Source organism: Gleimia hominis (genome assembly GCF_002871945.2).
In the GTDB taxonomy this organism is placed as follows: Bacteria; Actinomycetota; Actinomycetes; order Actinomycetales; family Actinomycetaceae; genus Gleimia; species Gleimia hominis_A.
The window spans coordinates 1960530-2018200 of sequence record NZ_CP126963.1 but is presented as its reverse complement, the minus strand read 5'-3'; the positions used below and the strand labels follow the sequence as shown (position 1 = coordinate 2018200).

Below are 57671 nucleotides of genomic sequence, written 5' to 3'. Positions count from 1 at the left end.
TCCAAATAGCCCAAACTTTATAACCGAGTCACAAGGCGGCGCGTTCACCCCCTGGGGTGCTTCCTATAACGCATCAGACTGCTACGAATACACCGATGAGGCATTCACACGCCAGTGGGCTGTGAACAATATTGGTAACGGGGTAACCGCATTCAACTTCTACATGGCATTCGGGGGAACGAACTGGGGGTGGACGGGTTCGCCCTCATCCGGATTCACATCCTATGACTACGGGGCGGGCATCACCGAAGACCGTGTTTTAACTCCTAAAGCAGCCGTGCAAAAAGAAGCTGGTTACTACATGCAAGCTGTCCCTGAGTTCGCTGCGATGAACCGAAATAGCGCACCAAAAGTGAACATTTCGAAAGGATCTCCAGTGCGCATGTACGCGCGCAGCAACGATGGTGAAGGTTCTGTTACCGGCAACGGTGTGCGCAGCTACGCGATGCGTCTGCAAAGCTCCAACGACACCACCGAAACAGCCTTCACAACTTCATTGGTTTTGGATCGCGCTGAAGACGCGCAGCAAGCTCAGCAGTTCAGTCACGATGACCGCGACAAGGCCGTATCTTATGAAGGCGCCTGGGAGGAAGTGGCTGATGATGCAGCGTTCCATCGAACACTCACAGAATCTAAGACTCCCGGTGACAGCGCGAAATTCACTTTCAAAGGCAGCAGTATCAAACTGATTACGTCCACTGCCACTAATTTCGCGCCGTTTACAGTTCAGGTGGATGGTGGGGAACCTCAGACGGTGACTTCCGCGCGGGTGGATACCAATCAGAATAAACCCACTCAATTCTTAGCTTGGGAAGCAAACGGGTTAGACTCTGGCGAACACTCCCTTGTAGTTACGCACGCCGGCAATTCCGGTGAGGTTCTTTCTATCGATGCGTTCGATATCGGATCCCAGTCGAAGTCCATGCCTGTGGAAGTCAATGACTCGGATAAGAGCTTTTTCAACTACGAGGGTGCTTGGGAACACGCAAAGAATCAAGCCTGGACAGCTGCGGATAAAGAGGCTGATGAGACGTTTTCATCCACCTTAGGCGACACCGTTAGCTTCAAGTTCACCGGAGTGGGTTTCGATTTAGTTGGTCCGTACTCAGAAAACCACGGCTCAGCAACCGTCAAAGTAGATGGTGAGGTAGTTGGGCAAACCCATGAGGAAGTGACCAATAGTCCGCAACCAGGTAAAGTGCTTTTTTCTTGGCGTGAGGGTGGCAGTGACGAAGCTGCTAATGAAGCTTCACCTAGTGAACACGTCGTTACGGTAACTGTGGATGGAAAGGCATTTGAGGGGTCCTCTGGGGAGTTTGTATCTTTGGATTACGTACGCTACTTCCCCGAGGGCGCGGCTTTAGATCCAGCTGTAGATGACGGTCCTGCGGAAGGTGAAATCGGTTGGAAGCGTATCCCTCAAAAGGAGAATACGTTCCTGAAAATACATGGGCGTGACGCACTATTACTCACAGCAGATAAAGTAGTTGCCGGACACGATCTGTATTACACAACCTCGCAACTATTTGCCGCTCCAGTGCAAACCGAGCAGGCAAATATACAGTACTTGGTTGGTGCACATGGTGATGATGGGGAAACCGTTCTGCATTACGATAAGGAACCACGGGTTTCAGCCCCCGACGGTGTGGAGTCCCACTGGGACGCAGCCTCTGGGCAACTGCGCTTGAACTACACACACGAGTCCAACGCCAAGTCGATAACCATTAGTGCTGACGGTAAACCGTTGACGCTACGAGTAATTGACCGGGAAACCGCAGTTACAACCTGGATTATCCCCACGTTGAAAGACGGAAACACGGTGAATGTAGCTGTTGAAGGCGTGGAGTTGGCCCGCACCGCAACTACCTCAGACTCTACGTTGCAGTTAACCGGATCTGTTTCAACCGCGGCCACTGTTCGCGTGTGGGCACCCCAGGAGATTAATGCCGCAGTGTGGAACGGCGCTAAACTGCCGGTAAACAGTTCAGATGGTTCGTTCACGGGGAGCCTTGCCGCACCTCAGGCAGTAACGGTACCGAAACTCCAGTTCACATCCGCTACTGACAACGCGCAGGCAGGTTTGGATTATGACGATACTTCTTGGAAAACTGCAGCTGATAAGCAGGCTGCGAACGCATCGCAAGGTCCAGGTACGCATGCGGGAGTAGTGCTCGATTCTAACCACTACGAGTTTTATGAGGGCAGCGTTTGGTACCGCGCGCATTACACCTCACCGGTTTCCGACCCAACACTGCGCCTGTGGGGTAACGGTGGTTCTGGTGTTCCTGTACAAGGGAAAAACCCGGCTTTCATGCAAGTATGGGTGAACGGCCAGTATGCAGGGGCAGTACGGGCCGATGGTTCCGAGCAGTCAATAAAAGCGCCCGCAGGGTCGGTGAAAGCCGGAGGGAAAGTTGTTGTCGCAGTGCTGGTGCACAATTTGGGGCAGAACCTTGACTGGTCTGATGACGGACTCTCTAAGCAGAACCGGGGATTGTTCGACGCTGATCTGCAGGCCGCCGGACCGGTCGTGTGGAAGGTTCAAGGTATGGGCGTTAACCAGGGGCTATCCACAGAGCTGAATCCTTCTGGAACGATTTACAATACGGGTGGCCTCGGTGGTGAACACGCCGGCTGGCACATGCCGGGGTTTGACGACGCCGCGTGGACAAAAGCGGATTCGCTTCACACGAAGGCTGGGGTCACTTGGTATCGCGCTCACTTCGACCTGGATACTCCGGTGGCACAAGATACGGCGTACCGACTAGAGATTAACTCTGAACGGTTTGCAAATAAGGACGACAGGTCGCAGGTAACCTTGTTTGTCAATGGTTGGAACACGGGTGTTTACATTGGGGACGTTGGCCCGCAGCGCTCGTTCACTATTCCTTCCGCGTTCTTGAATCAACGGGGTAAAAATGTCCTGGCAGTGGCCGTGGCTGCTAAAGCTGATGGAATGGGACCCGAATCCATTTCTTTGAAAGCAGTTCACTCCACCACCATCGCAGATCCCTCAACCCAGAATCCGGCCGACACCCCCTCTGCTAACCCCAGTGACACACCCGGTGGTAGTTCTGGCGGAGAGCAAAGTACTCCCGGTGGTTCGAATGCGGGCAAACATCATGCTAGTTCGAATGCGGGCAAACACCATGCAACCTCCAATGCGAATGCTAAGCATGGAAAGAAACATCTGTCTGTAACCGGTAGTGACATAGCTCCGTGGCTAATAGTGGGGGCCGCGTGTTGCCTAGGTGGTATTGCGATAACTCTAATCCGCAGGCACAGCTAGCTCCAGGCGTTTCCTTTAGTTCCTGAAGTACCTTTAGTCCCTGAGGTACCTTTGGTTCCCCAAGTGCCTCTGGTTCCTCAAGTGCCTCCACTAATTAAAGATTGAGGGGCTTATCCCCTTGTTAAGCCGCCCCTACCCGCGACTGACAGGTGGGGTGGCAGTTCCGGCGACGCAGGTTTCGTATGTCCACAGTATGGCCCACGCCGCGAGCGCCACTAGGGACACGCGTTGGGTTATGCCCATCATGTATGTGGCGTCAAATAGGGACACGATACCGGTGTATAGCGCGGTTATGGTGTGTACGACAGCTAGGGTTGCGATTGCCGCGCGGGTTCGCGTTCCCCTCAGGAGTAATGCGGAAAGTAGGGTTGCGGTTATGGATGCGGTATTTGCCACTATGGAAGCGGTTTCGTGCATTATGTCTGAGGGAAGTGCGCAGTGCGTGTGCGTCAAACTGGATGAACACGTCATGGGGAACGCGGCATCCACTAACGTGGCGAACGCGAAAACTAGGATGAGGCCCCAAACTAGGCGCCACCAGCGGCGCCTCCCCCACTGTTTGAACAAGCGGTCGAGCTGGCCGAACCGGGGCAGGCCCATGCGTTGGGTGGTGAGGGTGAATCGTGGCCACGCAAACCAACGCAACCCTACGGTCGCGCCCACCACCATGAAGCCGGCCGACACCGCGTCACTAACCCGAAACAGCAGAGAAGTGGGCTGGTCCAACGCAGCGTACTCAGAGGTGAATGCGTAAACCGGGTCCAACGCACCGTTAATAAATCCACCCAACGCCCACAGGTTATACGCTGCGACCGCTAAACACATCGTGGTCACTATTAGGACCCGTCTAGCACTACTCATAGGGATAATCTTAGACGGGTCCTCCAGCAAAACGCATTCAACTACTCAGCTGCCAGGACCGTGCCCGCACCGGGCAGCTCACGCACCGGGCAGCTCACGCGCCACCCGCATCTTTCCGTGCGCTACTGAGCCGGTCCTTCTTACCGGCCTACTACAGGCGCGCAGCCAGTTCCTCTAACACGTGCGTGTAGTTATGGCCCGTGGCGCGCGTCATCCCAAGTTCACAAGTGCGGTTGCAAGACAGGTACAAAGACGCGTCAATCGAGTTCACACTCTTAGCTTCATCCGCAGTTGCTGTTGCGGTTAGTTCCTCATGCAACAACCCCCGGTCCCCAGCAAAACCGCAGCAACGCCACCCGTCAGGAATACGCACTTCGTCAGCCACCAGGCCCGACAGCGTAATCAACGCGTCATTAATCCCCAACTGGGTAGATGCACACGTCGGATGCACCACAGCGCAACCAACTCGGTGCAGGCGTGGCAACTTCGGGGCAATATGTTCAGCCACAAACGGAACCGCATCCACCACCTGCGCGTTCTCCACCCCCTCATTACGCAACGTAACAATCAGACCTTCAGTGCAAGACGCGTTGTCACAAATAATAGGTAGCCGCCAGTTATCAGACGCCTCCCCCAACACGCGCACTAAACGCTGCCCCATAGCATGCTGACCATCATCCATACCCTTCGACTTCCAGGGGGTACCACAGCACAGGCCCGAAATTCCCTCCGGGACAGAAAGCCGCACCCCGGCGCGCGCAGCCAACTTCATCAACGCCGGCCCCACCCCCTTCTCAGTCGGATGCGTCGACGCGAACATCGAACCAATACACGCGGGCATAAAAATCGCGTCCGGCTGATGCTGAATAACAGGGCGCCTGCGCGGACCACCACCAGGCAGCTCCGCACTCAACTGCGGAACCACGTCCGTGCCAATAATCTTGCGTGCCACACCTAACCCAGAACGCACCACCTGGTTCGGTAGTTTCTTAGCCACCGTCATCCCAAGCCCAGCGGCACCATCAGCAACCAGGTTCCACGAATGCGCCATGCCTTCCCACATTTTCTTTTCCACCGTTGACGCCTGCTCGCTGCGCAGTTCCCGCACCAAATTACCCGTGTTGATATTCACCGGGCACGACGTCTGGCACATCCCATCCACCGCACACGTATCCACCACATCGTAGCCCTGTTGGTTACGCAGAGTTTCCGCCAGGTCTTCATCCCCCATCGCCTGCGCCGCCCCGATTGCACGTTGCAGCACAATCCGCTGCCGCGGCGTAGTTGTCAGATGCTGGGATGGGCACACCGCCTCGCAGTAACCACATTCCACGCAGTCATCAATCACGGGTCGCACATCCTCGGTGCGTTTAATATCCCGCAGGTGCTGCATGTCATCCTCAGGAATAATCGTGCCCGGATTCAACACGTTCTTCGGGTCGCACGCGTTCTTGATCTGCACCATCACCTGGTACAGATCCTCCCCATACTGACGTTTCACGAACGGCGCCATTATCCGCCCCGTCCCATGCTCCGCCTTGAGGGTACCTTGCTCCCCAATAATCAGATCCACCAGGTCCTCAGTGAACAACTCATAGCGCTTCATCGCCTTGTCGTCCGCGAACGATTCCGTAACCAAGAAGTGGATGTTCCCGTCTTTCGCGTGCCCAAAAATGACCGCACCATCGTAGTTGTGTTTACCGAACAGCTCGTGCAGGTCCGTGCACACACCCGCCAGTTTCGGCACAGGTACAGCCACGTCCTCAAGCAAAGCCACTGTTCCCTTCGGCCGGTTACGCGCAATCTTCGTGTACAACCCGTTGCGCAGCACCCACATTTGCTGCCGGCGTTTCGGGTCTTGCGTCATCTCCGCATCCGCGTACAGGTCGAAGTCCTGGAATTTCGCCAGCCCTTCTTTCGACAGTTCCCGCAGCTGCTCATCTGAATCCCCCTGGTATTCAACCAGCAGCACCGCTTCTTTATCGACTTTGAACCCGTCCGGCAGTAGCGCCGCACTTTCTTGACCCATCGCCACAATAGATTCAGAGTCAATCAGTTCCACAACGTCCGCCCCCGAATCCACCAGCGTCGGCAGTGCCTCGTTCGCGGAATCCAGTGAGTTAAACAGTAGGAAGCCCGTCAAGTTCTTCTTATGCACAGGTACCGTGTTGAAAGTTGCCTGCGCCACGAACCCGAGGGTACCTTCTGACCCCACCATCAGGTGTTCCAAGATTTTCGCGGGCGTATCGAAGTCAATAAACGAGTTCACCCCGTAGCCCATCGTGTTCTTAATTGCGTAGCGGCGTTCAATATCTTTCTTGAGGTCCGGCGCACGCAATTCGTCCCGCAGGTGCTCTAAAGTGGCCACTAGGTTCGGTTCTTTGTCTCGCAGCAGCTCGTCGGCATGTGGATCCCCCGTGTCCACAACTGTGCCCGACGGCAGCACAATCACCATTGAGTCAATGGTGCGGTACGTGTTCGCAGTTGTCCCACAGGTCATGCCCGAGGAGTTGTTAGCCACCAAACCACCGATTGTGCAGGCAACGGAACTAGCGGGGTCAGGGCCGAGTTTACGGCCGTACCGGGCTAAAGCCGCGTTGATTTGCACGATCGTGTTGCCCGGTTGGGTGCGGACCTTCCGTCCTGCGTCAAGGATTTCGAAGTTCCTAAAGTTGCGCCGCACGTCCATTGTGAGCCCGCGGCTCATCGCCTGCCCAGAAAGGGAGGACCCACCGCCGCGCAGCGTTAGCGGCCACCCGGCGTTAACCGCAATAGCCATAGCTGAGGCCACTTGTTTCGCGGTTTTAGGGCGGGCAATGGCCTGTGGAATCGCCAGGTAGTGCGACGCATCCACCGCGAGCGCTAACCGATCTAGCTCACGCGTGGACACCTCCACATCCGGGCCCAGTACGTCCGCTAGTTGGCGTACGGTCTCCTCAGGTACAGCTGTCATCGCGATGCGTCCGGCGGTGGCACTCATTCTTCCTCCTTGAAGCAGCAGGGGTTAATGTTTCAAAAGTTAGTGTATGAACCCGTTTTTTCGTGTGCGCGCTGAAACCCCTGCCACTACCTCACACCTCTATTTCCCCTGTTCAAAAGGGGTTTTGAGGGCCTTCATAGCAACTAAGGTACCCTTTACTTCACTGCCGCTAAAAGCTCGATACCACAACGCGTGCATGACTTAATACCTATACGGCCGGCAAAAACCACCCAGACTCCCTCCTGAGGGCACCCTCCTATTAGAGATACCTAGACCCCCTCAAAGCCAAGTACCCCCAAGCAACCAGCCCCAAAGCCAAGTACCCCCAAGCAACCAGCCCCCTCAAGGCTGGGTGGAAAACAAAAATCGAAACTGAGTGTTTACAAGACCGCAACTGCTAGAACGGTTGTGAGTGGAGCGATCAATAATCCCAAGAGGACGAAGCGCATCCAGTGAACCTGTTGCCCATCTGCCTGCAAGCGCTGGGCCCAAAGAAGTGTTGCAAGTGATGCCCACGGGGTAATCAGGGGCCCAACATTCACACCAATTAAAAGGGTGAATAGTGAATGCGGGTCTGAAACGGTGTTCTCTAACGCTAAATAAGCAGGTAGGTTATTAACTAAGTTCGCGCCAATTAGGCCCTGTAGCGCTTTTGCCTGTTCACCAAGAAACCCTGGAAAGGTGGGAGCGAAGTTATTTATTACGTCGCCACCTACGCTAATTAGAGCGCCCGTTGTTAAGAAAATCCCAAGCATCTGCAAAATCAGCTTCACGGGAATTACGTGTGTCGGAAAATCTGTTGACCCCGCACCCCACACAATAGCAGCCAACACGAACGCGGCTATGGTGGCAACTACCCATGGTGTAGCACCGAGCACCAGAGCGGCACAGAGAATTACGAGCACGCCGGTGCACAGCACAATCACGCTGCGGTGCCCCTCTTGCTGCTCCATTTTCTTTATCTGCTTTTGTGCGTCCGAATCAACACTCTGCTCCCTGGGGTGCAGCGTACGATATTCCAGAAGAAACAAGATCGTAGCTGGAACGATGCAGCTAACAATCCACGCGGGCCACATTTGTGCAGCAAACTGTAGTGGTGACGTGTCCGCATGCTGGTCAGCAACCAGCAGGTTTGTGAGGTTCGAAATCGGCAGCAGAAGGGAGGCCGTATTAGCCAACCAGATGGTGGCATAAGCAAACGGGCGGGCACTAATACCGAGCCGCAGCGCAGTAGCAACGGCAATTGGCACCATCAGAACCACCGTGGTGTCGAGGGAGAAGAATACGGTCGACACTATCGTGACCGCACAGAACAGCAGATAGAACACCCGTGGGTCAGAGGCACCTGCGCGAGTGAGCGCCCGCGCTAAAGCTGAAAACACACCGCCCGCGTCTGCCAATGTAGCAACAATCGTCATTGCGGTAGCGAACCCTATTACTGGGCCAACGCGGGTGAGCATCTGTTTGATCTCAACCCATGGATACCATCCGGCTGCAAACGCAACGATTCCCACGACTATTAGAGCCGTGGGAATCGCGTAGTTCTTAACGGTGGTAGACAGCGTGTGAGGCATTGGGCCCCCGTTCTTTCTAAAACCCCATTACAAGGCGACTTCCAGTGCAGTTTCTACTTGTAGCCTCATGCCGGTTGCGGCAGTGTTGCTGCCTCTACCACCAAGGCAGCGTGTAGCACCTCAATTATAAAGCAGGTACAGCCACTACCTCCACAGGAACGTTGCCGCGCGTAGCTTTCGAATACGGGCATAGTTCGTGAGTGCGGTCCGCTACTTTCTGCATCTCATCCACGCTCATGCCGGGAATATAAACTTCGATTTTCACGCTGATTGCGAACGAATCCCCTTCGGGGCCAATCGACACGTGTGCACGCACGGCACTGTCATCTACGTTCACGTCCAGTTCTTTTGCTGCCAACGACATAGCGCCTTGGAAGCATGCTCCATACCCCATTGCAAAGAGTTGTTCTGGGTTCGTGCCGGCGCCGTCACCACCCATTTCTTTTGGTGGGCGTACATCTAAAGTCATTTCCGGGTTTTCGGTGTGGGCCTGACCGTCCCGGCCACCCTTGTTATCAGCTACTGCGGTGTAAACAATTTTCTCTGGTGTATTCATACCTCTAGTCCATCACTATTCGCAGCACAAAACAAGAGTTCTCTTGCACAGCTTAGGGCCTTAGGGCCTACGCGCACGTTAATCAACGCGATAAAATAGAAGGTTTCGTTGCCGAATCGTTACCTTTTCCGATCCCGCGTGCTTCTATTACTCGTTACAATCGCAATTATTCGCGTGCAAAGCTGCCGCTTTCCAAACACATAACACGAGTTTTCAGGAGGTAACATGACACCACAGTCCGTTGGCCTAGCTTTACTTGTACTCGGATTCATCTTACTTATCGGTAAAGTGTTGCGCATTAAAGTGCATTGGATGCAGTCTCTGTTCTTACCTTCCGCGATTATTGGCGGCACGGTGGGCTTGTTAGCAGGTCCGGAAGTATTTGGTAAGATCGCGTCCCTATTAGGTACCGACATGTTCGCATCGGGCGGCTTGTTTACCGAAGACATGATCGAAGTGTGGAAGACGTTGCCGGGCTTGTTGATTTCGGTAGTGTTCGCCACCTTGTTTTTGGGTCAAGACCTGCCCGGCCCTAAGCGTGTTATTGAACTTGCGGGCCCGCAGTTATCTTTAGGGGTGGCTTTCGCGTCTGGCCAGTACGTGGTTGGTTTGCTGGTGGCAATTTTGGTTATCACTCCGCTTTTCGGTATCCCGTATATGGCGGGCGCGTTAATTGAAATTGGGTTTGAGGGCGGCCATGGTACTGCTGCCGGTATGTTCCAGGTGTTTGAGGACCTAGGTTGGTCAGAGGGTGGCGATTTAGCTATTGGTACCGCCACTGTTGGCCTGGTAGGTGGCGTTGTGATTGGCGTTGGGCTCATCAACTGGGCGGTGCGTACCGGCCGCACGAAGGTGGTGCATGAGACCGCGGATCGGTCGCGTGAAGAAGAGATTGGTTTGTTCCGTAACGACGAGTACTACCCGGCTGCTCGGATGACGGCCCGCCCGTCTTCGATTGAACCGCTTTCGCTGCACGTAGCGATTTTGGCGCTGGCGATTATTCTGGGGCAACTAGTGCTGTCGGGCCTTCAGTTGTTAGAAACAACTTTCTGGCCAGATTTCAAACTCTTAGCTTACGTCCCCTTGTTCCCTCTGGCTATGATCGGTGGGATTATTGTGCAGTTGGTGTTGAAGTGGACCGGTTACGACCACATGATTGATTCGCAGATGATGGCCCGCATCCAAGGGTTGGGACTTGACCTGCTGGTGACCGCTGCTATAGCAACCGTTTCGTTGAAGGCGATTTCGGCTAACTTGTTGCCGTTCTTGCTGCTGTGCGTGGCGGGTATTGCTTTTAACACGTTTATTTTGTTGTGGTTCACGCCGCGTTGTATTCCTGATTACTGGTTTGAACGTGGGATTGGTGACTTCGGCGAGTCCATGGGCGTTACTGCTACTGGCCTGATTTTGATGCGGATTGTTGACCCCGAGGGCAAGTCACCTTGTTTCGAGGCGTTCGGCTACAAGCAGCTGGTGTTTGAACCGTTCTTCGGTGGTGGTTTCGTTACCGCACTCATGGCGCCGTTGATTTTCAAGTTTGGGCCTTGGCCACCACTGATTGGGATGGCGGTGTTGTTCGTGATTGCGTTAACAACCGGTTTGTTCTACTGGGGTAAAGATATTGACCAGAAGAAACTGAAGGCGTCTTACAAGAAGAATGTGGCGAAGTAGTTTCCTTTTGGAGCGTGTGCCCCATAGGGCAGTGCACACTCTATTAGCCGCACGAGAATAGTTACACACAACTAGTGATGCGAAACACTTCGTACAAGAACCCACGTTAAATATTAAAAACAGTGTCGTACCCTCGCTGAGTGAGAGCGGGGGTACGACTCTTGCTTGGTACCGGTTGCGTGTTCTTGCACCGACTTTGTCGTCTTACACCAGTATCTAATCTTCGGCACCAACCATTTTGGTTTGGTTCGCGCGTTTTATTTGGTTTGCATTAGCCGTTGAACGTATTTCGCGATGGTGTCGGTTTCTAGGTTCACGTGGTTCCCTTCGGTGAGTGTTCCCAATGTGGTCGTCTGCAGGGTCGCGGGAATCAACCCTACGGAGAACCAGGTTTCCCCAACCTGCGTTACAGTCAGTGACACTCCATCGATCGCGATGGATCCTTTGAGCGCAATTTGCCTCATGAGGTTCTTCGGTGTCTCTATTGTCATTTCCACCCACTGTTCGCCGTGGCTGATCTTTTTAACTGTGCCGATACCGTCAACGTGTCCGGATACTATGTGTCCACCGAGCCTGTCCGTGGGTCGAACCGCGCGTTCTAGGTTTACGGTGTCACCTACCGTTCGCTGCCCCAGGGTGGTTAGCCGCATGGTTTCTGGCATTGCGTACGCGTAGAACGTGTCTTTTTCGATTTCAGTAACTGTGAGGCACACGCCGTCAGTAGCCACGGAGTCCCCAAGTTCTAGCTGCGACGCGAACGGGGATTTAATGCCAATAATCATTTGCTTATTCTGGGTTTCCCCGCTGGGTGATACGGAAACGACCTCGCCTTTGCACTCTACTAATCCTGTGAACATTACTCATCTACTCCTACTGCACCGCGAGTATTCTCTGCTAACATTTCTTGGAACTGCGGGGACGCTATCCGTTCGAACACGAGCCTCGTGAGCGGCTCACTGTGACTCCTACCGTTCAGAAGCGCACTTTGCTTCCTCATGGAATGGATCGCGAGGGACCGGACGCCAGCACGCATTTCCTCAGGAAAAACTGAAAGACCAAAAACACCCAACGGCCCCGCAAACGAATCAACAGGAACACTGTAACCATGGGGAACCCGATACCACTCAACAGTGTGTTTACCTACAGAATCGGTGAAGCGAATATTCCGTTTACGGTTGTACCATCGAATCGAGTCGTCGTGAACCAAAGTCCCCATTTCCGCATTTATTTGAACGGTTAGCCCCAAAGTCTCTTGCCACGTCTTCGATGCGCTCTTGAACCAACGACGCATGGGCTCCATCCTGCGGCGCGGAAAGAAAGCCAGTTCTAGCGAGCCAACGTTTAGGGTTGCGAACCTCCCTCCCGCGGTACTTGGGTAGTCCGAAAGGGTCCAGAAACGTTTCTGCGTTTGGGGCGCGTTTGGAATCGCGAGCGCCACAATCTGCGCTAACTCATCTACCACGACTTCCCACACGGGCCGACCATCCGGCATCACTTCTTGCCCGCGTCGTTTTGTTAGCAACTTGGGCGTTTCTTGCTTGAGGTTCTTCGCAGCCTCCGCGAATGGGGCTAAATCATAACTGGGGTGGCCGGTGGCCCAGTGCAGTTGTTCCTCTGGTGCAACATAGTTGTCCAACACTGTCGGTTCCCAGTGCCCAAAGTTGAATGCTCGGTTCCGCAGCCTATGAGCTACCCGCTGCTGCCTAATGGTTATGCGCTCCGGCTCATCTAAATCACCCTCAGGAATATGGCAAAAAGAAATCGCTGTTACGTACTGCCATGCCGCATGATGTTTAGACCCGTGCCTATGGGTGGAATACCGCGTGACGATATTCTCCGTCTGCCCAACATAGCGTTCACCGTTTTTGAACTCCAAAATGTAGATTCCGCGGCGCTCACCGGGTGCAAATAGTGGGGCAACAGTAGACGGATCTGTCAAAGTCCAACGTTTAAACTTTAAACTGGATACCTTGTATTTCTCAGGGCGCATAATAGCAAGAGTAGCGCATTAAGGTCAGTTCTATTAGGCATTTAATCGTCCCTGCTCACTAGTTAAAACTCGCACAAGAGTCCCTCAGTGGCGTAGACTACACAAATAAGCCCTTTTTGGGACTAAAGAACTAGGTGGGCGTAGCTGCCATCTGCAGGTCGGTTCCTTGAAGTAGGCGCGTTCTTATTAAATAGAACGGTTTGTTATACGCAACCGATTAACTACAGAATCCCAGTTTCTGCAAAATTTTTAGAAGGGAAGTCGATGATGTCTGAAAAACTAGAAGGTAAAGTAGCTATTATTTCAGGGGCGGCTAGCGGTATGGGGGAATCCCATGCGCGGCGGTTAGCAAAAGAAGGCGCGAAAGTTGTTTTAGGTGACATCGCAGACAAAGAGGGACAGGCGTTAGCAGAAGAAATTGGTGAGGATAAGGCACTATTCGTACACCTGAACGTAGCTGACTACGACAGCTGGGTGAACGCGGCAGAGGAAACCGTGAAGACGTTCGGTTCCCTTGACGTTCTTGTTAATAACGCAGGTATTCTCACTCGAGGCAACGCGGTTGACGCCACGGTTGAGGATTGGCAGAAGACGATTGACATTGACCTCACCGGTGCGTTTTACGGGATCAAAGCATCGGTTCCAGCTATGCGCGAGGCCGGAGGCGGGTCGATCATAAACATTTCTTCTATTGCGGGTCTAGTTGGATTCAAAAACCGTTTGGCCTACGCCGCAGCTAAATGGGGTGTGCATGGGATGACGAAGACATCAGCGTTAGATTTCGGGCCAGATAACATTCGTGTTAACTCCGTTCACCCCGGTTCCGTTCGCACGCCCTTAACGGCCGGGCTCAAACGCGGTTTCGGCCAGATCCCACTTGGCCGTGACGCGGACGTAAACGAAATCTCGAACCTAATCGTGTTCCTAGCGTCCGACGATTCCGCTTTTATTAGTGGCGCAAATATTGCGATAGATGGCGGTGAAACTGCGGGCAACAACCTGCGTGAAGACTCGTAAAGTACTCAGAATAGCGATTCTCTATTCAGCAGCATGTGGGGTACCGGGGGGGGTCGCACGGCGAAACTACGCGAGGCAATAACTGCTCCCGGCACATAATAAATATAAACTGCGCTGACCTCTTGCCCCCCCCGGACCTCACATGCTAGCCTTAGCAATGCATGACATGCATCATGTTTATTTCTATGAATGGGGCACAATGATGAACCGCTTATTCAACGTAACTCTCTCAACAGCATTTATTTTTTCGCTTATAGGAAGCGCTGCGTGGGCCGCTACCGCTAATGCATCCTACGGTTCTGCGTGGTCATCAGGTTCCACGCTGTACGTCAAAGACACCAAGGGGGACAACAAGAGTGTTTATGCGGGATACTTACGAAAAGGAGCTAAGAACGAAGCCTATTTCTATAATTATTCTGGTGCTGGTAGCACGGTTTCAAGAAATGTTGGAAGTACCGTTACGGCGGTTAGGATTTGCCTTAATCAGTGGGGACCTGACACTTGCTCAGCATGGGGATAAATCCTGCTATTTCAGCTAGGCACATCTGCTTTGCGTATCAAAAAGGTACGCCAATTTTGACGGATGTAAGTTTCGATCTAGCGTACGGAGAGTCCTTAGCGATCGTTGGCAGATCAGGTCTAGGAAAGACGACGTTACTGCGTCTAGTAGATGGCTCACTCGTACCGACTAATGGTGATATTCATGTTTGCGATCACCCGTTAAGGAACTTATCGACAAGAAAACGTTTAGAACTGCGGCGTAAACATATCGGACGAATATTCCAGACTCCACGTTTAGTTCCCGAATTCTCCGTAATGGAAAACGTTATGCTCCCTGCTTTACTTTCTAAAACACACAGAAACGCGGCTCGCAAACGAGCAACCGCATTACTGGACCGTGTCGAGGTAGATCCCAAAACTCAAGTGCTCGCGCTCTCAGGTGGACAAGCATGCCGTGTTGCAGTGGCAAGGGCATTGATTTGTGACCCGCAGGTAGTTATCGCTGATGAGCCTACTGCTAATCTAGATCCCGTCTTAGCTCAAACTGTAATTTCCCTATTGCTTGACATTTGTAGGGGAAAACGTGCTCTGCTCATGGTTTCGCACGACCAGAACGTAGCAAACCAGTGTGCTCACGTAGCACGTTTAAAGCCAGCATCCAGTAGTGGTGCGATTTTGGAAGCAGAACGGTAACCCGGCATGTTTGCCGCACTTCGGTTGGGCTGGAAGTTGAAAAGCCCCGGCAGAATCCACGTCCTGATAGGTGTTGTGTTTCTAGGGGTCTTTGCCGTAGGAGTAGGCGCGTTAGAAGGCACCTATAAGGGCATGAGTGAGCGCGAGTTTCTGCGCAGCCCAGGGTTTCAGCAAGCAACAACCGATGATGCTACTGGGACTAACCGGGATATGAACCATGAAGCTCAATCCGAGGACGAGCTAGGGAGCGTATCTTTATCACCACAAGACTCTGAAGCACAACTGGGGGCTAAGAAAAACGAAGGACCACTCCGCCTGCTATGGGTTCCTAGTTGGGGCACTAACCAAGCCCATGGATACCTGCTTGACCCACGCACGGAAAATGCTCCTCTACCGCCGGGGATGTCTAAATGGCTAGCGCCAGGAGAAGTAGCTCTATCACCCGCACTAGCACGCCAGTACAGACCCGGAACAATGAGCCCTTTCGGAAGAGTGCAAGCACTAATCCCAGAGGAAGCCTTGTCCGACCCAGCTGAACTGTTCTTTTATTCTCGCCCCACTGGTCCCCTGCCCGAACACTGGGGAATAGCAGTTGACAGTTTTTCAGGATCCGATCTGGTAGTTAACGGAGATGCCCTCAACCTACCACCACAACCTCATGCGATTCTGTTTCTAGTTATATTTCTAGCTTTCCCAGGCGCATTCCTATGTCTCACAGGAATATTTCAAAGCTTTGCGCTTAGAGATGCAAGTGCCCTATTACGAGACATCGGTTTTGGAGCAAGAACGAGATTTGCATGCGGAGTTGGAACCATGCTGTTGCCGATATCCGCAGCCACTTTAATTACAGTTCTTATCATAGGTATCACGTGTGTTAAGCCGATTCACTTACCTTTGGTGGGGGTGATCCTCTGCCCACCCGATCTACGTACCCAACTTCCGTTAACGGCAACCATTTATTGCACCCAAGTCCTTTTAGTTATCTTCGCCTGCGGGCTGAACAGTTGGTTCACATTTCACACGCGACCAGCAACAAAACTACACAAACTGATAGCGCGCCTGTCACAATTCTCTGTTTTGCCATCCCTAGTTTTCGTGTGGGCATTCGCAACCCTAAACGAGTTAAGAGGGTTGACATTACAGATTGTCTTTTTCGGCGCTCTACTCTCACTAGGCATGGCAATCCCGACAGTATCGCTATGGGTAGCTGAAATGGTATCCAACCTACTGCATAAACTGAATCCGAGTGCAGTGGCAATTATTGCGCGGCGGAAACTACGAGCACATGGTCCTTCATTAATAGTTTCGCTTCTCGGCATGTCTCTCACCCTCGTAAGTCTCGCAGGCGCACAACTTTATGCATCACAGTTATCGACACCAATGAAGCAAGCACTGAGAGTTGACGCAGAGCTCGGAAATAGGTTCCTCGAAGTCAAAATCCCTGGGTTCACAGTGCAAGAAGCTGAGGAACTATCAAAAAAAATCTCTTCCGCTGGAGGCATCATAATAGCTACTTCTCCTGGGGAAAAAACTGGGGCTACCGTGCTTAAAACTGACCAGAAAGCCCGTGAAGTCTTAAAACTACCAGACAGAGACATTGATAACCAACACCTTGATACTACAGACCAATCAGCTGTGGCACTGGATATAATTGGTGATGATTCTTTCTCGATTCGCACCGAAATACCACCTACGGCACCTTTACGTTCACTATTTCTAGTATCAGACCAACAACTAGACATGGAAAGTGTTTCACAAGCGACTATTTCCATGGGAGCTGTCACTAGCCGTCTAGGTAGTAACTGGATTGGCGGGGCTAAAGTATTATCAGACAAAGTAAATTGGTTCATTCTTCTTGGTTTCCCCGCAGCTTTAGCACTTATTATCGCTTTCTTGACCTCCACCAATCAGCAGGCGAAGAAACGTTTGAAACTGCGGGAGTTAGTGGACATTCTTGCCCTCCCAACAAGCATTAACTTAGCGGTCACGGGTCTCATAGCTTTTCTTCCCACTCTTGTGTGCGCGTCCCTATCGTGCTTGGCCTATTCGGCTCTCGCTACCGGGTTTTCGTCACGCTTCGGGGCGTCAACGATTGTTTCATCAAGTTTCCAAATAACCCTATTTATTGTCGGCGCAATCGGAGCAGTCTACGGAAGCGCGCTCATGTACCAAGATAGTAGACGTAATCTGCAGATCTGAAATAACCTAACCCAGCACAATTGTTTGCCATGTAGCTACCGTGAGTGACGTGTAATGATGTAATGTGAAATCAAAAGGTACCTCTTGATTATTAGTCAAAACCATAGCGGTTCATTCTTTGCTGCGCTTGCGATATGTCATATCGCACCTTGCTGATCCTCCACGACTCAATTGCGCATATTCATTCGGCATAACCAAGATTCTCCCATAATTTCAATCAGAAGAAGACCCGGACCACTTCATTTGAAAGGAATCCATTACAGCATAGGTTGCGGCTATGTTATGCACTTGAGTTATTCTATTAACTCCAAGGGAAAAGAGCCTACATTGTTACATGCTAACAGTTTCACCGCTCAGCTCAGGCGCATTGTATTAAATTTACCTATTATCTGGAGTTTGATTCATCTTAGACTCTTCGTACGAGTTAAAAAATTTTATTGCTTTCGCGGTAAATATACCAATAAAGATGACGGCTACCAATAGTAAAAGAATTAGAATGGTGAGAGCGATTGCGAGAAAGGCTGACGGATTCATCAAGTTGTCCTTAAGGGGATCTGCTTATTCAGGACCCCGTAGTTAACGTCGGCTTTACAACCGTTCCAATAACCCGCATAGTGAGATCCCGAGTAACGGCACCCATATACGCTCCGAAAACCTACGGCGTCATACTCCTTGTTGTTTTGAGCTACTCTGGTCAGATCATCAACTGTTGAAACCGCAATAGAACCATCAGCATACTTCTTTGTGGTTATTTTGACGTTTCCTTTAGTTCTAGAATCTGTTGAAATAGGGGCACTCCCTTGTTTCAAAGAATCCCACTGTTCGCCACGTTTCAGTTTTGCAACGAGAGTGTCTTGTGTAGTTTTGGAACTTTATTTGAATCCAGAAAATATTGAAGGCTTTCCAAATCCGAATCGGAAATGGATACAGAAGAAGATCCCAACGAGCTTTCTGGTAGCGATGTCGCAGACCCTGCAGTAGGACCAGCAATCATCAGAGTTAATGCAGTTATGGCACCCACGAGCGTGCACTTAATTCTCATGACCATCCTCCTTACACAATGTGACTGCAAGATAAGTGTGGCACGTAACCACACGCCTGTCCATCAAACGATTTACCTTTCATGTATTGACCGCGGAGGTGGGGTGGTATCTTGCATTTTGGCGACGTGAGGCACACTTGGAAGTGTGAACTAGGATGTGTGTGGTGTCGACCGGACACGGGTGAGTAAGTGGTCGCCAGCTACACGTAAAAAACCGGTGCGAGTGAAGTAGTTCGTGTAACAAGGCAGAAATTCTCTCGACTACATCTAAACTCAAAACGTGTTGCATTAAACCTGAAGCACCGGTCCTTGATAATCTCGTCAAACGGGATTCCACTGCCGCAGGCCCTAACCAAGTATGGTTGGCAGATGTTACCGAACCCTTAACTAAAGAAGGCAAAGTCTATGCATATACGATAAAAGATATGTGGTCTAAACGTATTGTTGGGTACTGCATTGATAAGCATATGAAAACGCCCCTGGTGACTTCAGCATTGTTTATGACGCTACCCCATAGAGGATGCATGCTAAACGCCTATAGCCTGCAAGGATCTATGGGCGGAGTCGGGGCGTGCGAGGATAACGCGGCTATGGAGTCTTTTTCTCTTTGCCACAAAAAGTGTTAGACCGTAAAACGTGGGCGACCCGTAACGAGTTACGCCTCCAAATTGTGCGATGGGTAGAAGGGCGATACCACCCCAAAAGCAGGTGAGTCATCAACGTTTAGCGGAAGACAAGCTGGTCATTTCAGGGTTCGACTCATCATAAAGCAGTCCATGGAGGGAATGGTCGATTGCTTTCACCCGTGACTCGTTCTTATCCTCCCGATAGGCATGTAACGGCAGGCCAGCGACTGCCTCAGGTACAACTTACACGCAACTGTAAACGGCGGTAAGCTGCATAGCAGACCGTCCCGTCACCGGCCTGCCACCAGAAGAAGCAGAGCCAAACAAGAGAAAATACGACGAACCCAACGCGTGATCGGTGCTGTGTCGTGGCGTAGATTAGCGTATTCCAGAAAAGAAACCCATCGGCTTCTCCTTTATAAACATTAAAGAGTCTGCGAATAAAGGTTGATAGAAAAGTTGAGATATAAGTCTGGTAACAGTACTGAAAGGGCACCCTTCTTGTAAAAATGAAGAGCGCCCTTTCAAATCGCTATCAACATCTCATTCGTGATGTGTCTCTATGGAGATCGTTTATCGTCTACCCAGTTTTGGAATAATTACCGCAAGTAGAACAGCAACGCAGGCGATAAAACCAAGAAACCAGAGCGGATTGATGAATCCGCAAGCTAGGGCAAGCATTCCCAATCCGCCCGAAATTCCTACAACAACTATTTCACCAGCAGACAATTGGAGTTTTCTACGCATCCTATCCTCTCTTTTCTACCACAGCTGGAAGCAAGCAGCAGCCGCTCCCATCCCTCCTGCACCTAAAGCAGCATAAGCTCCGACGCAGGCTGCACATATACCTTTTGTGACAGTAGGTTCTGGTGCCGAACATGCGCCGGCACAGGCTCCAACAATAATATAGGCTGCTGGGCCACCAATACCAGCGATGGCTCCCAGACAAGCAACTACTTTCCGGTTGTCACTCTTCGAATATAGAGTTTCTGCGTAATTTACAATCTTCCCGTTAGGGTCATAAATGACGGTAAAATTGCTGATTGGACTGTCCCCATCTGTTGAACTGGTGGCCTGGAGCGGTGATGTTTGAGCTACACCAGCAGGTCCTAACATAAGTGCTGCGATAGTCACGGCCATGGCGCCAAGACTAAACAACTTGCGAATTCTCATGGTTTTCTCCCTGCGTATCATTCCAGAGGCCTGGTGATTCTTGGGGAGTGTCCCACGCCCGACATTAAGAATGTGCGTCGGTAACGCAACAAACCCCCACCCATCGGAGCTTCCCTATGTCTCACAGGAACGTCCTGCCTGTTCCTACTACGCGGTACAACATCAACATCTGTCAATGTCGTTTATCGAATTATGGTTATGAGGTTACCGTAGCTTCGCAGTCGAGTTCCATCAGTTCCTTGCTTGGTGGGGCCATATCTCTAAATCGAGAATTTCCTAAAGGCGAACTTTCGCGCGAAACCTGATGACAATCATACCTCCCGATAGTCATCAGTAATCTCTTGCTACGAGCAAAAACACCTGCCTCGATCTATCGCTCATCCTCGCTGAGCTTCGTATCAAAATGGGCGTCCAAGCAGAGCCACCTGAGAGAATCGAACTCTCGACCTTCTCATTACGAGTGAGACGCTCTGCCGACTGAGCTAAGGTGGCGTTCGCCCCGTAGGGCACGCGGTCAACTTTAGCGAACACGCCCGGTAGTTTTCAAACTCTACCTCTGTGTTTCACCACACTAACCACTATTAGTACGAGTAGTTGAGTTAACGATTAGCCTCGCTAATCATCGAAGCTCACATCCTCTTCTGGTACTTTCCCATCAATCAAGTACTTATCGACCGTGCTACGCACCCCTGCGGAACCATCCTGGCGGTACGCGCAGTGCCCCCACCCATTCCAAGAGACCAGGCGAGATTTAGCAGCTGCCTCATGCATATTAACCGCCCACTTATACGGTGTGGCAGGGTCGTTCTTAGTTCCCACAATCAGGAACTCCGGTGCCTCAGACGCCGACAGTGCTTTGCGTTCTCCCGGCGCTTTCACCGGCCAATCCACCAACCCAGCAGAAGCGTAAGAGAATTCCGAACCCACAAACGGCAACTTCTTCTTCAGTTCTTCTGCAGTCTTCTCCCACTCCTTAGGTGTTCCCACCGGTTTGTAATCGAGTGCATTAACCACATTAAACGCATCAAAAGAGTTAGAAGAATATGAACCGTCAGGCTTCCTATCTGCATACAAGTCGGCTATCTGCAACAAAATAGACCCATCTTTACTCCCCATTGCCTGCATCACACCTTGGGTGACGTACTTATACGAATCGGTGGAATACATACCCGCCAATATCGCGGACATCGCCAACGACTTCGTGAGGGGACGGTTAGGATCCGCTGTAGGCAACGGTTTACTCTCAAGTTGATCCAACCATGTCCTAATCATCGTCTTCGCCTGACCTCGCGGCAGCTGGTCTGGCAACTCACCGTTCTTCGTAGCCAGCTCAATCCAATGGTCCACAGACGCCTCAAACCCCTCAGCTTGCCCCTGCGAAATCTCATTCACATTCGCAGCCGGGTCCAACGCCCCATCCAAAACCATGCGGCCAACATTCTTACCAAACGCATCCGCATACTTGATTCCCACGAGTGTGCCATAAGAAAAACCCACGTAGTTCAGCTTCTTCTGCCGCATCGCAGCGCGCAGAACATCCAGGTCTTTCACCACCGAATCCGTATCTGCATGGCGGGTCATCTGCTCAGATTCCTCTAAACACTGCTTACCCATTTTCGCCATAGTAGAACGGATCTTATCCAAAGACGACTCATCGGACGCACGCATCTTATCTGTCTGCTCCGGCGTCAAGCACTTTACAGGTGCCGACAGCCCAACCCCACGCGGATCTGGCGCAACCAAATCGTACTTACCCAGCACGTCCTTCGAAAAAACGCTCTCAACCATAGATGCCAGTCCACCGATCGCACTGCCACCCGGCCCACCCGGGTTGTACACCAAAGGAGTCCGATTATGCGAACCATCTTGCGAAAAACGTGCAACCCGCAGCTGCACTGATGGCCCCTCAGGTTTCTGGTAATCCACAGGTACCTTGACATTCGCACACTGATACTGCTTACCTTGCAAACGATTTTGGGAAATCTCCGCTACCTGCGCATCGCCATCACAGGATCCCCATTTAACTTCCTGATCGTAGAAAACCTGCAATTTTGGGTCAGACGACTTTTCAGAATGAGCTCCATTCTTAGATTCTTCTGCGGAACCTCCCGCGGAACACCCCGCTACCAGCAGCGCCGTAGCCAAAATGGCAACTATGCGTTTGTTCATTATCCATCCTCAAAAGTAGATGTTCGAACTACAGGTCGCGGAAATACCGCGTCTGCTTTACGTTAACAGACACCCCGAACGAGGAGCTACACGAAACCTCAGCGTCAAATCAGGGACACCAGTAGGCTTTCCAACACCAGAAGCGGAGGCACGTTCGCTGCCATGCGTTCACGCGCCCGATCGATCGCGTTCATACGCGCCAAGGTTCGGGATGCGTCCGTTCGCCCCGCCATGCTTTCAACCTGGTTAGAAAGGTCTACATTTATGAGGTCCATTCCGGCCCCTAACTGCGTAATCAACACATCGCGCAATAACCCCAACAGGTCTACCATTACCCGATCTATAGCGTCACGCTGACGGCGGTCGCGGCGCCGCTTCTGCTGGTCCTCAACCGTTTTTATCTGCGCCCTAGTGGAAGGGTCTAAACGCTTTTCCCCATCCACCCCCAAAGTGCGTTTCAACGCTTGAATCTCGCGCTCATCGGCCGCGTCAATCTCCGCTCCAGCCTGTGTTTTCACCTGCTCCAAAAGGGTGTCCGCGTTCAAAACTGCCTGCCCCACACTGCGGGCGCGGACAGCCAAGCTCAAAAGCTCTCGCCGCTCCTCAACCTGATTAGGATCATCCGCAAGCCCCTGCGCGCGACCAACATGCCCCTGCGAAAGCTGCGCGCACAACCGTGCCTGCTGCGGATCTACCCCCCGCTTCACAAGCAAGTCAGACACCGCATGAACAGACGGTACCTGCAGTTGAACGTGACGGCAGCGGGAACGAATCGTGACAATCAAATCTTCCGGGCTGGGGGCACACAGAATCCACACCGTGCGCTCGGGTGGTTCCTCAATGGATTTCAACAAGACGTTCGAGGTGCGTTCCAGCATCCGGTCCGCGTCCTCCACGAGCACAACCCGCCACCGCCCTAGGGCGGGTGCGGTCTGCGCTTCGCGGATCAATTCCCTAACCTGATCGATCGTGATAATAACTGTTGACGTATCCAGGTCTGTCACATCCGAGTGACTTTTCAGCATTGTGGTGCGGCACCCCGCGCACTGCCCACACCCAACTGTTGGGCCCGTGCATTGCAGTGCCGCCGCAAACGCGCGTGCAACAGTGGAGCGCCCAGATCCCGGTGGGCCAGTGATCAGCCACGAATGCGTCATCCCTTGCCCCCCGCTCTTGGGGTCGCCACCGCGTTCCTGGCCCACAATTGCACGAGCCTGCGTCGCAGCGTTGCGCAGAATAGACACTGCGTGTTCTTGCCCTACCAGCTCATCCCAAACTGTCACTGCCCCGCGCCTTCCCACGTGCTGGTCGCCCCGCGCCTTCCCGCACGCCGCGACAGCGGCGCCACTGCTCGATGACCGGGGTTAGCACCCGCCGGATCTGCGCCTGAACAGCACCGGGGGCCTCACCGGCATTAACTAGCTTAACCCTGCCGTCAGATCCCTCTTTTATCTGCAAGTACTGTTCCCGCACGGCCTGTTGAAACGCCACGCCTTCCAGCTCTAACCGGTCTTGCGCTCCGTCGCGGCGGCGGGCAGCATCCAGCGGGTCAACATCCAATAGTACGGTCACGTCGGGCAGCAATCCCTGGGTTCCCCATGTATTTAAGGAACGCACGTCCCCCACCCCTAAGCTGCGGGCTGCCCCCTGGTAAGCAACAGAAGAATCCAAATAACGATCTTGCAGCACCACCTGCCCAGCCGCTAGGGCCGGCCGGATTTTCGTTGCCACGTGGTAAGCCCTATCAGCTGCGTAAAGCAATGCTTCGCAACGGTCATCCATATCGCCTGGCCCGTGCAGTATCAGTTCGCGAATCTGCTGGCCCAGTGGAGTTCCACCCGGTTCCCGCGTAGTCACAACGCGCACCCCCAGTGTTTCCTCCAACCACTGGGCAGTGCGCTCAATCTGCGTGGTCTTCCCACTGGCATCCACGCCCTCGAACGTGATGAACAGTCCGTTTCCCATCTACTTCTTCTTCGCGGTAGAAGCCTTTGCGGCGGTAGTTGTTCGAGTTGTTTTCTTCGCGCTTCCCGTTTTCGTAGAAGCAGTTTTCTTAGCGCTTGCCGTTTTCTTAGAACCAGTTTTCCTACCGGTGGTTTTCTTAGTTGTCTTCCGCGTACTCTTGCGTTTCACAGGGCCTTTTGCCCGCTTGTCCGCCAGCAGTTCGAACGCCCGATCCTCCGTGATGTGTTCAATCGCTTCCGACCGCGGTACCGTCACGTTCGTTTTTCCGTCCGTAATATAAGGGCCGAACCGACCGTCCTTAATCACAACTTTCTTCCCACTAGTGGGGTCTTCACCGAACTCCCGCAAAGGTGGTTTCGCAGCTCCGCGTCCACGCCGTTTTGGTTGCGCCAGCACTTCCAATGCCTGCTCCAGTGTGATTGCGAAAATCTGTTCCTCAGATTCTAAAGAACGTGATTCTTTACCGCGTTTCAGATACGGGCCGTACGGGCCATTTTGCGCGGTCACAACCTCTTCCGTTTTCGGGTCTGTTCCCACTTCGCGCGGTAGGGACAGTAGTTTTAACGCGTCACCAATCGTCACGGTCTCTAAGTCCATGGACTTAAATAACGAGGCGGTGCGCGGCTTTACTTTCTTAGCTTTCTTTGCGCCTGCCTTCTTCTTAGACGCAGTTTTCTTACCGGTTTTGTCGGCTTTAGCGGCTGTCTTAGTGTCTTTTTCCTCTTCTTCGTTTCCGGCGCTCGCGGTTTCCTTCGCGTCGGCCTCTGCCGGTTCCTCCGGAATAACTTCCATTACGTAGGGGCCGTAGCGACCATCTTTAACCACAATGTCACGGCCCGTCTGCGGGTCTTGGCCAAGTACGCGACCATCTAACTCTGCTTTGCGGAACAGTTCGTGCGCTAGTTCCACAGTCATCTCGTCGGGCGCGGTAGACACGGGGACGTTCGCTTTCTTGTCGTCCTGCACGCGCTCCAAATACGGTCCGTAACGCCCCACCCGCAAGGTCATGCCGTCACCAATTTCGATGGAGTTAACGGCCCGAGCGTCAATATCACCCAGCGATTCCACCTGGTGGGCAAGCCCTTTCCCGTCCGTCGAAACTTTCGGAGCGTCATCTCCCAACCCGTTGTAGAACGAACGCAACCACGCCACCCGATCTTGGTCTCCCATCGCAATATGGTCTAGGTCTTGTTCCATGCGGGCAGTGAAATCGTAGTCCACCAGGTTCGCCAAGTTCTCTTCTAGCAGGCGGGTGACGGAGAAAGCTAGGAACGTGGGTACCAGTGCTTGCCCGCGTTTCGACACGTACCCGCGGTCCACAATCGTAGAGATCGTTGCCGCATACGTTGACGGCCGGCCGATCCCCCGTTCCTCCATAGTTTTCACTAGCGATGCTTCCGTGTACCGTGGCGGCGGTGTGGTTTGATGCCCGGTTGCGGTTGCACCTCGCACGTCCACAACCTCACCTTCAACGAGTTTCGGCAGCCGCTGCTCATTATCATTGCGCGAACCGTAACGCTGCGCATCACGCCCTTCCTCATATGCCGCGAGGAACCCGCGATGCTCGATTACCGTGCCGGACACCGAGGCGACCACGTGATGAGTCCCCGCTTGCAGTTCCCCAACCGAAGCAGTCTGCACGTCCATGCCGATACGCAACGTATCAGTGGTGCCCTCCGCGTCTGTCATCTGCGACGCCAACGTGCGTTTCCAAATCAGGGTGTAGAGCGCTAACTGGTCTTTATTCAGCTCAGTTGCCACCTGGTCGGGGCTGCGGAACGAATCTCCTGCCGGACGGATGGCCTCGTGCGCTTCCTGCGCGCCCTTGGCCTTCTTCGCATAAATCCGCGCGGATTTCGAAACGTTGCGTTCCCCGAACATTTCTTTCGCCTGCGCCCGCGCGGCCCGCAGTGCCTGTGTGGACAGCGCAGTTGAGTCCGTACGCATATACGTTATATAACCGTTTTCGTACAGGGACTGCGCTATCCGCATTGCGTTGCGGGCGTTCCACCGCAGTTTCCGCCCCGCTTCTTGCTGGAGGGTAGACGTGGTGAACGGCGCTGCCGGGCGGCGGCGATACGGTTTTTGCTCCACCGACTCCACGCGTGCATCCGCGTCCCCTAGTTTCTTGATTCCCTCTTCGAGGGCGTGGGCGGAGTCGGCATCCAAAGCCACTACCTCCGCAGGTTTCTTGAGCTCCCCCGCGTCGTCAAAATCGCGGCCAACGGCGATACGTTTTCCGTTAACGTGGCTTACTGCGGCTTCGAACGCCGTGGTAGACCACAGCTGTGTCGCCACATCCCAGTACTGGGCGCTAACGTGGCCCATACGTTCGCGTTCCCGGTCTACAATCATGCGGGTCGCTACAGACTGCACGCGCCCTGCCGAAAGTCCTGCCGAGATTTTGCGCCACAGCAGTGGTGACACCTCATACCCCACTAGGCGGTCCAGGATCCGCCGGGTCTCTTGGGCGTCCACCAGGTTCAAGTTGATTTCCCGCGTGTTGTCTAACGCGTTTTGAATCGCTTCCTTAGTGATCTCGTGGAACACCATGCGTTTAACTGGCACTTTGGGTTTCAAAACTTCAAGCAGGTGCCAGGCAATCGCTTCGCCCTCACGGTCCTCATCAGTAGCTAGGTAAAGTTCGTCTGCATCTTTCAGCGCTTTACGCAGGTCAGTGACCGTTTTTTTCTTGTCCGCGTTGATCACGTAGTAGGGTTTGAAGTCTTTCTCAATATCAACCGCGAACTTCCCAAGCGGCCCCTTCTTCTTCGAAGGCGGTAGTTCTGAGGGGGTAGGCAGGTCTCGCACGTGCCCCACGGATGCCTTAACGGTAAACTCCGGCCCCAGGTACCCGGCGATCGTCCGCGCTTTCGCTGGGGACTCCACGATCACGAGTTTTTTACCTGCCACGTTCCCACTCTTTCTTATACTACTGTCGGTGCCACCACCCTCATTGAGTGGACGCACTTTACCGCTAAGCGCCTAATACCTGCCAGTCGATCGACCTGCCGCGCGTCACTAAACGCGGCGTGTTGCCGACTGCCACTCTACAACGCATTCGCCCCTACCGTATATCACGATCCCACTACGGTGTGCGAATCGTTACCCCTGTCGCGTTATCATACCTGCTGTCAATAGCTGCTGCGCTTGTGGTTTCACTACGCTCCACACCTGTGCCGCATCCACGTCCATTAATACGCTGATCGCGGTGCAGATCTGCCCTGCCGATAGCTCCCCGTCGCATGCCCCTAAGAAGCCCGCTGTATATGCATGCATGCCGATTCGTTGACCAAACCCATCCCCTTGGGTTGCAACAATCACCTGCGGGTTCTCTTCCCCCGGCAGGTAATGTCGTTCTTCACGCACGTCACTGGCGCGTACAAACCGGTCCGTTTCTCCGACCTCGAACCCACCCGACTCTAGCTCGTCCATAATTACCTGCAAGTAGGTTCCAGTTGCATGGCCCGGGGCGCGCACTTGTTCAAACCGCTGGTGCACGTTTTCAAACCGCTGGTGCACGCTCCCGTCGGAACCCCACATATGCGCCCCGTCAAGCGAACCCGACTCAGTCACATCCTGGACGGGCTCTTGCAGCGGCTCCACATTGGCCTCATTGGGTTTTACGAGTAGCACGATTCCCATGCCGATAGCCTGCACGTCGCGCTGATCAAAGTCCCGTAGCCACGTGCGGTAATCCGACTCGTATTGCGACCGCGGCCCCAAGTCCTGACCATTGTCGCGCAACCACATGTGCGCGTACTCCACTGGCGAAAGCTGTTCCCGCTCAATCACCATCGCGTGCACACCCGTGTTATCAAGCCACTTCCGCGGATGCTCCGCCCAATCCCGGTCACGCTGAATCTCCCAGTTTCCCAGAATGATTGCCTTTCCCCCGGGGTTCAAAAACTTGGTGGCCTGGCGCAAAACCTCACCTGTTAACGCATCTCCTGTTCGGCCACCATCCCTATATTCCACTAGTCCGCCTGCCCGCAGTTCTTGAGGCGTAATTACAAACGGCGGGTTCGACACAATCAAATCGAACCGTTCATCACAAACGGGTTCAAATAAGGATCCGCGCCGCACGTCCACTGGAGCGTCGTTGAGCTCCGCGTTGAACGCCGCGAACTCGCACGCACGGGCCGACAAGTCAGTTGCTACTACTCGTTTAGCATGCGTCGTGGCCTGCAACGCTAGTACCCCACTGCCGGTTCCCATATCCAGTACTGTCTCCACAGGTTTTGAGGGGGTGGCTCGCAGTGAGGTGCGGGTCGCACCACCTACTCCAAGCACGTGGTCACGCGCAGGCCTATGTCCCGTGAGCGCCTGGTTCATATCACACACCACCCACCAGTGGTTCCGGCCTGGCGCAGCCGTGGGTTGAATCTGCACGCGGGCCCGTACCCGATCGTGCACTGGGTCGTTAACCAACCCGAGCCGACACAGCCCCTCAGTGCCCGTGCGGGTGAACGCACGATCCACGTCCACAGCCGCCACATCGGCGCCTAGCAGCAACACGCGAATAGCAAACGCAAGTGGGGCAGAACTCTCGCGGGCCCGCATCAGTGCGGGAGCACGCTGTTCACGCAGCAACGCGTCGTGCGCATCCGGGCCCAGCAGAGAACGCACCCCCTCATGCGAATAATCCAACTGCTTCAAGTCCGCCCGTAAAGCACTAAGCAGACGTGGAATGATACGCAATCTGGTGACACTCATACTTCCAATGCTACGGATAATACGGCTATAACGCGCACTTGTATCAAGTGAACAACACTCATTTGACCACCGTTTACAAGACCAGTTTTTACGTGACGCACGCTTTGCGAAAACTTGAAATTTATCTCTTTATCGAGACAAATTCGTTTTCGGTCGCTAACGTGGTAAGTACGTGCGGTTCAGATTGGACCGCTAGCCAATAATGTTATTTAGGAGTGACAATGGCGGTATACACACTTCCTGACCTGACCTATGACTACGGTGCACTAGAGCCACACATCTCTGGCAAAATCATGGAGCTCCACCACGACAAGCACCACAACACGTACGTAAGTGGCGCGAACACGGCACTTGAGAAACTAGAAGAAGCCCAAGAGAAGGGTGACTTCGCCGCTATCAACTTGTGGGAAAAGAACCTCGCATTCAACCTGGGTGGGCACGCTAACCACTCACTGTTCTGGAAGATCCTCTCGCCTAACGGCCAGGACAAGCCCGAAGGTGAACTTGGCGCCGCGATCGATGAGTACTTCAAGTCTTTCGAAACCTTCAAAGACCAGTTCACCGCAGTTGCTACCGGCATTCAGGGTTCCGGCTGGGCTATTCTTGGGTACGACACGATCGGCCAGCGCCTATCGACGTTCCAGCTGTACGACCAGCAGGCTAACGTTCCCGTTGGGATCGTTCCGCTACTGATGCTGGACATGTGGGAGCACGCGTTCTACCTGGACTACCAGAACGTGAAGGCGGACTACGTGAAAGCATTCTGGAACATCATCGACTGGGAGTTCATCGCGAAGCGCTTCGAGAAAGCACGCACGGACTACACCGGTCTGGTAACCCCGTAACCGCGGGTAGAGCATAGACAAGTATGCGTAACGCCTGGTAACACTTAAGATCAACCAGGTCAGCAACGTTTATTGGGCGCATACGTTTATTGGGCTCAAACTAGGAGGGGAACGGCTAGTGATGCCGCTCCCCTCCTTGAGTATGCACTTGCGTGGTTAGGAGTTGTTCTCTTACATGGTGAGCGCGAGTTGTTCTGAAAACTTTTCCGTTCTATGCCGCGCCTCGAGGCATTACCCTTGTACTGTGTTCTACCAGGTTGAAGCGCGGGGCTACCGCGTTGGGGCGGACCGCAATGGCATTATCACCCACAGAGCTAGGTACACTATAAACGCCGGACCAGGTAGTAACGCCACGATGATCGCAACGATACGGATAATACTCGAATCAATCCCGGTGTACTCCGCGATTCCACCGCACACACCACCGAGGTAACGGTCCGTTCCGGACCGCATCAGTTTCTTTTTCATAGCATTACCTTTCATTGACTTTGATTACCACCGTGTCATACAACACGCCCCGAGGGTACCCGGCACTACCCTGAGTTAACCCTGATTTTTGGTTCTCCACCCCCTCAGGGAACAACTAGGGCAATACCTAATATCGCTATTTCCTGCGGTTTTGTAGGCTGAAAGTAGCTTCGAAACCAGGTCATAACGCGTTTTCGAATCGTTGAAATAACTGTTGATCGGATCGGGAAGGTTCTTACCATGGCGGCAAACATTGTGGCCACATTGCGGGGAGTTAAGAAGATATACGGTAGTGGACGCGCGCAAGTGAACGCACTGAACGGCGTGGATTTACAGATTCATGAGGGGCAGTTCACGGTGATTATGGGCCCTTCTGGTTCAGGTAAGTCCACGTTGTTGCACGTGTTAGCGGGTCTGGATTCACCGTCGGCTGGCACCGTTGAGGTTGGGGGTAAGCAGATCACGAATCTGAAAGACAAGGACCTCACGCATTTTCGGCGCGACAACATCGGTTTCGTTTTCCAAGCTTTCAACTTGATTCCAACGCTGAATGCGCGTGACAACATTACACTGCCAATGAAGTTGGCGGGGCGCGAGGTAGATATGCGCTGGTTCAAAGAAGTGGTGTTAGCGCTAGGGCTGGGGGACCGGTTAACGCATAAACCATTTGAACTTTCCGGTGGCCAGCAGCAGCGGGTAGCGGTGGCGCGGGCGTTAGTGGCGCGGCCGAAGATGCTGGTGGCTGACGAACCTACTGGAAACCTGGATTCGAAATCTTCCCATGAGGTCCTTTCGCTGCTGCGCCAGGCCGTGGATGTGTTGGGGCAAACCGTGGTGATGGTTACGCACGATCGACATGCGGCTGCGTTGGGCGACCGCGTGTTGATCGTGAAAGATGGCCTAGTTACACAGGATCTACCGAAGCCAACTGTGGAACAGATTGAGCAGGTGGCTTAAATGCGTAAGCTACTAGTTTCAAACTTGAGAACCCACGCTGGGCAGTACACTGCAACCGCGATCGCGATAGCTTTATCCACCGCGTTCATCATCACTTGTTTAGCGATTTCTGGTGGTTTCAGTTCCGCGTTGACCACCACTTTCGCCAGCACTATCAGGGGCGCAGACATGGTTGTTGCCCCCACAGATGGGTTCGACCGGAATGAATCCGATTTGGACGCGTCCTCTAAACAGTTGCGTGAGGTTCAGCAGGATCTGAATGCAAAAGGGTTTGACACTCGTTTGGACACGCTTTCTTATGCGGAGGTTTACAAACCTGGGCAAGACAGTGTTCGTTCTGGTGGTCAGCTGATCGCACCGGTTGGGAAGTTGAGTCAGTTCGACTTCAGTTCCGGTGGGCTCCCTCATAAAGATAATGAGGTGGCGTTGCCAGCTGGGGCGGCGAAAACACTGGAAGTAAGTGTTGGTGACGAGGTCATGATGGACGCGATGACTTTCACTGACGATCCGGCATCTCAGAAGCCAGCCACGATGAAGGTCAGTGGGATTATCGGTAGCGACAAGACGGTGACTGCCGGAGCGCTGCTGGTACCTCAGAAGTTGGGGGAGAAGCTCACGAAGGATGATCACGCTTCGCGGCTACTGGTGGCGGGTAGCGGCGCGAAAGCCGCGGTGAATGATGCGATCAAGGGGCACGATTGGCTCACAGCCTCTACCTTGGATGAGTTCGTTTCTGACACTATTCGTGGGAGCACGGGGAACGGTTCGATTTTACTGGTCGTCTCCCTAATCTTTCCGGCGATCGCAGCTTTGACAGCGATGATCGTCATTTCTACGACGTACAAGGTGCTGTTGGCTCGGCGGGAGCGTGAACTCGGATTGCTGCGCGCGGTTGGCGCGGATGCAGGCCAGGTGCGGCGCTTGGTTTTGGGTGAAACTCTTCTGGTGGGTTTGGTTTCAGCAGTTGTTGGGGTTGCTCTGGGCGCCGTGTTGGGTGCGGGCGCTAACTCGTTCGCACAGTTGGTTCCTTCTTTCTTAGACGGTCTTGAGGTGATTACGCCCCCAATGTTCCTGGGGACCATCGCGACTGGTGTGGCAATGAGCATGATCGCTGGTTTCCGACCAGCGCTGCGAGCAAGCAGGGTGAAGCCGATTGTTGCTTTGCAGCATGCGGCTACGGATACACGTTCTGGTAAGCGCCGCATAGTTTCCACTGTTTTGGGTGTTTTACTTGCAGTTGCTGGGGGCGCAGCGGTGTTTGTGGGGTACCGCGAAACGTCCGCGTCCACGCACTTTGTTCTGATGCTCTTGGGCTCTCTAGTGTTGTTTGTTGGCCTTTTAGTTTTGGTGGCTGTCGTCTTGCCGCATATCACTACGGCTTTGGGGAAAGTGTTGAGGTTCAGTGTGACCTCATCGATTGCCGCTGGTAACACTGGACGCAACCCGGGGCGCACCGGCGCAACTGGTACCGCTTTGGTGCTGGGCATTACGTTAGTGACGACGCTGCTAGTTGGGGCACAGTCTATGGAGAAGACTCTCAATAATGCTGTGAATCAGGCACGTCCGCTGGACGTTAATGTGGTGGCGCCGCGGTCGTTGAGTGCTGGTGAGCTTGAGGCCATTGGCCGCGTTAAGGGTGTTCACAAAATGGTGACTACGGCCAGTGGGGACGCGCAGGTTATCCGCATTTCCGGGCAAGGTACCCCCGGTGAGGATTCGGGTACGCCCGCGGACAGCGCAGGTACCCCCGGTGGTGATGCAGGTACCGCCGGTGCTGAGGACGCGGATTTGTTCTTAGACAAGGTGGCTTTGCAGCAGGATTTGTCTGGTATTGCGCACTCAAAGATCCCCACGTTGAAACCGGGTGAGATTGGGGTACCTAAGGATCGATGGGATCCGGAGGAAGCTCAGATTGACGTGAAGACCTCTGCGGAAGCACTTACGTTAAAGCCGGTGCTGATGCCTTTACCGACTTACACGTTGAGCAAAGCGGATTTCGACAAGCTGTTTACGATAAGCACATCGAGTGGTTCAAATGCGGCTACACCTGCCGAGGGGCAAGAGCAAGGCAAGCTGAAAGCTGATGGGACAGCGAGTGATAACGCGGTTATTTACATTGGTTTGGACGATGGATTGTCACCTTCAGAGACCACGGATGCGGTTTCTACTATTAAGAAATCGGGCCCAGACTTGTCGGTTGGTGGCGGAGCACCTGAGCGCGCAGTGTATTCGCAGATCATTAACGGCATGATGCTGGGTGCCCTGGGCATGCTTGGAGTGTCGGTGATTGTTGCTCTGGTTGGGGTGGCGAACACGTTAGCGCTATCGGTTTTGGAACGTAAGCGCGAGAACGGTTTGTTGCGCGCACTGGGGATGACGCGTCGGGATGTGAAACGGATGCTATCTGTGGAAGCGATTTTGATTAGCGCCGTTTCAGTTGCGATTGGGATTGCAGCGGGAATTGGTTTTGGCTGGCTGGGAGTGCTTTCCATACCTATGGGCGACAACACGGATAGTATCTTGTCGATACCGTGGCATTACCTAGCGATCACCGCGCTTATAGCGTTGCTTGCAGCGCTTGTGGCCTCTTGGCTTCCGGGGCGCAAAGCAGCGAAAGCCCACCCGGTTGAGGCTCTTGCAGCAATCGAATGAGAATAAAGAACTCGATAAGGGTCTAGTAATCGAAAAGTGTTTGCGGCGCAGAAAACTAAGTGCAGTAAGCTCACCCAACGCTACTGCAGTGAACGCGCCGCAAACACACTAAACTGGGAAACAAGTTCCTCAAAACTGAATGCACCAGGCATTCCTTGGGGATGAGCCGTGAATAATGTAAACGCACTGTTTATATTCATACTGCTCCCCACGCATGTGGGGTTTAAATAGTTCCGGCGCCAAAGATTTGTACTCTTGAGCGCCGGATTTCTTTACCCGGATACTTTTAACCCTTACGCTACTATATACATATAGTTAAAGCGTACTGATTAGCGCGAAGACCCTACCTATATCGCAGGTTCTGAACGCACATAATCCACATTACCCACTCAAGCATTGTCACTTGTACATTATTCAGTTGATGGAATCTTCAGAGTTATGTATAGTCGTTTCTGTAAGCACTCGACAGAGGAGTCGGTATGGATTTTCAGTGGCCACCGGGGGCTCGCGCATTGTGGGCTAAAACCGGGGAAAATGATGGTGAATGGTTGTCACTGGCCCAGCACTTAGAAGACAGTGCACGCGTATCCGCTTGGTTGTGGGACCACTGGCTAGCAGACCGGATCAAACAACAACTTTCCGAATACCTCTCCCTATCATTAGAAGAAACAAAACAGTTCATCACTTTCCTAGCGGGCACCCACGACCTCGGGAAAGCTGGTTCCTGCTTCACATACCAACTACCACCCCACCGGTACAGCTCCTTCGGTGAACGAGCCCAAGCCGCGGGCCTTGAACAAATCAACACCCACGTGCCAATCAAATACCCACACAGCGCAGGCAGCAGCCTAATCATTGAAGAATACTTACAGCAGCTAAACAACTACGCGCAGCCAGCACCTCAGGCGACAAAAACTGGTGAAACAAACACAGCGAAAACCAGGAAACCGAAACGTTCAGAAAGACTTCGCGCAGCACGAGTACGCCGCAGCGTCGCCGGCATCTCTGGATCCCACCACGGCCTCCCCGCAACCCCTGAAGCCTACGCCAACGTAACCGAAGAACAGAATCGACAAAGCCCCAACTGGACCACCACTCAGCAAACCACCGTGCAGGCAGCAGCAAACGGTACCAACGCGCTGCCGGCCCTCAAGAAAGTACTAGAAAACAACAAACCACTTTCCAAAAGCGCGTCAATGGTGCTAACTGGCATCGTGATTATGACGGACTGGATCGCGTCAAACCAAAAACTCTTCCCATGCGTAAAAGAAATGCCAATAGACGCGTTCAAACGCTCACTTGAACAAAACCATACGAACGCGGACACAAAGAAGAATGAAACCCGTTTCAACACCGGGGTCAACCACCTTCAACTCCCCAGCCCGTGGCGACCACAACAAATAACCACGCGCGCAGACGAAGCGTACAAACACCGGTTCAACTGGCCAAACACCGCTACCCCCTACACGGTACAAACCGCGGCATACGAAGAAGCGAAACACGCAAACGGCCCCATAATGATGTGCATCGAAGCTGCGATGGGGGAAGGCAAAACCGAAGCTGCCCTGATGGCTGCGGAAGTACTAGCGCACAAAAACGGTTGCAACGGCATCGCCTTCGCCGCCCCCACCCAAGCAACCGCAAACGGTCTCTTTCACCGCATTAAAAAATGGGCACAAGCCGGGGCAACCGCCGAAGACCCCGTTTCCATGTACCTCGCGCACGGGAAGAATATTCTAAACGACGAATACACCTCGCTTGCACGTTCAATCCACGAAATCTACGACGGCGATCACAGCGGTAGCTCAGGCGTTATTGCACACAGTTGGCTCAGAGGACGGAAAAAGGCATACTCGCATCCATCTCCGTAATGACCATAGACCAAGTGCTGATGCTCGCCCTGCAATCCAAACACGCGATGCTGCGCCACCTTGGGTTCGCCGGAAAAGTTGTGGTCATCGACGAAGCCCACGCCTACGACGCCTACATGAACGTCTACCTACACCGCGCCCTCGAATGGTTAGCCGCCTACGGCGTGCCCGTAATCGTCCTGTCAGCCACGCTCCCCTCCGAAACACGCGCATCTCTCCTCGAAGCGTATTCCGGAAGAGAGCACGCGCCTCAAGAATCTGAAGAAACAAAAACGCAACCGAGCGCATACCCGCTAATTACCGTCACTGGAAAGGACAGTGAAACTCGCAGTCGCGGCGTGCAACCAAGTGGAAGAAAACAATCCGTTGCCCTGCACGCAATCGACGACTCTTGGCAGGCGCTGCAAGACGCGCTCGCTGACACCATTGAAAGCGGTGGGTGCACCCTAGTTATCTGCAACACCGTTGCCCGCGCGCAATACGCGTACGCGCAACTGAAAAACCTCGTTGGAGCCGACGCGTTCCTAATCCACAGTCGCTTCACCTCCGCGGACCGGGTAGAGGCAGAGACGCAGCTAACCTCAGAAATAGGTGCGGACGCAAAAGGACGCAGTGGCGAACACGCATGCGAAAACGGGAAACGACCGTGGCGACGCATCGTAGTTTCCACACAGATCGTAGAGCAATCCATGGACGTGGACTTCGACTGCATCATCACTGACCTAGCGCCAATCGACTTGCTAATACAACGTATCGGCCGGCTCCACCGCCACCAGCGTCACGCCAGCGAACGGCCCGCCTGGGCGCAACAACCACAAGTAATTATCCGCGGCGTCACCGACCCCGGCGCCACCAGCTCACAGCCTGTATTCGCCAAGTATTTTGATTTGGTTTACGACCAAGCCACACTCATGGCTACGTGGGACAAAATCCAACCATTCCTGCACGGCCAACCACTAGAAATCCCCGCGATGATCCCGCAGCTGGTTGAATCCGTGTACTCCCACGCCAGCGAAGTGCAGCCAAAATGGCAAGCAGCGTACGAAACTGCGGTACATGAGCGGAACCAAGAACGCGTCGAAGCACAGGCCAAAGCGGACACGTTCCTGTTTGCCGCCCCCACCAACCACAACCACGACTTCGTGGAGCTGTGGGACCGCCAGCGAAGTGACGCCGCCCAAGAAGTGGGTGGGGAAGAAAGAGGTTTAGCACAAGTTCGTGACACAGACCCAAGCATCGAAGTGCTACTAACAGTCGACAGAGGCTCCGGCTACTACTCACCCCTGCCGTGGGTGGGCCCAGGGTACACAGATACGAAACTCGCCGAAGGCAGCCCCATCAGCCAAAACACCGCCTTCGACATCGCCACCTCAAGCGTGCGCCTGCCACTATCGATGACCAAATACCCTCAAGCATTCGACAAAACCGTAACTGAACTAGAGGAAACAACAGACAAAGCCTGGGCCGCGTCCCCACTTCTGCGCGGGCAGCTACAACTCAACCTAGACGAACGCGGGCAAGCAACCCTGAACGGCCACAACCTGATCTACCAAAAAGAACTCGGGCTGGTGGACATCACCAAAATGAGCGAAGACGAGTGCACAACACTTGGAATCACCTGGCAACAAGCAAACGACGAGGACGAAACCGAGAACCAGTAGATAAGTCAGAGGCAGTAGAAAAATCATCGCGGAAACAAACCGTAAAAGAGAAGCAGACAACACAAGGAAGTGAGGTGTTAAATGGAAAACTCATTTAACCTCGTAGACGAACCATGGATACCGGTTCGAATGCGCGACGGCACAAACAAAATACTGTCACTACGCGACACATTCGCGAACAGTGGACAGATCACACGGATTCAAGGTGACAGCCCCACCCAGAATTACGCGGTACTACGCGTCCTACTCGCAATAATCTGGCGCGCGCACCTAACCGACCCAGATTTTACGCAAGTGCTTTCCGACCGCGACGAATACACCGGATGGTGGTTCGACAACCTCGAAGACCCCCAGTGGCTCAACAGCAGTCCAATCAACGATTACCTAGACAGATGGCACGAGCGGTTCGAGCTCATCCACTCCCCCAAACCGTTCATGCAGGTGAACGATCTGCAAACCACCAGTGGTAAAACCCTCGGTATTGCCCGCATCATCCCTAAAGCGGAAAAAGACCAGTTCACCATGCGGGACGGGCAAAAACGTGAAGCGCTTTCTTTACCTGAGGCAGCCAGGTGGCTCATCGCGTTACAAGCCTACGACTACTCTGGGATTAAACCCGGTGCCGTCGGAGACCCGCGGGTTAAAGGTGGCAAGGGGTACCCCATCGGCACAGGGTGGACCGGAACCACCGGTGGAGTGGTATTGCACGGGCGATGCCTCGCGCAAACCTTCATCTTGAACCTCCCGGTAAACCTCATGGCAGATGACAAACGCGAACTAGACCTGCCCCCGTGGGAACGCACGCCAGACACATCCGCACCCCGAGACGTGCAAAGACCACTGGGGCCGGTGGACATCCTCACGTGGCAAGTGCGGCGCGTCCGTCTAGTAGTTGAAAATAATGAGGTTGTGCGCGTGCTGGTTACAAACGGAGACCGCGTCGAAACCGCGAACGAATTCAACGACCCCATGACGGCTTACCGGTGGTCAAAAAACAAGTCGAAGAAAAACAACGACGTGTATTACCCGCGCACGCATGCGGAAGAACGAACCGTGTGGCGCAGTTTAGACCCGCTGCTCGTGTTCAGTAATAAGCAGCCAAAGCCAGAACAAGCAAACCAGATTCCGCAAACAATAAACTGGTTACGCTCGATTCAAGAAAGAGGCGAGCACCTGGAACAAAACATTGGGGTGGAACTGGTTGGCGTGGTTTACGGCACCCAATCTGCAGTTATAGAAAACACCATCCACGCGGAGCTGGAGATGAAACTGCAGCTACTCATGTCCAACAATGCCGACATCATCTTCCACCTGCTGGAAGCCGCGCAGGCGGCGCAAGATGCAGCTATAGCAGTCGGTCAGTTCGGTGGGCGGCTAAAACAAGCGTTAGGTGACGATTACCAGTTTGACCCCTCGCTCACCGAGAGAGTGCTCTACGATGCGGAGCCTGATTTTAAGAACTGGCTTGGCAGCATCAGCAACACCACCAACATTGACCAGGCTTGGGGCCAGTGGGCACAGAGCCTATACCAGCAGTTCTGCCTCTTTGCCCAAGACATGGCATACGCCGCCGGCCCTCAAGCAGCAATCGGCGTTATGAAACCAAAAGGCGAGCAAGACGACGGAGTGCTCTACTCCTCTTCCCTTGCATACAGCTGGTTAGAGTACCGGCTCAGCAAGGTCCTCAACGTAAAGGAAAGAAATATGACACTTAACAAGATCAACCACCCTAGTGGAAGGAGGAAATGATGGACGTGGACGAAACCCAACAGAATCCGCGCGCAGACAAAGGGCTGTACGCAACCGTTGTGAGTGCGGTGGAGCGGCTCTACGCCGGCATTTCAGCAAGTGACACGCGCGCAGAATCAGCGAGCAAAGCCGCGTTAGCGACCCTGCGCCGCGGGGCTGGGAAAGATCCGGAAGACGATCTGGTTGCGTGGATGCAAGTGATGGAACTGGTGGTTCCCGAAATAGAACCGAAGTATTTAGGTAAACGCGAGCGGCCCTCACAGTCAGAGAACGCGATTTACACCGCACTCGTGTTCTACGCACTGCACCAGCAGGGGCGGGAAAAAAACATGCACACACGGAACCAAACGTTTGCGCAGGCAGCGGGGGTACTGGCGCACAGACGCGACAGCGTGTCCACCAAAGGCAGGTTCGATTCCCTACTAACAGCTAAAACTCGCAAAGCACGCGACTACTACATTCGAAACCTAATCAGCTTATTGCGAGCGGAAGAAATCCCGTTCAACTACGGTGCTCTGGCAAGCGACCTTAGAGCTTTGGAGTCCGCACAGCATCGTAAAGGCGTGTTGTTGCGGTGGGGACGCGATTTTTCATTCGGATATTCAGTTAGCAAATACGGAAAAGATAGTAAAGAAACAACAAATCCTGAGGAGACAAAATGACCACCTACGTTGATGTACACGCACTGCAGACGGTTCCACCTTCGAACATTAACCGGGACGACACAGGCGCGCCGAAAACCGCAATGTTCGGTGGCACCACCCGCCACCGGGTTTCTTCCCAAGCGTGGAAGAGGGCTATTCGCAAGGACTTCAACGAGAACTTTGATGCGATCAAGATTGGGACGCGGTCGCGGCGGCTTCCCCAAATAATCGCAAAGAAAGTGGTTGATAAAAGCGGTGACGAATGGTCTATTGACGACGCCCTGGAAGCCGTGAAGAAAGTGTTCACGGCTGCTGGGATGAAAACTAAAACTGTTGATCGCGCTGGCAATGCGATTGAAGAAAGCGAGTACCTCGTATTCTTGTCTTCGCGCCAAATAGAGCAGATCGCAGACTGGATTGTGGCGAATCCGGAAGAGAAACCGAAGAAAAAAGTAGTGTCTGAACTATTCGACACCAACCAGTCGATCGACATCGCCCTGTTTGGCCGCATGGTGGCGGACGCACCCGATTTTAATGTCGATGCGAGTTCGCAGGTGGCGCACGCGTTGGGGGTTGCCCCGGCGGAGCAGGAGTTCGATTACTTTACCGCGGTCGATGACATCACTGTGCAGGAAGAAGAAACGGGAGCTGGGATGATTGGTACCCTCCCGATGATGTCTTCTACCCTGTACCGGTACGCGACAGTTAACGCAGATCAGTTGGCCGCTAACCTTACGGACGATAAGGAAGTTACCGGTGCGGCGATTGCCGCTTTTATTGAGGCTTTTATTCGCTCTATGCCCACGGGTAAGCAGAACACGTTTGCGAACCGGACGTTGCCGGACGCGGTGCTGGTTGCGATCCGTGAGGACCGCCCCATTTCGTACGTGAACGCGTTCGAGGAGGCGATTGAGGAAACTGGTAAAGGGATTCGCACTGAGGCGGCCACGAGGCTGGTGAAAGAAGCACAAGCGATCGAAGCAACATACGATACGAAACCGGTTAAGAGCTGGGTGATTGCTCTGCCGGATCTGGCGGAGATTTTGGAGCCGCTGGGTGAGGTTGGGTCGCGTTCAGAAGTGTTGGGCCAGTTGCGGGAGGCGCTTACGTCTTTGGATCTTGGTTCGAGTGAGGCGTGAGCCGTATGAGCACCTTGTTGTTAAAACTACGAGGTCCGCTGCAGTCTTGGGGAAGTGCTAGCCGCTACATGGTCCGCCACACGGATAATGTGCCCACAAAATCGGGGGTGGTTGGTTTGTGTGCGGCTGCGTTGGGACGTGAACGCACCGCGGACATGTCGGATTTGAGTGCGCTGATGTTCGGTGTGCGGGTGGACCAGCCGGGCACTATCTTGCGTGATTTCCAAACGGCGCAGCGGGCCGGTGAGAAAAACACCAGCATCATCACCCGTTACTATCTGCAGGACGCGTGTTTTGTAGCTGGGTTGGAAGGCCCTCGGGACACGCTTGCACAGATTGCAGAGGCTTTGAAACGCCCGGTGTTCCCCCTGTTTTTAGGGCGGCGTTCTTGCCCGGCGAGTACGGATATTTTGTTGGGGGTCCATGATTCTTCGCTTGAGGAGTCGCTGCGTTCTCTACAGTGGCAGGCGGCGCAGTGGTATCAGCGGCGGATGAAGAACGATGCGCAGCATTTATGCAAGAGCGCGATCACCCTTCCCATTTTCCGCGACGCGCACGAAGGTGAGAGGGGGGACGCGATCCGCGACGTGCCAGTTAGTTTCTCGCAGGAAGAACGCCGCTACGCGTGGCGGGAAGTGGTGGAATGCGAACCGGTTCACGTGCCCGTGGCTTCTACCCAGCCTGAAGCTGGTTTGCGTTTCGATGGGGGTTATTTTGAGGCGGTGGATTCGCAGTGACGAGCACGTTTTCGCTGATTGAGATTAACGCGCGTAGGCGTGGGGGTGCGAAACTGATTGCGAACCCGCAGGCTATGCATGCGGCTGTGATGTCGAGTTTCCCACCGAGCGCTTTAGAAGCGGCGCCATCACGCGTGCTGTGGCGTTTGGATCATGATGGGCCGGCGTACAAGTTATATGTGGTTAGCCCAATCGATCCGGATTTTACGCATATTGTGGAGCAGGCCGGATGGGCTGGTCAGGAGTGGAAAAGCGCGGACTACGAGCGGTTCCTTGACCGCATCACTGAAGGTGAGCGTTACGCGTTCCGCCTTACTGCTAACCCGGTTAAGCGCGAGCCTGCTAACCATGGGGAGAGGAAAACTGGGCCCGTGCGCCCACTGACTGTTAATGGCCAGATTAAGTGGCTGGTTGACAGGGCACAGAAGAACGGGTTCCGGTGCCTGCAACGCAGCGAGTTTGATTCGACTCTCCCGGTTCACGCCCTAGGGGATGACCCGGCCTTAGGGGATGACCCGGCCTTAGGGGATGGTCTCACCGTAGGAGACGCGGATGAGCTACCAGCACCGCTAGTAACGGTCACGCGGTGTGATGACACTAGGTTCCACCGCAAATCGAAGCCTCTTTCTGCTGAGAATCCGCAGTCTGATCGACACAGTAGCGGAAAGAGCCGTTTTAAGCGGCTTTCTATCCGGAAGGCTCAGTTTGACGGTGTCCTGGAGGTTACTGATGCGGATTTGTTGCGTTCGGCCTTGTTGAATGGGATTGGGAGGGCGAAGGGCTATGGCTGTGGTTTGATGACGATGAAGCCAGTTCCGTAGTTTTGGCGCGCAGGTTTTGGTGCCCGGTCTTCGTTGGTGTTGTCCGGGCACCAAGCGCACGCGAACGGTTTTAGGGTTTTCACTTGTTTTAGGTTCTTGTTTGTTTGAGGGGTGACGGGGCATGTTTGGAGTGGCGCCTCCGCGGCGTCAGGAGGTTGGTCAAGTTAGTGACCGCTGGTCTTTTGTGTATTTAGAGCGTTGCACGGTTAATCGGGATGATAATGCGATTACCGCTACTGATGCGGAGGGGACGGTTCATATTCCGGTGGCGATGGTGGCGTGTTTGATGTTGGGTCCGGGGACGCGGGTGACTTATGCGGCGATGGCGTTGCTTGGGGATTCGGGTGTGTCCGTGGTGTGGGTTGGTGAGAAGGGGGTGCGGTTTTACGCTGGGGGTCGGTCTTTAGCTGCGAGTTCGTGTTTGTTGGATGTGCAGGCTCGGTTGAGTACGACACCGCGGGAGCGTGTGAAGGTTGCGCGGCGAATGTATGAGTGGCGGTTTCCTAATGAGGATGTTTCGACGCTGACGATGCAGCAGTTGCGTGGGCGTGAGGGTGCGCGTATGCGACGGGTTTACGCTGATGTTTCGGAACGTACTGGGGTTTCTTGGAGTAGGCGGGATTATGATTCGCAGGATTTTTCTTATGGGGATCCGGTGAATCAGGCTCTTTCTGCTGCTAATGCGTGTTTGTATGGTGTGGTGCATGCTGTGGTTGCGGCGTTGGGTTGTTCGCCCGCGTTGGGGTTTGTGCATGCGGGTACTGATCGGGCTTTCCTTTTTGATGTTGCGGATTTGTATAAGGCGCAGACTTCGATTCCGATTGCGTTTGAGGTTGTGTCTGAGGGGGTTGCTGATGTTACGGGGGAGGTGCGTCGGCGGATGCGTGACGCGATTGTTGAGCACCGGTTGCTTGAGCGTATCAGTGCTGACATTAAGGAGTTGCTTGTACCTGGGGAGGATCCTGATTTGAGTGCGAGTGGTTTGGTTTTGTGGTCTGGGCAGGCGGGTGGACCTGTTGAGGCGGGAAAGAACTATGCGGACGAGAAGCGTCGGCGAGGTTCGGTAGAGCCTGGTGCGCTTGGGGGGGGCCAGTGGTGAGAGTGCGGGTGTGTAGTTGTGATGACGTTGGTGTTGACTGCTTGTCCGCAGGGTCTGCGGGGTGATTTGACGAAGTGGTTGATAGAGGTGAGCCCGGGTGTGTATGTGGGGCAGGTGTCTGCGCGGATTCGGGAGCTTTTGTGGGATCGGGTGTGTGAGCTTTGTAATGAAGGGAGGGTGGTGATGACGTATTCGGCGCCTGGTGAGCAGCGGCTGAAAGCTCGGGTGCATAATCAGGAATGGCAACCAGTGGATTTTGATGGTCTTACGTTGATTAAGCGGCCTTTTAAGAGGAAGGTGCAGGCAGGTCGGAAAACAGGTTGGAGTATTGCAAGCCGCATGGCCAGGGCACGTCAAGGGAAGTGGCGTGATGCGTACACGACTGTGGAAAAGAACTAGTATCAACTGCTACTGTTTGACTATAAGGCTGAGAGGCTCCAATGATTGATTCTTATCTTGTCTATCTCGCAGAAGTAACTAAAAACCACTAGGTCACCGGATATTTCTGCAGATCAGCAAGTGTGCTCCCCACGCATGTGGGGATGAGCCCCTCACAGGCCGAGTATGCGGTTGGGCTGGAGGGTGCTCCCCACGCATGTGGGGATGAGCCCAACACCCACTACATGTAGTGGTAAGGGGGCAAGTGCTCCCCACGCATGTGGGGATGAGCCGGCGTCGCATTCACCGACCGCGCGTCCCTAACCGTGCTCCCCACGCATGTGGGGATGAGCCCTCACCTCAGGGAAAACCAAGCCAAAGGAGGCAGTGCTCCCCACGCATGTGGGGATGAGCCCCAATCGGTACAATCACGTCATCTAAAGACACTGTGCTCCCCACGCATGTGGGGATGAGCCGGGTTTGCGCGCACTACTAGAGGAAGCGGCGAAGTGCTCCCCACGCATGTGGGGATGAGCCGCTCAGCCTCCAACACCTCGACGCCAAGCTCCCGTGCTCCCCACGCATGTGGGGATGAGCCGCTCAGCCTCCAACACCTCGACGCCAAGCTCCCGTGCTCCCCACGCATGTGGGGATGAGCCCCCGTATGCTACCCGACCCACTACACCTAGCGGGTGCTCCCCACGCATGTGGGGATGAGCCTATAAGCGGGTTTCACTAGCCGTAGGATGGGTTGTGCTCCCCACGCATGTGGGGATGGATGATCCGAAGATAATGACTGAAACAGTGAAAACAAACATGTGCTCCCCACGCATGTGGGGATGAGCCCCTCACCAACATCGTCCAAGGCATCGACCGATAGTGCTCCCCACGCATGTGGGAATGAGCCCACGGAGCAAGTTAATGTTAGCGAGCTCACCACGTGCTCCCCACGCATGTGGGGATGAGCCGTACCAGGCCGACCGACAGTGGTGGGCCGCACTGTGCTCCCCACGCATGTGGGGATGAGCCTGGGGGCATCCGAGCGGTTGGAGTGTCTAGCGGGTGCTCCCCACGCATGTGGGGATGAGCCCACGCATCACAGCACCACCAATCGTGTTGTAGCGTGCTCCCCACGCATGTGGGGATGAGCCTGCTGCGGGGTTTCCTCCTCCAGGCGGGATAGTGTGCTCCCCACGCATGTGGGGATGAGCCGAGAATCCGGGTTTGGTGAAGCCTAACGGTAAGGTGCTCCCCACGCATGTGGGGATGAGCCTGCCCCCTTGTGAGCTGGGACAATGCACATAGGGTGCTCCCCACGCATGTGGGGATGAGCCCCGTCCGGGGTTACGAGTCCGACGGGCCGGTATGTGCTCCCCACGCATGTGGGGATGAGCCGAACGTGGTTTTGGAGGCGCGTGAGCTTGCGGGGTGCTCCCCACGCATGTGGGGATGAGCCGTGTGGTTTCGGCCTGCCGTCCCACTCATAGGCGTGCTCCCCACGCATGTGGGGATGAGCCGGGGCCTCCTCGGATAGTCAACGGGCAACTGCTGTGCTCCCCACGCATGTGGGGATGAGCCCCAGCCTGCCTACACGCGTGAGGGAGGCTATAAGTGCTCCCCACGCATGTGGGGATGAGCCTGAGGCCATACGACGGGCACGTGCACGCGGGTCGTGCTCCCCACGCATGTGGGGATGAGCCTGGGTTGGGGCCCAATCGCCGGTAGCAGCCTAGGTGCTCCCCGCGCATGCGGGGATGAGCCGGCTGTTCGCTAGGTCTCGACCATCTATGTATTGTGCTCCCCACGCATGTGGGGATGAGCCCGACTACAAGCGGGCACAAAACGCGTGTTTGAAGTGCTCCCCACGCACGTGGGGATGAGCCCCTTTTGTATCACGCGTCCTGATTGTGCTATATTAAATGCTTAAGTGCTACCGATATGGCGACAGTCGGGTTTGCACTATTGCTAGACCGCCGGCTTTACCTAATCACACGCACGTGGGGTTCGGTAAAGCCGGTAACTAAAAATTTTGTGGTATGTAAATATGCTGCGTCGCCCGCCTCGGATCTAAATAACAGCCACTTCATCCCACACGGACACGCCGCATCACACCAAACACAGTGCGTGTACATACAGTTAGAGGCCGCTCGAAGCGGCCCCTAACTGTATCCCATCAACACAGTGCGAGTTTTCCCAGACTTAACAACCCAAGTCAGAAAACCCCCTTCCGGAAACAACAGGACTGAACACTAACACTTCCAGTAAATCCTGTAGGAAACTCTCGCGAGTTCCCCTGTCTCCGTGAAGTTGCTTTTAGTCTAAAACGGGTTCCTGTTAAAGAAGTTGGGTCTACCTAGGAATTACCTGGGAAATACTCACAGCGTTTTTCGCAGCACCCTAATATCAGATCGCTTGCGGCTCCAAAGCCCACGGTCCTTCCGCGTAATCCCGGATAGTACGGTCAGAAGAGAACCGGCCCGAACGCACAATATTCACCCAGCACATCTGCGCCCAACGCTTACGATCCGCATAGTCCCGCGCCTGCCTGTCCCGCGTCTGTCGGTAGTCCGCGAAGTCACCCAGCAAGTAGTACACGTCCGCAGGTTCGTACCCATTCGAATTCAGCAACGACACCCGCAAATCGTGGAACATACCCGAGTTATCATCGCTCAACGTACCGTCAATAAACGCATCCAACACGCGCTTCAAGCCCGGCACCGTCTCATACTCATGCCGTGGATCATACGTCTTGCGCAGCTCCGGCAGTTCCTCTTCCCGAGCACCAAAAATGTACGCATTGTCGTCACCCACAGCCTCATGAATTTCAACATTCGCACCATCCATAGTGCCCAAACACAACGCACCATTCATCATGAACTTCATATTCGACGTGCCCGACGCTTCCTTACCCGCAGTCGAAATCTGCTCATGCACATCCGTTGCCGGAATAATCTTCTCCGCAGGCGACACATTATAGTTCTCAATGAACACGACCTTAATCAACTTCGACACTTCCGGGTCGTTGTCAATCAGGCGGCCTACCTCGTTAATCAACTTAATAATCGCCTTCGCACGCACATACCCAGGCGCTGCCTTCGCCCCAAAAATGAACACGCGCGGTGGCACATCCAAACTCGGGTTCTCCTTAATGCGGAAATACAAGTCCAGCACGTACATAATGTTCAGCAGCTGCCGCTTATACTCATGCAGCCGCTTAATCTGCACGTCAAAAATCGCGTCCGGATCAATCTTCACCCCCTGGCGTTTCTCAATCCAATTCGCGAAATCCACCTTATTCGCATGTTTAATATCGTTGAGGCGGGCCAACAGTTCGTCATCCGCCGCCCCCTCGTGCTGTGCCAGCACATCCAGGTTACGCACCCATTCGTCCGACCCCACCACTTCCGTGAGAAGCTTTGCCAAACGGGGGTTACACTGGTTCAACCACCGCCTAGGCGTAACCCCATTCGTCTTATTGTTGAACCGCTCCGGCCAAATATCATGCCAATCATGCAGCGTGTCCCGCTTTAAAATCTCCGTGTGAATCGCCGCAACACCATTAATTGAATACGACGCGTAGCACGCAATCCACGCCATGTGCACGTGCCCGTTACTAACCGGCGCCATGTAATCGATCTTCCCCTGGTCAAAACCACGGGCCGCTAAATCAGCGCGGAACCGGCGGTCAATCTCATACACAATCTCCATGATCCGTGGGAACAACCGGTCGAAAATCGAGATCTCCCACTGTTCCAACGCCTCCGCCAAAACCGTGTGGTTCGTATACGCGAACGTGTGCGAAACAATGTCCCACGCCTCGTCCCAACCCAGACCCTGCTCATCCATAAGTAACCGCATCAACTCTGGGATCGCTAACACCGGGTGGGTGTCATTCAGCTGCACACAATTGTACTCAGCGAAATTGTGGAAGTCCCCATGTACCGCCTTGTGGTTATCCACAATCTGCTGCAACGACGCGGAAACAAAGAAGTACTGTTGCCGCACGCGCAGCACTTTCCCCTCATACGTCGTGTCGTTGGGGTACAAGACGCGGGAAATGTCTGACGTGCGTTCCCGCTCCACAATCGCGTCGGTGAACCGCTGCGAGTTGAACGCGTCGTAGTCGAACTCCTCCATTGGTTCCGCGCGCCACAACCTCAACGTCCCCACATTGTCCGTACCATACCCCGTGATCGGCATGTCATACGGGATCGCCCGCACTGTCAGGTCGTGATAGTGCACTACCCGCTGTGCTTCCTCGTGGCGCAGCACAAACGGGTACCCCTCTTCCATCCACGGGTCCGGATGCTCCGTCTGGTAACCGCGGTCGAACACCTGCTTAAACAAGCCGTAGCGGTACAAAATCCCATAACCCACCACCGGCAGGTTCTGCGTTGCACACGAGTCCAAGAAGCACGCTGCTAAACGCCCCAAGCCACCATTGCCCAGCGCGGCGTCGGGTTCTTGCTCCAAAATGTCCGACAGGTCCACTCCGTACGCTTGCGCCGCTTCCTGCGCCTCGTCGTACAACCCCAAGTTCAACAGGTTGTTCAAAAGTGCGCGCCCCATGAGGAACTCCGCGGAGAAGTAGTGTTGACGCCGGCCTTTGCGGTACTTCTGTGTGGTTTCGTGCCAGTTATCCGCAATCTTGTCGACAACTGCGGCAGATAGACCTTGCCAAAGCTCCATCGTGGTTGAGGCTGATGCTGGTCGTCCTGATATGGCCCGCACCTGTGAGCGTGAGGACCGCTTGAAATCAACAGACATTACATGTCCTTCCAATATGTTGCAGTAGACGCGTCGTAACGCGAGAACCACCGGAATTCTATCGACTAAAACACGCTTGTCCGAATCTTACGCGGATAGCGACAAATAACGGCCGCTCCCACAACAAACCCTATCGCCCTCACCAGCATCTTGCCGCCGCAGCCAAACTGGTCTTCTTCGCGTTTGGCCAAACTTGGGTGCGCGCACGAACCACTCGCAGCGGGACGAGAAACACGGGCCCAACTTGGTACCCTTATTTCGACACCAGTTTTAATGGGAGGGGCACGATGTCGGTTAAAGAGGTTACGAAACCTCGGGTTAACAAGGTCTTGAAAGAACTGAACGTTGATCCCATTGCCGCGGAAGATGGTTCACTAGTCGCCCAGTACGTAGACGCGCTAATTAGTGTGAGTGTGGAAGAGCATTCGGTGATCGTGTCCACGGTTTGGCGCGGCCTGTTCCGCGAACGCGCAGATGTGGACAAGCTCCTTCCGTTTGTGAACAGTTTGAACGAAATGTTCGCAACCGGCCGGGTAGTTGCCACCGAGGACAAAGAAAAATCCATGATCGTAATCCAGTCCCTCCCTATTGCCACGGGCCTTACTGACAGTCAGTTGAAGGCGTCGTTGCAGGCCATGCTGGTGACCAGTTCGCAACTGTGCGACGAAGCGGCCGCGCGTTTCCCACACTTAATTACGTGGAAAAAGGATTAACCATGTCTGATCTAACGGTTACGTTCGACCGCGTTAAGACAGCGGCGCAGCGTTTGAAGTGGGAGTTTGATGTTGCTGAGGGGGAAGACACGCTCATCGCGGGGTTTGAGGACGCGTTTGTGACGGTGCCGTTTCAACCCGACGTGCTCACGTGCGTGACGTTCGACCCCAACACTGCGGTGCCTTTAGACCAGTTTGATGCGGTGGCGGCGTGGGCGAATCAGTGGAACACCACGTGTTTATACGGCAATGCTTACGCAAAAGTGAATGAGCACGCTGGTAACGTCGCGTTGGTTGCGTCCGCCGGAGTGCCGATTCATGAGGGGGCAACGGATGCGCAACTCGACAGTTGGTTGCTAACTGTGGTGGGTGCCTGCGTGCACGCGTGTTCAGAATTCCGCGCTCACGTGCAAGCTTAATAACGCCGTGCAAAGCAAGCCGGCTAACTTGCACCTAAGCACCCCACAAACTGCGGACTACACACTCTGAACCACTAACGGCTAGTTTTGCGCACTGTAAGCCGTGGACTACACATGGAACTACTAACTGTCGGTTTCTCGCACTGCTGTCCGCGGGCTTCGTACCCTCTTTAGCTTCGGTTTATGCGCACTCCTATATCTAGGGGTGGGGCGTGGTAGATCGATGTGGTTACTAAACCGTTGACACCAGTTTGCCCGTATTCAACACAGTTTGAGGGATTCACTCCACCGGCGGCTAGAAGCACGGAGTTTGGAAAGGCCTCATGAATATCCCTAACTATGTGTCCCAACTGGTGGGCGGGAACCTTGTCGAACTGAATCCCATCTGCACCCGTGGCCAAAAGACGGGTAGCTACCTGCGGGTCGGAGGTTTCGACGATAATTCTCTTCTCAATGTTCGCGCGCTTAATCTGCGGAAGTTTGGTTAAGAACGCATCCAGCCCGCCGGCCATCTGAATGTGCTGGTCGAACACCAAGATGGTTTCAGAAACGCCCAGGCGGTGGGCAATAGCACCCCCGTCTAAAGCGGCTTTGACCAGCAGTTTTTTCGCACCGGGCGTCACTTTGCGGGTCACCAACAGGGGAATCGGCAGTCCCGCTACTCGCAGTGCCGTGCGCATCTCGTGCGCGCGGGTAGCTATCCCACTGCACGTATCCAGAATGTTCTGCCCAACTTTCCACAGGGCAAAAACTGCTTCCGCAGGCCCGCGCACGGTGCACAGGGTTTCCCCGGCCGACACCTCAGACCCGCATCTGAACTGGGAAGAAACCTCAATTCCCAAAAGATCTGCAAGCCGACCCACTTCCGTAAGACCGCTTACCACTGCGTTTTCGCGCGTATAATACTCGGCGGTACAGGTGCCAGTTAGCTGTAATGCGTCTGTGGTGAGGTCTTGGAATGGCATGTCTTCCAGTAGAAAATGTTCAATTTCAGCAGTGGTGAAGTACATCATTTAAAGTTTCTCACTAGGTTAAGTTCACTATGTTGTCCGCGAGCGCACCTACCCGGTCGGTGTCGTGGTCGATTAGGAGGACGGCGCGGCGTTCGCGTTCGCGTGCAATGCACGGCGCGATCAGGTCGCGTTGTCTACTGTCGATTCCTTTGAATGGTTCATCTAGCAGTATTACGTCCGAGGGTACCATCAGGGACCGCAGCAGTGCGCCGCGCCTGGCCATTCCAGTGGACAGTTCACCGGGGTAGCTGCCCATCACCTGATCGATTCCAAGTTCACTAGCCACAGGAAATGCTGCGCGCGGGTCCACACCTACGTATTGCAAGTTCTGCTCAATGGTACGTGTGGGCAGCAGGCGGTCTTCGGCGAACAAGGCAGAAACGGTGAGTTCGTGCGCGTGATACACCTTCCCTCGGGTGGGCGCGGTCAGTTTCAGTGCGATGCGGCTGAGCGTCGTTTTCCCCACCCCGGAATCCCCCACCAGCGCAACCACACCTCGTTTCGGAATAGTGAAACTCACGTCCGTGAACACCCAGTTTTCGCCGTAGCGTTTCCCCACGTGTTTTAGTTCTATGAGGGGTTGGGTAGCCCCGTGCTTCGCGCGCATGCTCACATACCTCCGGTGGCAGTGGCTTGGACGCGGTAGTGTTTTGGGATCAGCCAGATCGCGATGTGTTCGGTTGCGGACGCGAGGATTACGATCACGAAAGTCCAGGCAAATAGTGAGGGGCTATCTAAGTACACTTTTGCGTCACTTAAATGTGCCCCCACGCTGGCGGTGGCTGAAGAGATAACTTCGGCTGTAACCGCGGACTTCCACGCGAACCCGAACCCGGTTACGTACGCGGACACGACGTACGGCATTGTGGCCGGTAGGTACATGTGGCGCACTTGTTTACGTAAGGGGACGCGAAATACCCTCGACATTTCTTGCAGGTCTGCGCTGGTGTTTTCTATGCCCGTCCACGCGTTCATGTACACGAGTGGGAACACCATTAGGAATGACACGACTATCGGCAGGTACCGCGAGGACATGAACACTAAAATCGTGATTGTTATTGAGGCGACCGGCACCACGCGAATAAACCGCACCAGTGGGTTCAATAGGGTTGCGATTAGGGGCAGAAAGTACGCGCAGAATGCGAGCACCACCCCTATCACGAGGGACAAGGCAAACCCAGCTACAATATTCGCTACGGTTTGCAGCACGGATGTGTAGAACGTGGTTTCGTGCAGCAGTTCCCATAGTCTAACGAGGGTACCTACCGGTCCAACCAGCAGCAGGTTCGAACCCACCCAGTGGGCGAGAAGGGCCCACATGCCCACCCAGAACCCCGCTACCAACACCCACCGCGCTGCCCGGTGCAGCTGCACCGTCCACCGCGTGGTTTTAGGAACCAAAGTAGAAGTCGGCTCCCGGCACTTCACCGCCCACTGACGCGGGGTTGGCCTCATGCAACATTTCTAAAAACGGCGTGAGCATATCCTTCAAATCACTGCCCGTAATGAACACCTGGTGACACTTCGGAATCGCCTCTTTCGCAACCTGCGTGGGCATGAGTTCGAACTTGCCGGTCAGCTTCGCAGTTTCTTCAACGTTTTTCTTCGCTGCCTCCGCTGATTCACGATATTCTTCAACAAACAGCTTGGCTGCCAGCGGGTTTTCGTCTACGAACTTTTTCGATAGCACGAGCGCACCTTGCGCGTACAGGGTTCCTGGGTGAATTTTCTCCCATTGGTCAGACAAGTCCGCCACCACGTGCACATCTTGGTTCTCTTGCATCAATTTCACGACGGCGGGCACAGGAATCGCTGCGGTATCTGCTTTGCCCGACGCGAACTGGCTGACAACCTCGTCGTGACCGGGGAAGAATTCAACGTTCAGGTCCTCACCGTTTTTAAGTCCTTTTTTCTTGAGGACTTCCAGCAGTGTGTACTGCGGAATCGCACCTTCACCAGCAGAAATCACATCGTGTCCGTACAGGTCCGCAATTGATGTCACACTTGGATCACGACTAACAATCTGGATCACGCCCAGGGTCGTCGCTGCGGCGATCTGGATGCTCTCAGGTTTCTTGTTATACAAAGTGGCAGCGAGGTTAGTGGGAACGGTAGCAGCGTCTAGCTCACCGTTGACTAGCTTTGTGGTGATCTCGTCCGGTTTAGACGTTTTTATTTGCTTATATTTATTCTGCGTTTCCCCTTTCTCATTTGATTCCAACAGGTTCGCTGCGCTTATTGAGGGGAAGCCGCCAATTAGTCCCAAGTTGACTTCTGCACCCTCGCTGCTGGCAGAAGCACTTGGCGAGGTAGATTGTCCCGTGCTCTTGTCTGCTTTAGGATCACTGCTGCAGCCGGTGAGGGCTAACATAACTGCCGCGACAACTCCCACAACGGCGGTAAGCTTTTTTCTGGTAAACACGCTTAAACTCCTGTGAATACGGTGTTTTTTGCTATCTGGTACGCAAACACCCTATCAGGCCGGCAAATACTACTTTAGGTACAAAAGCGAGCACTCTTCTTTTGAGAGCAAGAACTACCCTGTGCACCGCTCCCTAGCCCACGTTTACACCGCTTGAAAGAACCACAAAACTATATGTGGTACCAACAATTACCACTCACTCCCACATATAGTGTTATCGTTATTCATGTCGAAGGGTCGTAACTATTATTTAGCTAGACCTATCGATGTTGAATTTGTGGCTGTCCAAGCGAACTCGCCACGGGGTTTGCTGGTAGGTGGCCCAAGAAGCAAAATGTTCGGCAGGTTTACAGGGTTAAGGAAGTAGGTTTGCATGGCGAATCAGGTTACGAACACTGGTGCACGCGTTGGTGATCGCTGCATTTACGACGTGTCTATCACTCCACCAAAGTTGCGCACGTCCCCTCAGGGCAGATTAAGGCCGGTGAATTGGAATGATCTACAGGACGAGAAGGACTTGGAGATTTGGAATCGGCTGACCGCTAATTTTTGGTTACCAGAGAAAGTACCGTTGTCGAACGACTTGGCTACGTGGCACACGATGGACGCTAGGCAGCAACGGTTGGTTATGCGGGTGTTCACCGGTTTGACCCTGTTGGATACGGTTCAGGCTACGGTTGGTGAACCCGCTCAGATTCAAGATGGTAAGACGGAGCACGAGGAGGCGATATACACGAACATCGCGTTTATGCAGGCGGTGCATGCGCGTTCTTATTCGTCTGTGTTTTCTACGTTGGCGTCTTCCGAGGAGATTGCGCACGCGTACCGGTGGGCGGTTGATAATGACTTGCTACAGAGCCGAGCTAAGGCGGTTATGCGTTACTACTGGGGTGAAGATCCGCTGAAACGGAAGGTGGCTTCTACCCTGCTGTCTTCTATGCTGCTTTATGCTGGGTTTTACCTACCTTTGTATTATTCGACGCGTGGATTGTTGATGAACACGGCAGATATGATCCGCCTGATTCTTCGAGACAAAGCAGTGCATGGTTACTATTCGGGATATAAGTACCAGTGTGGTTTACGGCAAAAGAGCGTAGTTGAACAGAACGCGATGCGCACTTTCACGTACGGCCTTGTGCGGGAGCTTTACGATTTGGAGATGCGTTATTCAGGTGAGCTTTACAATCCGGTGGGGTTGATGGATGACGTGGCGACGTTTGTTCGTTATAACGCAAATAAGGCGTTGATGAATCTGGGTTACGAACCGCTTTTTTCTACTGAGGAAACCGCGGTGAATCCGGCGGTGTTGGCTGCTCTGTCGCCCGCCGCGGACGAGAATCACGATTTCTTCTCAGGATCAGGTTCTTCTTACGTTATGGGTGTCGCAGAAGAAACAACGGACGAAGACTGGGGATTCTAAAGACACAGCCTGACCGCATGGGCGAGCAACCGCCACGCTCTAGCTAGCTATTCCAGCTTCGATCTAGACGGAGACAATAGGAACTATTGCGCTGCGCGGGCAAGAACAGCGCGCAGCGGGATAATCCACGTACTACCGACCTTACTTCCAGGCAGATTCCCAGTTTTGAGGCGGTCGTTCACAGCCTGCCTACTGATCTTTAATATGCGCGCGGCTTCCGTAACCGAACACAACGCGGGAAGCGGCTCATTCAAAAGCTCGTCGTCCGTTACGCTCGTGGGCGCCAGCTCCAGCGCATAGGGTTCCCCTGCAGCCTTAGCGGTACTGTACGCGGAGCGGAACGCTTCCGGTAGATCTGCTGCCTCAACCACACTGACGTTAACTTCCCAAATCCCACTCACTAAAACTTTGCCGTCAGTACCCTCACGAGCCTCTTAACTTCGTCAGACACCATGTTCCACCCAGTTAACATACGCCAATACTTGCTAGTTGGCAAGGTTTGGCGTGTTTCGCATATTTTGTCCGCTTAGCTGGGTTGGTGCCTCAGGTTTTCTGACCATGCGGGATACACTTGCAGATGTAAGGGAAGATGTGGTGTCGATCAGGCGAATTGAGGGTTACGAGGAGGCTTGAGCCGGCTTACTGGTCGTCTCCGGTTTCCTCGCTTCGACGTGTTTCCCCGCGTTTAGCCTGGGCGGCGAGCATGTCATCAAGGCCTTCACGGAAATATAACAATCCATAATCATCTTCATCAATATCTTCACTCAGAATTAATTTGTCCCACGCGTCCAATAATTCAGGGGAAAAAATGAACCCCTTATTCTTGAACAAGCCAGGGGCTGCGGTTTGCACTGCAAAGAACGGATCAGTTTCATAATAGGTAGACCCGTAACGACCTTTCCACATACTCTCGTCGGTCTGTGCTTTCAACTCCCTTATGGAACGCTCCACAGCCTCATCAAAATCCATAACTCACCCGCTTCCACCTACCCCAATTATAGTGCGTCAAAAATACACAACGTACAGCATAAGGCTAGAGACACAAGCGGGCTGTCCGCAAAATAATGGTCTTAGTGGGCAACCGGCCCTCCACATAAAAACTAAAGAGAGGCGGTTGAGATGATTTCGCAGATCCCAAATTGGATCACAGCATTAGCCACTGTAGCGATCGCCATATTCGCATGGCGTGAACTGCGTAAGTGATCCACAGCCGGTTGCCCTACCTACAGGGTACAAGATGACCTCTGCGTGCGGCAAACCTCAGGGCTTGAAATCATCTAAATAAAGAATGAAGAGCATTCCGAACACGTTTAGAGGCCGCGTAGTGCTCACGCTGCTTTGTGCGGATTGCACGACGATAGTGGCCAAACCCCAACCATGCGAAAACCCCGCCATTTCAAGGAAACAGCGGGGCGCTGGCGGAGAGCAAGAGATTCGAACTCTTGGTAGGGGGTTGCCCTACAACGGTTTTCAAGACCGCCACCTTCGGCCGCTCGGTCAGCTCTCCAGTGCGTCCATTCTACCGAACGTCACAGCAATGCTGAAACTCGGACCGACCCCCACAAGAGCGAAACCGGCCACAGTCCCAGGCACTAGAATCTATCAAGCGCCATGTGCGGGCGCAGACAAGTCCTCCCCGCGAACACCACCCGCCTTCGTCTCCTCCACCGGAGTCCAACCCGGATACGCAGACGTAGCCGACGTCGACGGTTTACGCGACCGATACACAATCGGCGGCCGCGTCACATACCCCACCGGCGCAGAAAACACATGCACTAAACGTGTAAACGGCCAAATCGCAAACAACAACAACGCCGCCACAATATGCAACTGGAACGACAATGGAACCCCAGCCATAACCTCAACATTAGGCTGAAAAAAGAATATGGAACGGAACCAAACCGAAATGGTCTCCCGGTAGTTATAACCACCCTCAGGCCCAAAAATCTGATTCGACGCAGTCGCAAACGCCCCCAACAACAACGGGATCGTAAGCAACACGTACACCACCCGGTCACGCTTCGTATTCGCAAACCGCACCGACCGCTTCACAAACCTGCGGTACACCAAACCGAAAAACCCAACCAACGTAACCACAGCAGCCAACCCACCACCAATAGTGGCCAACAAGTGATACTGATGCTGAGTAACCCCAATCGCTTCCGTGGCCTCCTTCGGAATCACCAAACCCATCACATGGCCCACCGCCACCGCGAGAATACCCAAATGAAACATCGGCGACGACCAGCGCAAAGTCCGGCTCTCACGCAACTGCGACGACTCAGAGGTCCACCCGTACTGATCCGAGTTATAACGCCAAACCAGACCCACCACCATTAACGTCAAACACACATAGGGAAACACACCCCACAAAAACACACTCATCTCACAGTCCCCTTCCCAGCCTCGCGGCCAGCAACATTTTGCTCAGCACCCGCAGTCTGCGTGGCAGTGGCCCCGTCATCACCCGCGTCCTGTGCCGCAGCAGCGGAACCTTTCGCACCGCGACCGCTTGCGCTTCGCCCGGCAGAGTCGCGACCGGTAACTTTACTACCATCAGGCGCATGCATCATATCCGTTGGCCACGGCAAATCCTGAGGCTGATCCAACCCGACCAGCTCCGTCGGTGGGCCCTGGCGGATCAGCTGAAAAATCCGCTGCTCAGTTGCCTCATCCACCTGCGGTAACGCCATCCGCAACGCAGCCACCACTTTCGCCCACGGAGAATCAAACGAAGCCAACGCCGCATGCAGAATCTCCACACCCTCCCGGTTCGCAGCGATCGCGCCCTCCACCAACTGCAAGTCCTCACCCTCACACCGGGCAGCCAGCTTCAAGCACGCGTGGTAAATAATCCGGCAACGCCTCCCCACG

44 protein-coding genes, 2 tRNA genes and 1 CRISPR repeat array (2 of these 47 cut by a window edge) are annotated in these 57671 nt (G+C 54.0%); of the genes, 21 read left to right on the top strand and 25 right to left on the bottom strand.

Annotated features, from left to right (window positions below; all coding sequences use genetic code 11):
• Positions 1–3289 carry the 3' portion of a beta-galactosidase gene (locus tag CJ187_RS08825; RefSeq protein ID WP_199171063.1) on the top strand. The gene continues 818 nt to the left of window position 1, outside the view, so only the last 3289 of its 4107 coding nucleotides appear in the window; its start codon lies beyond the left edge, outside the window; its stop codon occupies positions 3287–3289.
• A 132-nt stretch (positions 3290–3421) separates the two neighbouring features.
• Here the strand turns inward: CJ187_RS08825 and CJ187_RS08820 are convergent, their stop codons facing one another.
• The 4 genes from CJ187_RS08820 to CJ187_RS08805 all read right to left on the bottom strand — a co-directional run bounded on the left by CJ187_RS08820 (position 3422) and on the right by CJ187_RS08805 (position 9260).
• Positions 3422–4150 (bottom strand): DUF998 domain-containing protein, encoded by a 729-nt coding sequence (locus CJ187_RS08820; RefSeq protein WP_102216418.1) that lies wholly within the window; start codon positions 4148–4150, stop codon positions 3422–3424.
• A 151-nt stretch (positions 4151–4301) separates the two neighbouring features.
• On the bottom strand, positions 4302–7130 hold the full coding sequence (locus CJ187_RS08815; protein ID WP_102216419.1) for an FAD-binding and (Fe-S)-binding domain-containing protein: 2829 nt from the start codon (positions 7128–7130) through the stop codon (positions 4302–4304).
• A 380-nt stretch (positions 7131–7510) separates the two neighbouring features.
• A complete protein-coding gene (locus tag CJ187_RS08810; RefSeq protein ID WP_102216420.1) occupies positions 7511–8704 on the bottom strand; it encodes an SLC13 family permease in 1194 nt (397 codons plus the stop codon).
• 124 nt (positions 8705–8828) lie between these two features.
• Positions 8829–9260 carry an organic hydroperoxide resistance protein gene (locus CJ187_RS08805; RefSeq protein ID WP_102216421.1) on the bottom strand — a complete coding sequence of 144 codons (432 nt, stop codon included), beginning with the start codon at positions 9258–9260 and terminating at the stop codon, positions 8829–8831.
• 225 nt (positions 9261–9485) lie between these two features.
• Between CJ187_RS08805 and CJ187_RS08800 the strand changes: the two genes are divergently transcribed.
• Positions 9486–10931 (top strand): sodium/glutamate symporter, encoded by a 1446-nt coding sequence (locus CJ187_RS08800; RefSeq protein WP_102216422.1) that lies wholly within the window; start codon positions 9486–9488, stop codon positions 10929–10931.
• 257 nt (positions 10932–11188) lie between these two features.
• On the opposite strand, the gene CJ187_RS08795 is transcribed toward CJ187_RS08800, so the two are convergent.
• On the bottom strand, positions 11189–11788 hold the full coding sequence (locus CJ187_RS08795; RefSeq protein WP_102216423.1) for a riboflavin synthase: 600 nt from the start codon (positions 11786–11788) through the stop codon (positions 11189–11191).
• On the bottom strand, positions 11788–12870 hold the full coding sequence (locus CJ187_RS08790; protein ID WP_158237726.1) for a GIY-YIG nuclease family protein: 1083 nt from the start codon (positions 12868–12870) through the stop codon (positions 11788–11790). Before CJ187_RS08790 ends, CJ187_RS08795 begins: the two co-directional genes overlap by 1 nt.
• A 315-nt stretch (positions 12871–13185) precedes the next feature.
• Here CJ187_RS08790 and CJ187_RS08785 point away from each other — a divergent pair, with 315 nt between their 5' ends.
• From CJ187_RS08785 to CJ187_RS09455, 4 genes are all read left to right on the top strand, one after another.
• Entirely contained in the window at positions 13186–13938 is a 753-nt protein-coding gene (locus CJ187_RS08785) for a glucose 1-dehydrogenase (RefSeq protein WP_199171064.1), read from the top strand.
• Positions 13939–14448: 510 nt separating this feature from the next.
• Positions 14449–15132 (top strand): ABC transporter ATP-binding protein, encoded by a 684-nt coding sequence (locus CJ187_RS09460; protein ID WP_350223590.1) that lies wholly within the window; start codon positions 14449–14451, stop codon positions 15130–15132.
• Positions 15133–15264: 132 nt separating this feature from the next.
• Positions 15265–17331: a hypothetical protein gene (locus tag CJ187_RS08780; protein ID WP_146003083.1), complete on the top strand. Its 2067-nt coding sequence runs from the start codon at positions 15265–15267 to the stop codon at positions 17329–17331.
• A 1293-nt stretch (positions 17332–18624) separates the two neighbouring features.
• Positions 18625–18999 carry a DDE-type integrase/transposase/recombinase gene (locus CJ187_RS09455; RefSeq protein ID WP_146003093.1) on the top strand — a complete coding sequence of 125 codons (375 nt, stop codon included), beginning with the start codon at positions 18625–18627 and terminating at the stop codon, positions 18997–18999.
• A 762-nt stretch (positions 19000–19761) separates the two neighbouring features.
• Here the strand turns inward: CJ187_RS09455 and CJ187_RS08775 are convergent.
• The 7 genes from CJ187_RS08775 to CJ187_RS08745 form a co-directional block, all read right to left on the bottom strand.
• Complete coding sequence (locus CJ187_RS08775) at positions 19762–20172, bottom strand: hypothetical protein (protein ID WP_146003084.1); 411 nt, start codon at positions 20170–20172, stop codon at positions 19762–19764.
• A gap of 419 nt (positions 20173–20591) precedes the next feature.
• Positions 20592–20664: transfer RNA gene (locus CJ187_RS08770), tRNA-Thr, on the bottom strand.
• 123 nt (positions 20665–20787) lie between these two features.
• The gene (locus CJ187_RS08765) at positions 20788–22341 is read right to left on the bottom strand and encodes an alpha/beta hydrolase (protein WP_102216427.1); all 1554 of its coding nucleotides are present in this window, start codon (positions 22339–22341) and stop codon (positions 20788–20790) included.
• 104 nt (positions 22342–22445) lie between these two features.
• Positions 22446–23624, bottom strand: coding sequence for a DNA polymerase III subunit delta' (locus CJ187_RS08760; protein WP_102216428.1), 1179 nt, complete (start codon positions 23622–23624; stop codon positions 22446–22448).
• Positions 23608–24306 carry a dTMP kinase gene (gene tmk, locus CJ187_RS08755; protein WP_102216429.1) on the bottom strand — a complete coding sequence of 233 codons (699 nt, stop codon included), beginning with the start codon at positions 24304–24306 and terminating at the stop codon, positions 23608–23610. Before tmk ends, CJ187_RS08760 begins: the two co-directional genes overlap by 17 nt.
• Positions 24307–27219, bottom strand: coding sequence for a type I DNA topoisomerase (gene topA, locus CJ187_RS08750; RefSeq protein ID WP_102216430.1), 2913 nt, complete (start codon positions 27217–27219; stop codon positions 24307–24309). It lies immediately after the preceding gene.
• Positions 27220–27411: 192 nt separating this feature from the next.
• Entirely contained in the window at positions 27412–29022 is a 1611-nt protein-coding gene (locus CJ187_RS08745; RefSeq protein ID WP_102216431.1) for a DUF7059 domain-containing protein, read from the bottom strand.
• Between the two features lie 221 nt (positions 29023–29243).
• Here CJ187_RS08745 and CJ187_RS08740 point away from each other — a divergent pair, with 221 nt between their 5' ends.
• Positions 29244–29867: a superoxide dismutase gene (locus CJ187_RS08740; protein WP_102216432.1), complete on the top strand. Its 624-nt coding sequence runs from the start codon at positions 29244–29246 to the stop codon at positions 29865–29867.
• A gap of 270 nt (positions 29868–30137) precedes the next feature.
• Here CJ187_RS08740 and CJ187_RS08735 read toward each other — a convergent pair whose 3' ends face one another.
• A complete protein-coding gene (locus CJ187_RS08735) occupies positions 30138–30335 on the bottom strand; it encodes a PspC domain-containing protein (RefSeq protein ID WP_199171065.1) in 198 nt (65 codons plus the stop codon).
• A 240-nt stretch (positions 30336–30575) separates the two neighbouring features.
• Here CJ187_RS08735 and CJ187_RS08730 point away from each other — a divergent pair, with 240 nt between their 5' ends.
• The 11 genes from CJ187_RS08730 (at position 30576) to cas2e (ending at position 44064) form a co-directional block, all read left to right on the top strand.
• The gene (locus tag CJ187_RS08730; protein WP_102216434.1) at positions 30576–31292 is read left to right on the top strand and encodes an ABC transporter ATP-binding protein; all 717 of its coding nucleotides are present in this window, start codon (positions 30576–30578) and stop codon (positions 31290–31292) included.
• Positions 31293–33944 carry an FtsX-like permease family protein gene (locus CJ187_RS08725; protein ID WP_102216435.1) on the top strand — a complete coding sequence of 884 codons (2652 nt, stop codon included), beginning with the start codon at positions 31293–31295 and terminating at the stop codon, positions 33942–33944.
• 479 nt (positions 33945–34423) lie between these two features.
• Positions 34424–35815, top strand: coding sequence for a CRISPR-associated endonuclease Cas3'' (locus CJ187_RS08720; RefSeq protein ID WP_102216436.1), 1392 nt, complete (start codon positions 34424–34426; stop codon positions 35813–35815).
• Positions 35770–37476: a CRISPR-associated helicase Cas3' gene (gene cas3 / locus CJ187_RS08715; RefSeq protein WP_102216437.1), complete on the top strand. Its 1707-nt coding sequence runs from the start codon at positions 35770–35772 to the stop codon at positions 37474–37476. The genes CJ187_RS08720 and cas3 overlap by 46 nt, the downstream gene beginning before the upstream one ends.
• 81 nt (positions 37477–37557) lie before the next feature.
• Entirely contained in the window at positions 37558–39225 is a 1668-nt protein-coding gene (casA, locus tag CJ187_RS08710) for a type I-E CRISPR-associated protein Cse1/CasA (RefSeq protein ID WP_102216438.1), read from the top strand.
• Positions 39222–39887 (top strand): type I-E CRISPR-associated protein Cse2/CasB, encoded by a 666-nt coding sequence (gene casB / locus CJ187_RS08705; protein ID WP_102216439.1) that lies wholly within the window; start codon positions 39222–39224, stop codon positions 39885–39887. The genes casA and casB overlap by 4 nt, the downstream gene beginning before the upstream one ends.
• Positions 39884–41008, top strand: coding sequence for a type I-E CRISPR-associated protein Cas7/Cse4/CasC (gene cas7e, locus CJ187_RS08700; RefSeq protein WP_102216440.1), 1125 nt, complete (start codon positions 39884–39886; stop codon positions 41006–41008). Before casB ends, cas7e begins: the two co-directional genes overlap by 4 nt.
• Positions 41009–41013: 5 nt before the next feature.
• Positions 41014–41745 carry a type I-E CRISPR-associated protein Cas5/CasD gene (gene cas5e, locus CJ187_RS08695; RefSeq protein ID WP_102216441.1) on the top strand — a complete coding sequence of 244 codons (732 nt, stop codon included), beginning with the start codon at positions 41014–41016 and terminating at the stop codon, positions 41743–41745.
• Complete coding sequence (gene cas6e / locus CJ187_RS08690) at positions 41742–42566, top strand: type I-E CRISPR-associated protein Cas6/Cse3/CasE (protein ID WP_199171066.1); 825 nt, start codon at positions 41742–41744, stop codon at positions 42564–42566. Before cas5e ends, cas6e begins: the two co-directional genes overlap by 4 nt.
• Before the next feature lie 121 nt (positions 42567–42687).
• Positions 42688–43665, top strand: coding sequence for a type I-E CRISPR-associated endonuclease Cas1e (cas1e, locus tag CJ187_RS08685; RefSeq protein ID WP_102216442.1), 978 nt, complete (start codon positions 42688–42690; stop codon positions 43663–43665).
• 21 nt (positions 43666–43686) lie between these two features.
• Positions 43687–44064, top strand: a complete 378-nt coding sequence (cas2e, locus tag CJ187_RS08680; protein ID WP_233187335.1) for a type I-E CRISPR-associated endoribonuclease Cas2e — start codon at positions 43687–43689, stop codon at positions 44062–44064.
• 122 nt (positions 44065–44186) lie between these two features.
• A CRISPR array of direct repeats spans positions 44187–45926; the repeat unit is 28 nt; unit sequence GTGCTCCCCACGCATGTGGGGATGAGCC.
• Between the two features lie 520 nt (positions 45927–46446).
• Here the strand turns inward: cas2e and CJ187_RS08675 are convergent.
• The gene (locus CJ187_RS08675) at positions 46447–48810 is read right to left on the bottom strand and encodes a glycogen/starch/alpha-glucan phosphorylase (RefSeq protein ID WP_102216444.1); all 2364 of its coding nucleotides are present in this window, start codon (positions 48808–48810) and stop codon (positions 46447–46449) included.
• A gap of 287 nt (positions 48811–49097) precedes the next feature.
• Between CJ187_RS08675 and CJ187_RS08670 the strand changes: the two genes are divergently transcribed.
• Positions 49098–49523 (top strand): YbjN domain-containing protein, encoded by a 426-nt coding sequence (locus tag CJ187_RS08670; RefSeq protein ID WP_102216445.1) that lies wholly within the window; start codon positions 49098–49100, stop codon positions 49521–49523.
• 2 nt (positions 49524–49525) lie between these two features.
• A complete protein-coding gene (locus CJ187_RS08665) occupies positions 49526–49942 on the top strand; it encodes a YbjN domain-containing protein (RefSeq protein ID WP_102216446.1) in 417 nt (138 codons plus the stop codon).
• A 170-nt stretch (positions 49943–50112) separates the two neighbouring features.
• Here CJ187_RS08665 and CJ187_RS08660 read toward each other — a convergent pair whose 3' ends face one another.
• The 4 genes from CJ187_RS08660 to CJ187_RS08645 are packed head-to-tail and all read right to left on the bottom strand — an operon-like array spanning position 50113 to position 53377.
• Positions 50113–50955, bottom strand: coding sequence for a ModD protein (locus CJ187_RS08660; RefSeq protein WP_102216447.1), 843 nt, complete (start codon positions 50953–50955; stop codon positions 50113–50115).
• Between the two features lie 13 nt (positions 50956–50968).
• Complete coding sequence (locus tag CJ187_RS08655) at positions 50969–51562, bottom strand: ATP-binding cassette domain-containing protein (protein WP_102216448.1); 594 nt, start codon at positions 51560–51562, stop codon at positions 50969–50971.
• A gap of 2 nt (positions 51563–51564) precedes the next feature.
• Positions 51565–52410 carry an ABC transporter permease gene (locus CJ187_RS08650; protein WP_102216449.1) on the bottom strand — a complete coding sequence of 282 codons (846 nt, stop codon included), beginning with the start codon at positions 52408–52410 and terminating at the stop codon, positions 51565–51567.
• A complete protein-coding gene (locus CJ187_RS08645) occupies positions 52346–53377 on the bottom strand; it encodes an ABC transporter substrate-binding protein (protein WP_146003085.1) in 1032 nt (343 codons plus the stop codon). The genes CJ187_RS08650 and CJ187_RS08645 overlap by 65 nt, the downstream gene beginning before the upstream one ends.
• Positions 53378–53750: 373 nt before the next feature.
• On the opposite strand from CJ187_RS08645, the gene nrdF reads away from it, so the two are divergent.
• Positions 53751–54797 (top strand): class 1b ribonucleoside-diphosphate reductase subunit beta, encoded by a 1047-nt coding sequence (nrdF, locus tag CJ187_RS08640; protein ID WP_102216451.1) that lies wholly within the window; start codon positions 53751–53753, stop codon positions 54795–54797.
• Positions 54798–54880: 83 nt separating this feature from the next.
• Here nrdF and CJ187_RS08635 read toward each other — a convergent pair whose 3' ends face one another.
• The 6 genes from CJ187_RS08635 to narJ form a co-directional block, all read right to left on the bottom strand.
• Positions 54881–55198, bottom strand: a complete 318-nt coding sequence (locus CJ187_RS08635) for a helix-turn-helix domain-containing protein (RefSeq protein WP_102216452.1) — start codon at positions 55196–55198, stop codon at positions 54881–54883.
• Between the two features lie 238 nt (positions 55199–55436).
• A complete protein-coding gene (locus tag CJ187_RS08630; RefSeq protein ID WP_102216453.1) occupies positions 55437–55766 on the bottom strand; it encodes a hypothetical protein in 330 nt (109 codons plus the stop codon).
• A gap of 447 nt (positions 55767–56213) precedes the next feature.
• Positions 56214–56304: transfer RNA gene (locus CJ187_RS08625), tRNA-Ser, on the bottom strand.
• Positions 56305–56399: 95 nt separating this feature from the next.
• Positions 56400–57182, bottom strand: a complete 783-nt coding sequence (narI, locus tag CJ187_RS08620; RefSeq protein WP_102216454.1) for a respiratory nitrate reductase subunit gamma — start codon at positions 57180–57182, stop codon at positions 56400–56402.
• Entirely contained in the window at positions 57179–57670 is a 492-nt protein-coding gene (locus tag CJ187_RS08615) for a hypothetical protein (protein WP_284667512.1), read from the bottom strand. Before CJ187_RS08615 ends, narI begins: the two co-directional genes overlap by 4 nt.
• Positions 57612–57671, bottom strand: the final stretch of a protein-coding gene (gene narJ / locus CJ187_RS08610) for a nitrate reductase molybdenum cofactor assembly chaperone (protein WP_284667510.1). Its footprint extends 402 nt past the window's final position; the window shows 60 of its 462 coding nt (coding positions 403–462); its start codon lies off the right edge, out of view; it ends in the stop codon at positions 57612–57614. Before narJ ends, CJ187_RS08615 begins: the two co-directional genes overlap by 59 nt.

Coding starts and splice junctions, on each gene's coding strand:
- CJ187_RS08820 (WP_102216418.1), bottom strand. CDS start 4,150: ATGAGTAGTGCTAGACGGGTCCTAATAGTGACCACGATGTGTTTAGCG.
- CJ187_RS08815 (WP_102216419.1), bottom strand. CDS start 7,130: ATGAGTGCCACCGCCGGACGCATCGCGATGACAGCTGTACCTGAGGAG.
- CJ187_RS08810 (WP_102216420.1), bottom strand. CDS start 8,704: ATGCCTCACACGCTGTCTACCACCGTTAAGAACTACGCGATTCCCACG.
- CJ187_RS08805 (WP_102216421.1), bottom strand. CDS start 9,260: ATGAATACACCAGAGAAAATTGTTTACACCGCAGTAGCTGATAACAAG.
- CJ187_RS08800 (WP_102216422.1), top strand. CDS start 9,486: ATGACACCACAGTCCGTTGGCCTAGCTTTACTTGTACTCGGATTCATC.
- CJ187_RS08795 (WP_102216423.1), bottom strand. CDS start 11,788: ATGTTCACAGGATTAGTAGAGTGCAAAGGCGAGGTCGTTTCCGTATCA.
- CJ187_RS08785 (WP_199171064.1), top strand. CDS start 13,186: ATGATGTCTGAAAAACTAGAAGGTAAAGTAGCTATTATTTCAGGGGCG.
- CJ187_RS09460 (WP_350223590.1), top strand. CDS start 14,449: ATGGGGATAAATCCTGCTATTTCAGCTAGGCACATCTGCTTTGCGTAT.
- CJ187_RS08780 (WP_146003083.1), top strand. CDS start 15,265: ATGAGTGAGCGCGAGTTTCTGCGCAGCCCAGGGTTTCAGCAAGCAACA.
- CJ187_RS08775 (WP_146003084.1), bottom strand. CDS start 20,172: ATGAGAATTCGCAAGTTGTTTAGTCTTGGCGCCATGGCCGTGACTATC.
- CJ187_RS08765 (WP_102216427.1), bottom strand. CDS start 22,341: ATGAACAAACGCATAGTTGCCATTTTGGCTACGGCGCTGCTGGTAGCG.
- tmk (WP_102216429.1), bottom strand. CDS start 24,306: ATGGGAAACGGACTGTTCATCACGTTCGAGGGCGTGGATGCCAGTGGG.
- CJ187_RS08745 (WP_102216431.1), bottom strand. CDS start 29,022: ATGAGTGTCACCAGATTGCGTATCATTCCACGTCTGCTTAGTGCTTTA.
- CJ187_RS08740 (WP_102216432.1), top strand. CDS start 29,244: ATGGCGGTATACACACTTCCTGACCTGACCTATGACTACGGTGCACTA.
- CJ187_RS08735 (WP_199171065.1), bottom strand. CDS start 30,335: ATGAAAAAGAAACTGATGCGGTCCGGAACGGACCGTTACCTCGGTGGT.
- CJ187_RS08730 (WP_102216434.1), top strand. CDS start 30,576: ATGGCGGCAAACATTGTGGCCACATTGCGGGGAGTTAAGAAGATATAC.
- CJ187_RS08725 (WP_102216435.1), top strand. CDS start 31,293: ATGCGTAAGCTACTAGTTTCAAACTTGAGAACCCACGCTGGGCAGTAC.
- CJ187_RS08720 (WP_102216436.1), top strand. CDS start 34,424: ATGGATTTTCAGTGGCCACCGGGGGCTCGCGCATTGTGGGCTAAAACC.
- casA (WP_102216438.1), top strand. CDS start 37,558: ATGGAAAACTCATTTAACCTCGTAGACGAACCATGGATACCGGTTCGA.
- casB (WP_102216439.1), top strand. CDS start 39,222: ATGATGGACGTGGACGAAACCCAACAGAATCCGCGCGCAGACAAAGGG.
- cas7e (WP_102216440.1), top strand. CDS start 39,884: ATGACCACCTACGTTGATGTACACGCACTGCAGACGGTTCCACCTTCG.
- cas5e (WP_102216441.1), top strand. CDS start 41,014: ATGAGCACCTTGTTGTTAAAACTACGAGGTCCGCTGCAGTCTTGGGGA.
- cas1e (WP_102216442.1), top strand. CDS start 42,688: ATGTTTGGAGTGGCGCCTCCGCGGCGTCAGGAGGTTGGTCAAGTTAGT.
- cas2e (WP_233187335.1), top strand. CDS start 43,687: ATGACGTTGGTGTTGACTGCTTGTCCGCAGGGTCTGCGGGGTGATTTG.
- CJ187_RS08675 (WP_102216444.1), bottom strand. CDS start 48,810: ATGTCTGTTGATTTCAAGCGGTCCTCACGCTCACAGGTGCGGGCCATA.
- CJ187_RS08670 (WP_102216445.1), top strand. CDS start 49,098: ATGTCGGTTAAAGAGGTTACGAAACCTCGGGTTAACAAGGTCTTGAAA.
- CJ187_RS08665 (WP_102216446.1), top strand. CDS start 49,526: ATGTCTGATCTAACGGTTACGTTCGACCGCGTTAAGACAGCGGCGCAG.
- CJ187_RS08660 (WP_102216447.1), bottom strand. CDS start 50,955: ATGATGTACTTCACCACTGCTGAAATTGAACATTTTCTACTGGAAGAC.
- CJ187_RS08655 (WP_102216448.1), bottom strand. CDS start 51,562: ATGCGCGCGAAGCACGGGGCTACCCAACCCCTCATAGAACTAAAACAC.
- CJ187_RS08650 (WP_102216449.1), bottom strand. CDS start 52,410: ATGAGGCCAACCCCGCGTCAGTGGGCGGTGAAGTGCCGGGAGCCGACT.
- nrdF (WP_102216451.1), top strand. CDS start 53,751: ATGGCGAATCAGGTTACGAACACTGGTGCACGCGTTGGTGATCGCTGC.
- CJ187_RS08630 (WP_102216453.1), bottom strand. CDS start 55,766: ATGGATTTTGATGAGGCTGTGGAGCGTTCCATAAGGGAGTTGAAAGCA.
- narI (WP_102216454.1), bottom strand. CDS start 57,182: ATGAGTGTGTTTTTGTGGGGTGTGTTTCCCTATGTGTGTTTGACGTTA.